Origin of the sequence: Nocardia sp. NPDC058519 (assembly GCF_042719755.1) — a bacterium.
Classification (GTDB): domain Bacteria; phylum Actinomycetota; class Actinomycetes; order Mycobacteriales; family Mycobacteriaceae; genus Nocardia.
Window position 1 is genome coordinate 1 of sequence record NZ_JBHXNK010000027.1, and the last position, 54,219, is coordinate 54,219.

At 67.0% G+C, this 54,219-nt stretch carries 45 protein-coding genes and 1 tRNA gene; 24 read left to right on the plus strand and 22 right to left on the minus strand.

Going from position 1 to position 54,219, the window contains the following annotated elements; translation table 11 throughout:
* Positions 1-229 precede the first annotated feature (229 nt).
* The 5 genes from ACFWPK_RS25920 to ACFWPK_RS25940 all read left to right on the plus strand — a co-directional run bounded on the left by ACFWPK_RS25920 (position 230) and on the right by ACFWPK_RS25940 (position 8,295).
* The gene (locus ACFWPK_RS25920) at positions 230-2,146 is read left to right on the plus strand and encodes a protein kinase (RefSeq protein WP_378919972.1); all 1,917 of its coding nucleotides are present in this window, start codon (positions 230-232) and stop codon (positions 2,144-2,146) included.
* Between the two features lie 80 nt (positions 2,147-2,226).
* Positions 2,227-3,393, plus strand: coding sequence for a hypothetical protein (locus ACFWPK_RS25925; RefSeq protein WP_378919974.1), 1,167 nt, complete (start codon positions 2,227-2,229; stop codon positions 3,391-3,393).
* Positions 3,387-5,276, plus strand: coding sequence for a serine/threonine-protein kinase (locus ACFWPK_RS25930; RefSeq protein WP_378919976.1), 1,890 nt, complete (start codon positions 3,387-3,389; stop codon positions 5,274-5,276). Before ACFWPK_RS25925 ends, ACFWPK_RS25930 begins: the two co-directional genes overlap by 7 nt.
* The gene (locus tag ACFWPK_RS25935; RefSeq protein ID WP_378919978.1) at positions 5,273-7,189 is read left to right on the plus strand and encodes a serine/threonine-protein kinase; all 1,917 of its coding nucleotides are present in this window, start codon (positions 5,273-5,275) and stop codon (positions 7,187-7,189) included. Before ACFWPK_RS25930 ends, ACFWPK_RS25935 begins: the two co-directional genes overlap by 4 nt.
* 56 nt (positions 7,190-7,245) lie before the next feature.
* Positions 7,246-8,295 (plus strand): Gfo/Idh/MocA family oxidoreductase, encoded by a 1,050-nt coding sequence (locus tag ACFWPK_RS25940; protein WP_378919980.1) that lies wholly within the window; start codon positions 7,246-7,248, stop codon positions 8,293-8,295.
* 60 nt (positions 8,296-8,355) lie between these two features.
* Here ACFWPK_RS25940 and ACFWPK_RS25945 read toward each other — a convergent pair whose 3' ends face one another.
* The gene (locus tag ACFWPK_RS25945; protein ID WP_378919982.1) at positions 8,356-9,891 is read right to left on the minus strand and encodes a Rieske 2Fe-2S domain-containing protein; all 1,536 of its coding nucleotides are present in this window, start codon (positions 9,889-9,891) and stop codon (positions 8,356-8,358) included.
* 101 nt (positions 9,892-9,992) lie between these two features.
* A complete protein-coding gene (locus tag ACFWPK_RS25950) occupies positions 9,993-10,892 on the minus strand; it encodes a hypothetical protein (RefSeq protein WP_378919984.1) in 900 nt (299 codons plus the stop codon).
* Positions 10,893-11,092: 200 nt separating this feature from the next.
* Here ACFWPK_RS25950 and ACFWPK_RS25955 point away from each other — a divergent pair, with 200 nt between their 5' ends.
* Entirely contained in the window at positions 11,093-11,854 is a 762-nt protein-coding gene (locus tag ACFWPK_RS25955; protein WP_378920125.1) for a lysophospholipid acyltransferase family protein, read from the plus strand.
* 7 nt (positions 11,855-11,861) lie between these two features.
* Here ACFWPK_RS25955 and ACFWPK_RS25960 read toward each other — a convergent pair whose 3' ends face one another.
* Positions 11,862-12,653 (minus strand): helix-turn-helix domain-containing protein, encoded by a 792-nt coding sequence (locus tag ACFWPK_RS25960; protein WP_378919986.1) that lies wholly within the window; start codon positions 12,651-12,653, stop codon positions 11,862-11,864.
* Positions 12,654-12,738: 85 nt separating this feature from the next.
* Between ACFWPK_RS25960 and ACFWPK_RS25965 the strand changes: the two genes are divergently transcribed.
* Positions 12,739-13,587 (plus strand): NAD(P)H-binding protein, encoded by an 849-nt coding sequence (locus tag ACFWPK_RS25965; protein WP_378919988.1) that lies wholly within the window; start codon positions 12,739-12,741, stop codon positions 13,585-13,587.
* Between the two features lie 7 nt (positions 13,588-13,594).
* On the opposite strand, the gene ACFWPK_RS25970 is transcribed toward ACFWPK_RS25965, so the two are convergent.
* Positions 13,595-14,017, minus strand: coding sequence for a hypothetical protein (locus ACFWPK_RS25970; RefSeq protein ID WP_378919990.1), 423 nt, complete (start codon positions 14,015-14,017; stop codon positions 13,595-13,597).
* Between the two features lie 227 nt (positions 14,018-14,244).
* On the opposite strand from ACFWPK_RS25970, the gene ACFWPK_RS25975 reads away from it, so the two are divergent.
* A tRNA-Gly gene (locus ACFWPK_RS25975) sits at positions 14,245-14,316 on the plus strand.
* Between the two features lie 48 nt (positions 14,317-14,364).
* On the opposite strand, the gene ACFWPK_RS25980 is transcribed toward ACFWPK_RS25975, so the two are convergent.
* On the minus strand, positions 14,365-15,795 hold the full coding sequence (locus ACFWPK_RS25980) for a lipase maturation factor family protein (protein WP_378919992.1): 1,431 nt from the start codon (positions 15,793-15,795) through the stop codon (positions 14,365-14,367).
* Between the two features lie 62 nt (positions 15,796-15,857).
* Complete coding sequence (locus ACFWPK_RS25985) at positions 15,858-16,514, minus strand: histone deacetylase (protein WP_378919994.1); 657 nt, start codon at positions 16,512-16,514, stop codon at positions 15,858-15,860.
* Between the two features lie 103 nt (positions 16,515-16,617).
* Between ACFWPK_RS25985 and ACFWPK_RS25990 the strand changes: the two genes are divergently transcribed.
* Positions 16,618-17,250, plus strand: a complete 633-nt coding sequence (locus ACFWPK_RS25990; RefSeq protein ID WP_378919996.1) for a DUF6636 domain-containing protein — start codon at positions 16,618-16,620, stop codon at positions 17,248-17,250.
* A 58-nt stretch (positions 17,251-17,308) separates the two neighbouring features.
* Here ACFWPK_RS25990 and ACFWPK_RS25995 read toward each other — a convergent pair whose 3' ends face one another.
* The 13 genes from ACFWPK_RS25995 to ACFWPK_RS26055 all read right to left on the minus strand — a co-directional run bounded on the left by ACFWPK_RS25995 (position 17,309) and on the right by ACFWPK_RS26055 (position 33,658).
* Positions 17,309-19,564 carry a heavy metal translocating P-type ATPase gene (locus ACFWPK_RS25995; protein ID WP_378919998.1) on the minus strand — a complete coding sequence of 752 codons (2,256 nt, stop codon included), beginning with the start codon at positions 19,562-19,564 and terminating at the stop codon, positions 17,309-17,311.
* An 86-nt stretch (positions 19,565-19,650) separates the two neighbouring features.
* On the minus strand, positions 19,651-20,589 hold the full coding sequence (locus tag ACFWPK_RS26000) for a hypothetical protein (protein WP_378920000.1): 939 nt from the start codon (positions 20,587-20,589) through the stop codon (positions 19,651-19,653).
* Positions 20,590-20,609: 20 nt separating this feature from the next.
* Complete coding sequence (locus ACFWPK_RS26005; protein WP_378920002.1) at positions 20,610-20,813, minus strand: heavy-metal-associated domain-containing protein; 204 nt, start codon at positions 20,811-20,813, stop codon at positions 20,610-20,612.
* Positions 20,814-20,867: 54 nt separating this feature from the next.
* Entirely contained in the window at positions 20,868-22,283 is a 1,416-nt protein-coding gene (locus ACFWPK_RS26010) for an MFS transporter (protein ID WP_378920004.1), read from the minus strand.
* A 159-nt stretch (positions 22,284-22,442) separates the two neighbouring features.
* Positions 22,443-23,180 (minus strand): sterol desaturase family protein, encoded by a 738-nt coding sequence (locus ACFWPK_RS26015; RefSeq protein ID WP_378920006.1) that lies wholly within the window; start codon positions 23,178-23,180, stop codon positions 22,443-22,445.
* Between the two features lie 17 nt (positions 23,181-23,197).
* A complete protein-coding gene (locus ACFWPK_RS26020) occupies positions 23,198-23,935 on the minus strand; it encodes a FadR/GntR family transcriptional regulator (protein WP_378920008.1) in 738 nt (245 codons plus the stop codon).
* Between the two features lie 110 nt (positions 23,936-24,045).
* Complete coding sequence (locus ACFWPK_RS26025) at positions 24,046-24,687, minus strand: hypothetical protein (protein ID WP_378920010.1); 642 nt, start codon at positions 24,685-24,687, stop codon at positions 24,046-24,048.
* A 19-nt stretch (positions 24,688-24,706) separates the two neighbouring features.
* A complete protein-coding gene (locus tag ACFWPK_RS26030) occupies positions 24,707-26,383 on the minus strand; it encodes an ABC transporter family substrate-binding protein (RefSeq protein ID WP_378920012.1) in 1,677 nt (558 codons plus the stop codon).
* Between the two features lie 51 nt (positions 26,384-26,434).
* A complete protein-coding gene (locus ACFWPK_RS26035) occupies positions 26,435-28,111 on the minus strand; it encodes an ABC transporter family substrate-binding protein (RefSeq protein ID WP_378920014.1) in 1,677 nt (558 codons plus the stop codon).
* A gap of 34 nt (positions 28,112-28,145) precedes the next feature.
* Positions 28,146-29,843: an ABC transporter family substrate-binding protein gene (locus ACFWPK_RS26040; protein WP_378920016.1), complete on the minus strand. Its 1,698-nt coding sequence runs from the start codon at positions 29,841-29,843 to the stop codon at positions 28,146-28,148.
* 31 nt (positions 29,844-29,874) lie between these two features.
* A complete protein-coding gene (locus tag ACFWPK_RS26045) occupies positions 29,875-31,719 on the minus strand; it encodes an ABC transporter ATP-binding protein (RefSeq protein WP_378920018.1) in 1,845 nt (614 codons plus the stop codon).
* Positions 31,716-32,684 carry an ABC transporter permease subunit gene (locus ACFWPK_RS26050; RefSeq protein WP_378920020.1) on the minus strand — a complete coding sequence of 323 codons (969 nt, stop codon included), beginning with the start codon at positions 32,682-32,684 and terminating at the stop codon, positions 31,716-31,718. Before ACFWPK_RS26050 ends, ACFWPK_RS26045 begins: the two co-directional genes overlap by 4 nt.
* The gene (locus tag ACFWPK_RS26055) at positions 32,681-33,658 is read right to left on the minus strand and encodes an ABC transporter permease (protein WP_378920022.1); all 978 of its coding nucleotides are present in this window, start codon (positions 33,656-33,658) and stop codon (positions 32,681-32,683) included. The genes ACFWPK_RS26050 and ACFWPK_RS26055 overlap by 4 nt, the downstream gene beginning before the upstream one ends.
* 86 nt (positions 33,659-33,744) lie before the next feature.
* Between ACFWPK_RS26055 and ACFWPK_RS26060 the strand changes: the two genes are divergently transcribed.
* A complete protein-coding gene (locus tag ACFWPK_RS26060; RefSeq protein ID WP_378920024.1) occupies positions 33,745-34,572 on the plus strand; it encodes an HAD family hydrolase in 828 nt (275 codons plus the stop codon).
* Positions 34,573-34,664: 92 nt separating this feature from the next.
* Here ACFWPK_RS26060 and ACFWPK_RS26065 read toward each other — a convergent pair whose 3' ends face one another.
* Positions 34,665-36,995 carry an N-acetylmuramoyl-L-alanine amidase gene (locus ACFWPK_RS26065; RefSeq protein ID WP_378920026.1) on the minus strand — a complete coding sequence of 777 codons (2,331 nt, stop codon included), beginning with the start codon at positions 36,993-36,995 and terminating at the stop codon, positions 34,665-34,667.
* 217 nt (positions 36,996-37,212) lie between these two features.
* Between ACFWPK_RS26065 and ACFWPK_RS26070 the strand changes: the two genes are divergently transcribed.
* Positions 37,213-38,685 carry a SpoIID/LytB domain-containing protein gene (locus tag ACFWPK_RS26070; RefSeq protein WP_378920028.1) on the plus strand — a complete coding sequence of 491 codons (1,473 nt, stop codon included), beginning with the start codon at positions 37,213-37,215 and terminating at the stop codon, positions 38,683-38,685.
* Between the two features lie 3 nt (positions 38,686-38,688).
* On the opposite strand, the gene ACFWPK_RS26075 is transcribed toward ACFWPK_RS26070, so the two are convergent.
* On the minus strand, positions 38,689-39,189 hold the full coding sequence (locus tag ACFWPK_RS26075) for a MarR family winged helix-turn-helix transcriptional regulator (RefSeq protein WP_378920030.1): 501 nt from the start codon (positions 39,187-39,189) through the stop codon (positions 38,689-38,691).
* Positions 39,190-39,292: 103 nt separating this feature from the next.
* On the opposite strand from ACFWPK_RS26075, the gene ACFWPK_RS26080 reads away from it, so the two are divergent.
* Entirely contained in the window at positions 39,293-40,243 is a 951-nt protein-coding gene (locus ACFWPK_RS26080; protein WP_378920032.1) for an EamA family transporter, read from the plus strand.
* 12 nt (positions 40,244-40,255) lie between these two features.
* Here ACFWPK_RS26080 and ACFWPK_RS26085 read toward each other — a convergent pair whose 3' ends face one another.
* Positions 40,256-40,882 carry a TetR/AcrR family transcriptional regulator gene (locus ACFWPK_RS26085; protein ID WP_378920034.1) on the minus strand — a complete coding sequence of 209 codons (627 nt, stop codon included), beginning with the start codon at positions 40,880-40,882 and terminating at the stop codon, positions 40,256-40,258.
* Positions 40,883-40,986: 104 nt separating this feature from the next.
* Between ACFWPK_RS26085 and ACFWPK_RS26090 the strand changes: the two genes are divergently transcribed.
* The 12 genes from ACFWPK_RS26090 (at position 40,987) to ACFWPK_RS26145 (ending at position 54,061) form a co-directional block, all read left to right on the plus strand.
* Positions 40,987-41,697, plus strand: coding sequence for an SDR family NAD(P)-dependent oxidoreductase (locus tag ACFWPK_RS26090; protein ID WP_378920037.1), 711 nt, complete (start codon positions 40,987-40,989; stop codon positions 41,695-41,697).
* A 55-nt stretch (positions 41,698-41,752) separates the two neighbouring features.
* Complete coding sequence (locus ACFWPK_RS26095) at positions 41,753-42,514, plus strand: MerR family transcriptional regulator (RefSeq protein ID WP_378920039.1); 762 nt, start codon at positions 41,753-41,755, stop codon at positions 42,512-42,514.
* Positions 42,515-42,714: 200 nt separating this feature from the next.
* On the plus strand, positions 42,715-43,125 hold the full coding sequence (locus tag ACFWPK_RS26100; RefSeq protein ID WP_378920041.1) for a hypothetical protein: 411 nt from the start codon (positions 42,715-42,717) through the stop codon (positions 43,123-43,125).
* A gap of 77 nt (positions 43,126-43,202) precedes the next feature.
* A complete protein-coding gene (locus ACFWPK_RS26105; RefSeq protein WP_378920043.1) occupies positions 43,203-43,748 on the plus strand; it encodes a hypothetical protein in 546 nt (181 codons plus the stop codon).
* Between the two features lie 92 nt (positions 43,749-43,840).
* Entirely contained in the window at positions 43,841-44,509 is a 669-nt protein-coding gene (locus tag ACFWPK_RS26110) for a hypothetical protein (RefSeq protein WP_378920045.1), read from the plus strand.
* Between the two features lie 173 nt (positions 44,510-44,682).
* Positions 44,683-45,921, plus strand: a complete 1,239-nt coding sequence (gene glf / locus ACFWPK_RS26115) for a UDP-galactopyranose mutase (RefSeq protein ID WP_378920047.1) — start codon at positions 44,683-44,685, stop codon at positions 45,919-45,921.
* A 71-nt stretch (positions 45,922-45,992) separates the two neighbouring features.
* Positions 45,993-47,915 (plus strand): glycosyltransferase, encoded by a 1,923-nt coding sequence (locus tag ACFWPK_RS26120; RefSeq protein ID WP_378920049.1) that lies wholly within the window; start codon positions 45,993-45,995, stop codon positions 47,913-47,915.
* A gap of 26 nt (positions 47,916-47,941) precedes the next feature.
* Entirely contained in the window at positions 47,942-48,538 is a 597-nt protein-coding gene (locus ACFWPK_RS26125; protein ID WP_378920127.1) for a phosphatase PAP2 family protein, read from the plus strand.
* A 65-nt stretch (positions 48,539-48,603) separates the two neighbouring features.
* Positions 48,604-49,536, plus strand: a complete 933-nt coding sequence (locus tag ACFWPK_RS26130) for a decaprenyl-phosphate phosphoribosyltransferase (RefSeq protein ID WP_378920051.1) — start codon at positions 48,604-48,606, stop codon at positions 49,534-49,536.
* A gap of 4 nt (positions 49,537-49,540) precedes the next feature.
* Complete coding sequence (zomB, locus tag ACFWPK_RS26135; protein ID WP_378920129.1) at positions 49,541-51,436, plus strand: flagellar motor control protein ZomB; 1,896 nt, start codon at positions 49,541-49,543, stop codon at positions 51,434-51,436.
* A 189-nt stretch (positions 51,437-51,625) separates the two neighbouring features.
* Complete coding sequence (locus ACFWPK_RS26140) at positions 51,626-52,696, plus strand: alpha/beta hydrolase (protein WP_378920053.1); 1,071 nt, start codon at positions 51,626-51,628, stop codon at positions 52,694-52,696.
* Between the two features lie 303 nt (positions 52,697-52,999).
* Positions 53,000-54,061 (plus strand): alpha/beta hydrolase, encoded by a 1,062-nt coding sequence (locus ACFWPK_RS26145; protein WP_378920055.1) that lies wholly within the window; start codon positions 53,000-53,002, stop codon positions 54,059-54,061.
* The last annotated feature ends 158 nt before the right edge of the window (positions 54,062-54,219 follow it).

The window sequence follows — 54,219 nt, forward strand, 5'->3', positions numbered from 1 at the left end:
TCGGACACAACGATCTCAACAGCAGAAGGCCCACGATTCGACACGCAAACAGGCTAACAATTTATCTGGCTTATTTCAGGCGTGACACACTAGCGCCTCACCACCAACCGGGAGATCGCGCCCACACGTCGCTGTCCGTGTGCGGAGACGTCGACCGGAAGCGGATGCTAGGTTGCTGGCGAACCGGGCGTTCGTCGGATGGGCGTCTCGGGCGCCCGCCGTGGCGGGTATGGACCGGGGGAGTACCGCATTGATCGAGCCGCTGTCGACGAGTGACGCGCCGATGATCGGGCGCTATCGGGTGCACGGTGTGCTCGGCGCGGGCGGGATGGGCCGGGTTGTGCTGGCGACGGGGCCCGACGGGCGGTTCGTCGCGATCAAGCAGATTCATTCGCATCTGCTCGACGATCGTGAGTTCCGGGCCAGGTTCGAGCGCGAGGTCGCCATCTCCGCCCGGGTATCGGGGGCGTTCACGGCCGCAGTGGTCGACTTCGACACTGCCAGCGAAACCCCTTGGCTCGCTTCAGTATTCATTGCGGGTGTGCCGCTGGACAAAGCGGTGCGCGAGCTCGGTCCGCTCCCGGTTCCGGCACTGCGAACCCTGGCCTCCGGAATGGCTTCGGCCCTGCACTCGATCCACAGCACCGGCCTGGTGCACCGAGATCTCAAGCCCGCCAACGTGATTCTGGCCGCCGATGGGCCGCGCGTCATCGACTTCGGAATCGCGCAGGCGGTGGGCATCGGTGCGCAGCTCACCGAAGTGGGTGCCGTGGTCGGCTCGCCCGCGTACATGTCACCGGAACAGGCCAACAGCCAACCGGTGACCTCGGCGAGCGATGTCTTCTCCCTCGGCTCGCTGCTGTGCATGGCCGCCACGGGTAAGGCGCCGTTCGCGGCGTCCTCTGCCCCTTACACCCTGTTCAATATCGTCCACAGCGAACCGCAACTCGACGAGGTCCCCGCACCGCTGCGCGATCTGATCGCGGGCTGTCTGCGCAAGGACCCGAGGGCCAGACCGACACCCGCCCAGATCCTGGACTACCTGGGGGTCCTGCCCGTTCAGTCGCAGCCGTGGCCCGCGCCCGTCCATGCCGAAATCGCGGACCAGACACAGAAACTGGTCGCGCTGACCTCGGACCCCGAGGCGACGCAGATCATTCCGGCGCACACACCCATCGCACCGTCGCCCGTCGCGGTGTCTACCGGGAAGCGCCGGACCGCGCTCCGGCTGGGAATTGTCGCGGCGACCGCGGTGGTACTCGCTGGAGCGCTCACAGCGGTTGTCCTGCGCGGCAACGAGTCCGCGACAACGCCTCAGGACACGCCGCAGGCGCTACCGACCGCGACTCTTCCCGGCCTGGACCAGCTGCGTGGCACCGATGCGTGCACCTGGGTGCCGCAGGCTCTCGGAGAGCGGCTGCCCACCGAGGTCGCCGAGAAGGCATCGCCGGATGTCTCGGCCTGGCGCTGGCAGGCGACGTCGAGTTGGGGATGTGACGGCAACTCGGGTGGCGCGCGCGTCGCCGTCGAGATCGGGGCCGCGCTGAACGGATTCGAATCCGGCAAGCAGGTGGTCAACGGTTACGCGATTGCCCGCCGCGGCGACGACTGCGCGTTCGCCATCGAGGGCGGCGAGCAAGCCGCGCGCTGGGGAATCGTCGTCGACACCTTCTCTCGCGGCGAATGCCGCCTCGCCGACCACGTCCTCGAGCGGCTCACCGCCTCGCTCGACGAACTGCGTCCCGACACCGCCGCGCAGAAATCGCTGTCATCGATAGATCCGTGTGCCCTGGTGGACAATTCGGCCTTCGCTGCCCTCGGCCCCGCCGTCGCGAAATCCGCGCACTCCTGCGAGTGGACGGGTGACTCCACCGTGCGGATCACGTTGTCGCAGCCACGGCGCCGGGCGACCTCCATGGAGGAGAAGGTGATCGATATCGGCGACGGTGTGCTGGTCGAGGATCTCGGCAGCGCGATGCTGGGGTTGAACGAATGCCGCCGGGTGTATCAGTTCCGCAAGGTCGGCGAGACCTTCCGCGAGGATGTCGAAGTGTCCGTCAGCAACCCGAACCAGCGCGAAGGGCAACTCTGCGCGATCGCCGATCCGCTCGTGAAGCAGGCGGTCGGCCGGTTACCCGTGCGGTAGCGGCGCCGAACTCGCAGGTGATAGTTTCACGGCAGAGTTGCGGGAGGGGCCCGGCGTTCGATGCCGCGGTCGGAGGGGAAATGTACGTGCGTAATCGGTTGCGTTGGCTGGCGCCGTTGTTGTCGCTCACCCTGCTCACCGCGGCGTGCGGTGACAACGCCGCACCCGACCACGGTGACTATGCCCTCGAACCGGTGGCGGGCGACTACGACGACGCGCCGAACACGGTGCGCGGAACGCTGGTGGAATCCGTGCGTATCGGGGAGCGGGTGCTGTTCGCCGACCGCGTCGACCCGGAATTGACCGACGGCAACGGCGGCGGGCTGATCGTCGGCGTACGTGGCGTCGACGATCTGCTCTCGGGCGTACAGCGGACCGCGCTCGGGCCGTTCGACGTGCTGGCCGGCTACGGCGCGATCGCGAGCAACGGCCAGTCGGACAACGAATCGAAGCACAAGCTGCTGTCGATCGCGATCCTGTCCCTACCCGACGAGGTCCAGGCGACGGCGGCAGCGCAGGCGATGGCGGCCGCGGATTTCACTGCGAACACCGAGAACGCTCCCCTCCCTCTCCCCGAATATCCTGCCGCACTGTCGCATTGGCGACCCGGTGTGCCGACGGTAGGGAGCTGGCTGGTGTGGAAGAACCTGGTGATCAGGCTGTACGCCAAGATCATCGAACCAAGTCCCGAACTGTTGACCGACCTGCTCACACGGACCTACCGCGCACAGCTGGCCGAGCTGGACACCTTCGTTCCGACGCCCGCCGCCGACGTGCCGAAGCTGAAACTCGACAGCGACAAGTTGCTCACCCGTGTGGTGAAGACCGGCGACTACTGGCCCGACAAGTGGGATTTCATGGTCTACGGCCCTCGTTCCTATGCCCTGTTGCGCGACGATCCGTCGGTCAACCTGGGTGAGTTCGTACAGAGCTCGATCGACGCGATCGCGGTGTCGTACAACAAGTTCCTCTATCGCGCGCGTGACAGCGAAGCCGCGAAGACCTACGCCGACATCGAGGAAAAGCATTCGCTGGCTGCCGATTACACCCCGATGCCGGGTCCGTCGGGGCTTTCGGGTGTTTCCTGCTACCGCGCGGCGCGACCGGACAACAGGTCGGTTCCCGCTCGGCGATTCTCCTGCGTGGTGCGCCACAACGAGTTCGTGGTCCGCCTCTACAGCAACCAGGAAACCGATATTCGACAGCAGGCGGTCGCGCAGCACGCGCTACTGAGCGGGTCGTGGTGAACACGGGAGGCGCGGCGATGAAACCGCTGGGTTCGCAGGATCCCGAACAGCTCGGCCGCTATCGCCTGCTGGCCGTGATCGGCCGGGGTGGCATGGGACAGGTGCTGCTCGGCCAGGCCCAGGATGGCCGGTTGGTCGCGGTGAAGCAGATCCACCGCCAGTTCACCGGCAATCCGGAGTTCCGTGCCAGGTTCCGGCGGGAGGTGCTGGCGTCGCAGCAGGTCACCGGTGCCTATACCGCGGGCGTGGTCGATCACGGCGCGGAATCCGAAACACCTTGGCTGGCTTCGGAATACATCGCGGGTCCCGGCTTGCAGGACATGATCGGCGAGTTCGGCCGACTGAACCTGAACGGGCTGAAACTCCTGGCCACCGGCTTGGCGATGGCGCTGCTCGAGATCCACCGCACCGGCTTGGTGCACCGCGACCTCAAGCCGAGCAACATCCTGCTCACCAACGACGGTCCACGCGTGATCGACTTCGGTATCGCCAGGGCGCTCGAGGACGACATCAACCTCACCGCGACCGGCGCGGTCATCGGTTCGCCCGCGTACATGTCACCCGAGCAGGCCGAATGCCGAACGCTCACACCGGCTTCCGATGTCTTCGCCGTCGGCGCGGTGCTCGCGATGGCGGCAACCGGCGCGAGCCCGTTCGACGCGGCCTCCACCCCCCAGGTCCTCTACAACGTGCTCTACAGCTCCCCGGACACCACCGGAATTCCGGAGCCGATCCGCGCGCTGGTCGGCGCCTGCCTTGCAAAGGACCCGTCGGCCCGACCGACCCCCGAGCAGTTGCTCGACGCGGCGAGCCGGATCGACGCCGAACCCGTCTGGCCGGTCCGGATTCGCAGACGCATCGCCGACTGCCAGGCCGAGGCTGGTCGCTGGGCTGACGGAACCGCTGCTGCCGCAGCGGCGATCGCGCCCGAACAACCGAAACCGAAGTGGGCGCGACTGGTTCCCGCCGCCGCGGCGGTCTCGGCACTGGTGCTGGCCGCCATAGCGTTCTGGGGCGTCGGCGTCGAGGGCAATGCGGTGGCGATGGATGATCCGCCACTGGCGCTGACCAACGACGAATCCCGCCGGCTCGACATCTGCGCGTTGCTCGATCCGTCTGTGCTCGGTGAACTGGGCACGCCGACAGGTGAATTCGTACCGAGCAGCTCTGGCGGTTGCACCCTTGCATATCGCGATCAGGCCGGTCGCAAGATGTCTTTCGGCCTGGAGACCAGCGACAGTCTCGCCGATGTCCGCGATGACCAACAGCCGATGGGTAGCACCATCAATTGGATGCCGGTGCTCGGACGCTACAAAGAGTCCGCCTCCTGTGACCGCACGGTGGTGACGCAGAGCGGTTTGCCGATGGTGCTGAAGATGAGTGCGAGCACCTTTCCGCCTGCGGGCGACCTCTGCCCGCAGTCCGAACGCGCACTCGCGGCGGTGGTCCGGCGACTGTCGGTCAATCCACCGCTGCGGACCTACCCGCAGGGCTCGCTGCTGCCGCTCGACCCGTGTTCGCTGATCGACCTCGCGGCGACTCGTTCGTCGGTGGGTGACCTGGTGCGCTCATCGACTCCCCACGGCTGCGCGTTGTCCGGTGCCAACGGCTACTTCTCGGTCGACGTCGCCGAGAGCATCCGGCCGGACAGTGTCACGGGCGGAAGGGTCCGGCCGACACGCGCGATCGGGGAGCACACGGTCTACCTCGACGGCAGTGGTCCCACATACTGCACTTTCATCTTCATGGTGATGCCGACCAAGGACGATCAAGCCGAGCAACTGCGGGCCTCGTACTACCCGAACACCCCGCAGGCCGATGGTAACTGCGAGACCGTCGCCGATCTGTTCGAACCCGTACTCGAGAAGTTGCCCCCGTCATGACGATCCATCCACCCGGTCCCAGCGACCCACCCACCATCGGCCGCTATCGAGTGCTCGGCACACTCGAGTCCGCGGCCGGATTCCGGTCCGTGCTCGCCACCGGCCCCGATGACTCGCTGGTCGTCGTGCGACAGGCGCTACCGGAACTTCTCGACGAGCCCGAGTTCCGGATCAGGATGCGGCACAGCGCGATTGCCGCCATGCGTGTCTCCGGATCCGCCAACACCACGGTGATCGACGTCGACGCTGACGCTGAGAAGCCTTGGTTGGCATCGGCATTCGTGCCGGGCATCCGCCTCGACACCGCCGTAGCCGAACACGGGCCACTGCCTGTGCCCGCCGTTCGCGCCCTGGCCGCCGCCCTCGCCTCGGCGCTGCGGATCGTGCATGCCGCGGGCCTCGTGCATCGAGGCATCCGGGCCGACACGGTGCTGTTGGCAAGGGACAGTGGTCGTCTCGGTGAAGTCGGTATCTCCCCGGCCGTCGGCACCGCCACCGCGACGGCCATGGGCACGCCGGATTTCCTGTCACCGGAACAGTCGCTCGGGTATGAGCTGACGCCGGCTTCGGACGTGTTCTCCCTCGGTTCCGTGCTCGCTTTCGCCGCCTCCGGCGTCGCACCGTTCGCCGCGCCATCGGTGCCGTACACGCTGTTCAACATCGCCCAGCGCGAACCCGATCTGAGCCGGGTGCCGGAGCCGCTGTTCGAGATGCTGGCCGCGTGCCTGCGCAAGGATCCGGCAGCCCGCCCCACTCCAGGGCAGATCCTCGACTATCTGGGTGCCCAGCCGAGCGGTCCGCCACCGTGGCCCGCCCCCGTACTCGATGATATCGGGCGCCAGCAGCACGAGATCTCGGCGCTGCTGGCCGCCCTGCCCGCGATCACCGCGCCGGAACCCGCACCTGGACGACCCTTTTCGGTGGTCATGGTCGAAACGGGTCGTGCGAGCGTCGAATACGGCAGGCGTGTACTGGAATCCGTGCGACTTCGTTGGAGTGCGGCGAGTCCGAGGGCTCGGAGCGGCCTGGCAGGTGGCCTGGCAGCACTGCTCGTGGCGCTCGTCGGGATCACCTACTTCGCGACACGCGAAGAAAGCGAGCCGGGGCCGGTGACCGGGCTGACCCTGGCGCAGTTGCGGCAGGTCGATGCCTGCCCCTGGCTGGCCTCGGCCCTCGGCGACTCGGTGCCGGTCGCGCCGACACCACTGGCCGCGGATACCTGGGAGCTGAGTCCGTCCCCGAGCTGGGGGTGTACCGCCAGTTCCAACCGCTATGCCTTCTACCTGTATACGGGGAAGGAGGACGAATACCTGACACCCAATAAGACAGTGGTAGAAGGGGTTCCTATCATCGACGGCAGCACCGCAGCCTGCACGCGGGCCATCGCGAGCCCAGGCGTCGAGTACGAATCCGGCATCGTCATCGTCCTCAACAATCCGTCCGGGGTGAAGGAATGCGCGGGTCTCGACTACATCGCGGCCAATCTCGCCCGTTCACTGACGACCGCGCCGCGCGCCGAGGGCCGGGAGTTCTCGCTTGCCCTGCTGGAACCGTGCGCGCTGCTCGACCGCGACGCCGTCGCCGAGAAGATCGGCGTCCTGCCAGCAGAGCCCACGATCGCCGACGCGCACACCTGCCGGTGGGACGGGCGCGTGCGAGTCACCCTCGAGCTTGTCAGCACCAGTACGAGCACTACGGGCAAGGACCTGGAGATCGTCACGGTCGACGGCGTTCAGATTCATCTCGGCAAGGGCGGTTCGAAGGCCATCTGCTCCCGCGCCTTCCTGATGCCGGATGCCGGGAAGGAGACCATCGAGGTCTCGGTACACGGAACCGAGGAAATCCGCGACGAGATCTGCGCGATCGCCTCGTCCCTCCTACGACAGGCGGTCGGGAAACTGCCCGAGCGCTGAGTCGGGCCCGGCTACGGTGAATACGCGATTCCGCAGACCACCACGAAAGGGCAGCCATGGACCAGCTCGGAGTAGCGGTAGTCGGATACGGCCTGGCCGGGTCGGTGTTCCATGCGCCGCTCATCGCCGCCGATCCGCGAATGCGGGTAGCCGCCGTGGTGACTTCGTCAGCGGAGCGGGCCGCGCAGGCTCAAGCCGAGCATCCCGGGGTGCGGGTGTGGGGGTCGGCGCAGGAGCTGTTCGTCGAGGACGAGGATGTCGATCTCGCGGTGATCGCCACCCCGAATCGCTCGCACGCGCCGCTGGCGTTGCAGGCGCTGGCCGCCGGGTTGCCGGTGGTGGTGGACAAGCCGTTCGCGGTGACGGCGGCCGATGCCGAGGAAGTGGTCGACGCGGCCGAGCGGGCCGAGCTGCCGCTGAGCGTGTTTCAGAATCGCCGCTGGGACAACGACTTTTTGACCGTGCGTGCGCTGATGGATGCCGGTGAGCTGGGTGAGGTCCGCCGGTTCGAGTCCAGGTTCGAACGGTGGCGGCCGGTTCCCAAGGGCGGCTGGCGCGAGGTCGGCGAAGCCGAGGACGGTGCGGGCATCCTGTTCGATCTCGGCAGTCACCTGGTGGACCAGGCGCTGACATTGTTCGGCCCGGTCACCGAGGTCTACGCCGAACTCGACCGCCGCCGCCCGGAGGTCAAAGCCGACGACGACGCCTTCATCGCCCTCACCCACGCCAACGGCACCCGGTCCCAATTGTGGATGAGTGCCGTTGCGCCGCAACTGGGTCCGCGCATGCGCGTGCTCGGATCCGCCAACGGCTACACCGTCTCCGGCCTCGACCCCCAGGAAGACGACCTCCGCGCAGGCCGCCGCCCTGACGACGGAAAACCCTGGGGCACAGTCACACCCGACAGATGGGGAACCCTCGGCGCAGGCGAGGACCTACGCACCACCCCCACGCTCCCCGGCGACTACCCAGCCTTCTACGCCGGCATGGCCGCAGCCCTCCTCGACGGCGCCCCGGTCCCCGTCGACCCCCGCGACGCCGTCGAAACCCTGCGCATCCTCGAATACGCCCGCCACGTAGCAGAACCCGCCGATCTCACTTCCTGATACCGGGCGCGACAGCAAAACGGGCGGAGCGAATAGCGCCCCGCCCGTTCGAAGTTCGGCTCAGAGTTTGCGCGAGCGCAGCTCGTGGCCCTTGGACGTCTTGCAGCGGCCCGATTCCAGGTCCCACTGCCAGCCGTGCAGGTTACAGGTGAGGTTGTTGCCTTCCACCACACCGAATTTGGAGAGGTCGGCCTTGAGGTGGGGGCAGCGGCGCTGGACTTCCCAACCGTCGAGTTCGGTGACGGCGGAGTCGTCGTGTGCCTCGGAGAACCAGCCGTCGGCGTAGGCGATCCGCTCGTCGGTGAGGCACTTGAAGAAGGTGTAGAGGAACTCGTTGTAGCCGCCGATGCGCCACGCCTGGAAGCGGGTGGACAGGAAGATCGTGTTCACCCAGTCCGGCTCGTCGTCACGCAGCACCGTGCGCACCAGTTCCGGGGCGATCCGGAAGCCGTAGCGGTAGCGGCCTTCGCCTTCCAGCGGCGCGCGCACGGTGCGGTGCGGGAAGTCGAGAACGATGGTCTCCTCGCCGATCACCAGGCCCACCGGGTAGCCGATGCCGTCGCTGATCAGCGCGCTCTGCTTCATGATCGGTTCGAACAGCTCGCGCAGCGGCTCGAGCAGCGAACCCTCGCCGGTCTCCCACGACGCCTTCTCCGCGGCGAGCACCGGCGCGAAACGCTGCGCCATCTCCTCGATGTACGCGGCCTTGTCGCCGTAGATCCGATCCGGGTCGAACGGGTGCGCGAGGTCGAGCTCCTTGCCACGCACATCGGCGACCGAACCGGGGATCATCAGGATCCCGCCCTCGTTGCCGTGAATGTTCATCTGGTCGAGGAACACCACCTGATCAGGGAAGATGTTGCCTTCGTCGCCGCGATCGTCGTTGAGATAGCGCAGCTCGGAGTCGAGGAACACCGGCGGACCGGCCGAGGGCACCACCCAGGTAGCGCCGACCTGCTCGATGTAGGAGCGCGCGCGATCCATCCCGCGCTGACGCTTCTGCTTGCCGAAGTTGGCCTTGGTCCGCGCCGGGATGTCGTACACCGCCGGGTACCAGATCGCGCCCGAGTACTGCAGCAGGTGGATGTCGATATCGCCGAACGCGTCGTGGATGACGTCCATATCCACCGGCCGGGCGTCGTTCATGTTGAAACAGGTGGTCTCACCGTCGGAGATGAGAATGCCGGAGTCACCGATCGGACCGTCGGCGGGCGCGCGCAACGCCACGATCATGATGTCGACGGACCCCTTGGGCCCGGTGATCGTGTGCTTGACCGAGTCCTCGGTCTCGAAGAACTTGGTGAACCCCAGCGCCTCGAGCTCACGGCGCAGGTCGAGCACCGGGTAGTCGGGCAGCAGGATCGTCGCGTCCTTGTTGACGTACTTCGCCAGGTGCGCGGCGTCGAAGTGATCGCGGTGCAGGTGCGAGACGTACAGGTAGTCGACATCGCCGAGCGCCTCCCAGTCGAGCTGGGAGTTGTCCGGGAACGGAAACCACGACGCGAAGTACGCGGGGTTGACCCACGGATCGCACAGGATCGTCCCGGCCTCGGTTCGGATATGGAAGCCGGCATGTCCGACGCTGGTGATCTGCACGAGCTGTTTCCTCCTACCAGGATCTGATTCGCCGGATCAATGGCGAGCTACCGCCTCAGGCCCCCTGACTGCTTCGGCGTACCAGCCAACCAGGGTAGTGGCTAAATCGTTACGTCACCGATGCAATAGCCCTCAGCGGTCGCGACAACCGTGAAAGTGCGCGTCCGCGTGCCCCCCGGTGAGGTGGTCACAGGGACGTGAACTGCCAGGTAGTCGCCACGAACCTGGTCGGATCGTAGCTCCTCGCCGGTGTAGGAGGTGACATTGCCTACTTTGCCCGAGTCGCCTGTCAAGGGGGCTGCTACCGGGTTGCCGGTGCCCTCTGGATCCCAGGTGGCGGGCGAGGCCTTGCAGGTCAGTGGATGGTCTGCTTCGATGTCGGCCGCGTTGAGAGGTTTGCCGGTGGCGCGCGCGAGGTAGCGGCGGACGGTGTGGCGCGCGTCGGCGTCGTCGTAACCGGGCTCGACGCCCACCGCGGACACCCGGCCGCAGGCATATCCGGACGCGACGGATTCACGGTCGACGGTGACGGTGACGGTTCGGCTACGCCAGGTCACGGTGTCGGCGGTCGCGGTGCCCGGTCCGGTGAGGGCGGCCAGCACCGACTGCGGGTCGGCGTACATCTCGGCGACGGTGCCCGGCGGGATGGTCCAGCAGTTGTCCTGGAGTTCTTCGATCGTGCCGGTTCGCAGGTCGGCGGCCCAGCGGCGCACGGCGGTGACGGCGTCGGCGTGACCCGCGACCGCGCCGACCTGTGGCGCGTCGGCGGGCAGCGGGCTGTTCGGCGCCGGTTCGCCCGGTGCGATGGCCTGGGCCGCCGTAGTCGTCGGCGCGGCCGTCGTGGTCGGCGCGGCGGTGGTTGCCTCGACCGGATCTCCCGGGATGCCCGACACCGAGTCGCACCCGGTGACCAGGGCCGCGGTGACGGTGAGTCCGGCGACCAGCGCGTAGGCGCGGTGCGGACGAGCCGCGGCGATCGGGGGCAACTGAGCGCGTTCCACTTCGACGTTCCTCAATTCCTAGGTCGTGGCACCCGCGTGCGATGCGGGCGGTGACTGTCGGGGCGAGCGGACTCGCCGGGTGTAGACCGGTGTGCGCGAAGCGGATTGGCTGCGCGGGTGAACGCCGCGATTCTACGGTGACCGCGCCCACCGAACGCACCCCTGCCGATGGGGAGATCTACGACTACGCTTGCGTACTTGTGGAACCCCTCTACTTCTCGATCATCGGCGTGGCCCGAACCCTGTTCTTCCTCGAAGGTCTGAAGTTCACCGTCAAGGGCGCGGAGAACATCCCCGCCACCGGCGGTGCTGTGCTGGCGGTAAACCACACCGGCTACATGGACTTCACCTACGCGGGTCTGCCCGTTCGCACCCCTCGTCGCTACATCAGGTTCATGGCCAAGCAGGAGGTGTTCGACAACAGCATCTCCGGCCCGATCATGCGCACCCTCAAGCACATCCCGGTCGACCGCACCGCGGGCGCCGACTCCTACCAGTCGGCGGTGCAGTACCTGCGCGACGGCGAGCTCGTCGGCGTCTACCCCGAGGCCACGATCAGCCGCAGCTTCGAGATCAAGGAATTCAAGTCCGGCGCGGCCCGCATGGCGCTGGAAGCCGGCGTCCCGATCATCCCGATCACCATCTGGGGCGCTCAGCGGGTCTGGACCAAGGGCTTCCCCAAGCGCCTCGGCCGCACCAACACCCCCATCTCCATCGCCGTCGGCACCCCCATCCAGCCCTACGAGCCCGCCGCCGACCTCACCGCACAGCTCCGCTCCACCATGCAGGAAATGCTGGCCGACCTCCAGGAATCCTACGAACACGAGCCCGGCGCCTACTGGGTCCCGAAACGACTCGGTGGCGGTGCCCCGTCCCTCGAAGAGGCGACCGCCCTCGACGACGCCGAAGCCGCCGAACGGATCGCCCGCAAGGCCGAGAAGACGCAGGACACCGAGGGCTGACTCCGACTCAGCGTGGCAGTCGGCAGCTGGTCGGCGCCGGGAGCTTGCCGCGCAGGTAGGCGGCGGGTGGGACACCCATGAGGGTGCGGAAGTCGGCGGTGAGGTGGGATTGGTCGTAGTAGCCGGTGTTCGCGGCCAGGTGTGACCATGGGCTGTTGCCCGCGTAAGCGAGGACGCGGCGCAGGCGTTGGATGCGGGCGAAATGCTTGGGGGACAGGCCGATTCCCACGGTGAACAGGTTGCGTAGCTGGCGTTCGCTGACGGCGAGGCGAGCGGTGAGTTCGGGCAGTGCTGGGGCGTTGTCGGCGGTGAGCGCCGAGATCGCTTCGCGCAGCACGATCCGGTGCGCGCGATCGGTGTCGGTCTCGGAAAGGCGCTGCGGCAGTTCGTCGTCCAAGTAGCCGATCGCCTGTTCGACGGGGAGACGGGTGAGCTCGGGTGCGAAAGTGCCCAGTGGGCCGGGTAATTCGTCGAGGCGGACCACGCGGTCGGTGAGTTCGCCCGCGGTGATGCCGAGGAGTTGGCGTGTCACACCGGGTTCCAGCCGCAGGCGCACGCATCCGGCGGGCTCGTCGGGCCGCGAATAGGACGCCTTGGTCTGCGCGCCGACGACGAATGCCGTACTCCTGCCCGATTGTTCGGTGCGCAGCACCACCGTGGTCGTCGCCATGGGTGGGTGCGCGAACGGCTGAGCGAGATCGTCGAACACCGGCGTGCTGGTGAGCTCGGTGAGCCATGGGCGCAACGATTCCGGCGTCGTCATGGGGGTCTCGAGCTGCGCCGAGGTGAGGTACCGCACCGGATCAACAGTAGGCGTCGCGGGCCGCGATGTCCGTGCCGATTTCTCCTATATTCGCAGGCAGCGCGCAGACCATGCTCTTTGCATGATCCTGATCACCGGTGCGACAGGCACCATCGGAAGCGACATCGTTCGACAGCTGGTAGCCGAGGGCGTCGCCGTCCGCGCGGCCACCCGCGACCCGCGGCAGGCCGGGTTTGCGGCCGGGGTGGAGGTGGTCCGGGTGGACTACCGTGACCCGGCCACTTTCGGACCCGCGATGGCGGGGATCGAGGCCGCGTTCCTCGTCGGCATCCCCGGCCCGGACGACACCGGCACCGACGCCGCGTTGGTCGCTGCCGCGCGGGAAGCGGGGGTGCGCCGCGTGGTGAAGCTGTCCGCCGTCGGTACCGGCGACCCACGTCTCGGCGTGCCGGGTTCCTGGCATGTGCCGGGTGAACAGGCCGTGCGAGACTCGGGCCTGGAGTGGACGATCTTGCGCCCCAACACTTTCGCCTCGAACACGTTCAGCTGGATCGAACCGCTCAGCAGCGGCCACCCTGTTCCGAACCTCACCGGTGACGGCAGGCAGGCCGTGGTCGACCCGCGCGATGTCTCAGCGGTCGCCGTGGCGGCACTGCGCTCGAACGACCACCACGGCCGCACCTACACCCTCACCGGCCCCGACTTGCAGACCGGCCGCGACCAGGCCGCCGTCCTCGCCGAGATCATCGACCGCCCGATCGCCGTCACCGACATCGCCGAAGCCGACGCCCGCACCTTCATGGTCGCCGCGGGCCTGCCGCCCGCCTTCGTCGACGGCTCACTGACCGGCCAAGCCTTCATCCGCGGCGGCCACAACGAACTGATCACCCACGACATCGAACGCGTCCTCGGCCGCCCACCCCGCAGCTACGCCACCTGGGCCGCCGACCACCGCGCCGCCTTCGCCTGAAGTCGGCTCAGTTCATGGTCAGAACCCACGACCCGTTGCAACCCATGCGGGTATTCATGTTGCCGTCGTAGACCCAGTTGAACCTGATCGGCGGGTTCGTCCGCACGTTCCAATTCCCGGACGGCGAGGTCACCACCTTGCCGTTGCGCGTCAGCACACCGACCTGGTCGTGCTTGAACTGCCACTTTCCACCGCTGGTCGGGTAGTTCAACCGCACCGTCACCCGCTTGCCCGTGTGGTTCTGCACCACCAGGCACGACCTCGGTTCGGCCCGGTTGACCGCGTACTCCCCGAACCCGTCGTCCTCCACGTTCTCCCCGCTGTCGGTGAACTCCACCGGATCGGTGAAGTCGGCATGCGCGGGCCCGGCCCCCAGAACGGTCACCGCCGTCACCGCAATGCCCGCCGCGATCATCCCCAGAGTCTTCACGTAGTTCCTCCCGTAATCCCCGCGGCTGCTACCGCCTGTGAAAAACTCTCTCCCGCAACCACTTACACAACCTTGTCGTGCGCTTAACGACGCTCGCCGACCGCGCGTCTCACCGTGGTCGCGGCTCGTCGGTGAGCCCGGATTTCGTAGTTCGGGAGTTTCGCGCTAGAGTTCCTACTCGCACGACGAAGTCACCGGCGCCTCGCCGGATCGGCCTCGGAAGGCACGCGGATGTGGCGCAGTGGTAGCGCATCACCTTGCCAAGGTGAGGGTCGCGAGTTCGAATCTCGTCATCCGCTCAACGAAAAGCTCGGCCGACACTCTGTCGCGCCGGGCTTTTCTCGTTGTCAGCGACGTTTGACCTGTTCGCGCGTCAGCGGCGGCAGGAATTCGCCGACAAGGGTGCGGCGCCACCATATTCGCTCGTGGAACAGCTCGTGGGGCGTGCTGAAGTGGTATTCGTACAGGCGGGCGCGCAGGTAGTGCGGCGGTGTGTCGGGAAACGGGCAGTGCCGCAGCAGGCGCAGCGTGTCGGGGTCGTTGCGGAGCAGGCGCGCGAACAGCGGAAGTGCCCACCCCCGCGCGTAGGAAGGCGACAGCGCCGCGAACCACATCAGCCAGTCCAGCCGCAGGTGGTAGGGGGCCCACTGGCGTGGGCGGTACCGGGGGTCGCCCGGTTTGCCCTTGAACTCGTATTCGCGCCAGGTGGTGTCGCCGGTGAGGTGGGTGTCGTCGGTGCCCTCGATCACGATCTCCTGCCGGACCCGGGTGATACTGCCGAAAGCGCCGTAGGTGTTGACCAGGTGCAGCGGGTCGAACGAGGCATTCATCGCCTGACGTGACGAGAGCAGGTTGGTGAGCGGCCCGAAGCTCAGCACGGTGACCAGCGCGATGTAGGCGAGCACCGCCCCGATGAACCACACCGGTGGCGCGGACACCGGCGGTGCGGCGGGCAGCACCGCGTAGGTCCTGGTGTCGATAGCGGTGGTGGCGAGCAACAGCGTCACCCAGTTCAACCAGGCGAAATTCCCGGAGAACACCAGCCACAGCTGGGTGGCGATGATGATGCAGGCGGCCACGCTCGCCACCGGCTGCGGCGTGAACAGGCCGAACGGAACGACGAGCTGAGCGAAATGGTTGGCGGCGACCTCCGCCCGGTGCAGTGGCCGGGGCAGATGGTGGAAGAACCAGCTCAGCGGGCCGGGCATCGGCTGGGTCTCGTGGTGGTAGTACAGGCAGGTCAGGTCACGCCAGCACCGATCGCCGCGCATCTTGATCAGCCCGGCCCCGAACTCCACCCGGAACAGCAGCCAGCGCGCGGCGAACAGCACCAGCAGCGGCGGCGCGACGGTGTCGTTGCCGAGGAAGATCGCCAGAAATCCCGCCTCGAGCAGCAGCGATTCCCAGCCGAAGGAGTACCACGTCTGTCCGACATTGACGATCGACAGATACAACACCCACAGCACCAACCACAGCAGCATCGACGCCCACAGCGGCACCAGATCCGCGGCCCCCAGCGCGATGGCCACCGCCAGCACCGCCCCCGACCAGGCCAGGACGGCGTAGAACCGATCGGAGTAGTGCAGGTGGAACAGGCTCGGTGACCGGCGGAACGGGGTCCGGGCCAGGTAGCGCGGTACGGGCAGCATCCCCCGCTCGCCGAGCAGCGCGCGGAATTGCAGCGCGGCGGTGAGGAACGCGAGCGCGTAGACCACCGCCAGGCCACGCTGGAAGATCAGCCTGCCCTGCCAGTACTCCGGTGCCGTGAACCACTCCATGCCTGTGCTCCTGGTGGTCGACGCCCCGCAACGAAGGGGTACCCGCGATCGTCCGGCGAAATCTAGGGTGGCTCGAGTCCGGTGCCACCGAGCAGCGCGCCACGCAGATCGGCCTCGTTCCAGTGTCCGGCGATCCCGGGCCGCACACGCAGGTACTCGACGACGCGATCTGGATCCCAGCCGTGTGATTCGCGCAGCCCGGCACCGATCATCGTCAGGTATCGCGCTGAGGGACGTTGCAGGACAACGGTTTCCGGATCCCATGGCGAGGTGAAGGTGAAGACGGGAATCCCGTCGTGTGTACCCGCGTGCACCACCGTCTCGTACCGCCCCGGCCCGAGCCGCACCGAACCGTCGGCGAGTACCGGCGCCGGATCGAAGTCGGTCGCCGGTACTCGATACATCTCCTGAGCCAGCAGATCACCGAACTGACCGACGGTCAGCAGATACCCCCGCGCTGCCGCACCGACCGGCCAGCCCGCCGCCGGACGCGCGGCATAGAACCCGACCCCACCCGTCCAGACCGGGCTCTGCCAGGCGAAATACAGGCTCCCCGGCAGGGTGAGGGCGGCGACGGCGGCCGGTGCGGCCGGGTCACGGAACCCCGGATAGGTGTGGTCGGTTCCGGGCGGGGTGCCGCCCTCGCGGTAGTAGGCGAACCGCCGCGCGTGCATGTTGGAGCCGTACGCGGCGTACCAGACGTACTGAGCTGTGGTCACGGGCTCACCTCGGGTGGGTCACGGTTCATGAGCGCGGGAAACGATATCGCTCGTGCTCGCGATTGTGATTCGACGGTCGGGTGGATACGGAGGGGACGAACTCATGAGATCAGCGATCATGGTGGCCGCGCTGGTGGCGCTCGCGGGAGGACTCGCGGCGTGTGACAGCTCCGAAAGCCCGGCCTCGAGCGGCCCGACCCAGGCGGGCGGGACATCAGTACGTCAGAGCGGCGCGCCGGGCGACGAACCAACGGTCGTGCCCGGCCTCGACACTACGGACCCGACGCCCGCTCCCGGCCCCAGCCCGACCGGTCTGCCGTCTCGCGACGACGCCACCGTCGACGCCCGCGACTATCAGCAGCGCGACAGCTTCTACTTCCAGTCACCCACCGGCAACATCATGTGCGGAATCGTCAGCGCGACCACACTCGGCGTCGGTTGCCAGCTGGGCCACGCGAATGTCATCCCGCCCCAGCTGCCCGACTGCACCGATGCCCCCGATCGCAAGGTCGCCGTGCACGTCTACGGCGGCAAAGCTGAGTTCCTGTGCACCAGCCAGGGCATCTTCGTCGGCGAACCGGTCGACGGCACGCGCAAGGGTGGCGGCAAGATCCTGAACTACGGCGACACCATCATCGCCCTCGGCGCCGCCTGCACCTCCACCCCCCAGGGCATGCGCTGTGATGCGGGCGGACACGGCTTCCTGATCTCCGCCGACAGTCAGACCATCTTCTGAGAACGACGAGAAAGGCGGGACGGCCAGATATCCGGCCGCCCCGCCTTTCTCGTGGGAACTACTGCGCCGTCGACTTGAACCGGCGCAGCCGCAGACTGTTGCTCACCACGAAGACCGAGCTGAACGCCATGGCGGCGCCGGCGAGCATCGGGTTGAGCAGGCCTGCCATGGCCAGCGGGATGGCGGCCACGTTGTAGGCGAAGGCCCAGAACAGGTTGCCCTTGATCGTGGCCAGGGTGCGCCGCGACAGGCGGATCGCGTCGGCGGCGGCGCGGAGGTCGCCGCGGACGAGGGTGAGGTCGCTGGCCTCGATGGCGACATCGGTGCCGGTGCCCATGGACAGGCCGAGGTCGGCCTGGGCCAGGGCGGCCGCGTCGTTGACGCCGTCACCGACCATGGCGACCACCTTGCCCTCGGCCTGCAGCCGCTTGACGGTGTCGACCTTGTCCTGCGGCAGCACCTCGGCGATGACCTCGTCGATGCCGACCTCGTCGCCGATGGTGCGGGCCGCGCGGGCATTGTCACCGGTGAGCAGAATCGGGGTCAGACCGAGCTCGCGGAACTGGGCGATGGCCTGCGCCGAGGTGGGTTTCACCGCGTCTGCGACCACGAGCACGCCGCGCGCCTTGCCGTCCCAGCCGATGGCCACCGCGGTCTTACCCGCCGATTCCGCTTCCGCCATAGCGGTTTCCAGCTTCTCGTCGAGCGGCTGTGACCAGTCGGCCAGCAGCCGCGCCCGGCCGACGATCACCGCGTGCCCGTCGACCACGCCCTGCACGCCGAGGCCCTCGGCATTCGCGAAACCCTCCACCGGCAGCAGCGTGCCGGACTTGTCCCGCGCACCCTTGGCGATCGCCTGCGCGATCGGGTGCTCCGACGAATCCTCCAGCGCACCAGCGAGTTCCAGCACCTGAGTGTCCAGTTCACCCTCGGCGGGGATCACCTCGAGCAGGGTCATCTTGCCGGTGGTGACGGTGCCGGTCTTGTCCAGCACGATGGTGTCGACCTTGCGGGTCGACTCCAGCACCTCGGGGCCCTTGATCAGGATGCCGAGCTGCGCGCCGCGTCCGGTACCGACCATCAGCGCGGTCGGGGTGGCGAGGCCGAGGGCGCAGGGGCAGGCGATGATCAGCACCGCCACGCCCGCGGTGAAGGCCGCGGCGATGGAACCGCCTGTGCCGAGCCAGAATCCGAGTGTGGCGACGGCGAGCGCGATGACGATCGGGACGAAGATGCCGGAGATCTTGTCGGCCAGCCGCTGCGCCTGCGCCTTGCCGGTCTGCGCGTCTTCGACCAGCTGTGCCATCTGGGCGAGCTGGGTGTCGGCGCCGATCCTGGTGGCGCGCACCACGAGCCGGCCGCCGACGTTCACGGTGGCACCGGTGACCGCGTCGTCGACGCCGACCTCCACCGGCACCGACTCACCGGTCAGCATGGACGCGTCGACCGCCGACGTGCCCTCGGTGATCACACCGTCGGTGGCGATCTTCTCGCCCGGCCGCACGATGAACTCGTCACCGACGACCAACTGCTCCACCGGAATCCGGGTCTCGACTCCGTCGCGGACCACCGCGACTTCCTTGGCGCCCAGCTCGAGCAGCGCCCGCAAGGCCGCGCCTGCCCGCCGCTTCGACCGTGCCTCGAAATACCGCCCGGCCAGGATGAACGTGGTCACGCCCGCCGCGGCTTCGAGGTAGATGCTGCCCGTGCCGTCCATCCGCGCGATGGTGAATTCGAACGGGTGCTTCATCCCCGGCGTGCCCGCCGTGCCCCAGAACAGCGCGAACAGCGACCACCCGAACGCGGCGAGGGTGCCCATCGACACCAGCGTGTCCATGGTGGCCGTGCCGTGCTTCAGGTTCGTCCACGCCGCCTTGTGGAACGGCAGCGCCCCCCAGATCACCACCGGTGCCGCGAGGGTCAGCGAGAGCCACTGCCAGTTGGTGAACTGCAGCGCCGGGATCATCGCCATCGCGATCACCGGAACGGTGAGCACCAGCGATACCAGCAGACGGGTGCGCAGCGAGGCTGTGGGGTCGGCCTCGGCGGGGGCGTCCTCGGCTGGCTCGGCCTGCTTCGGCGCGGGCAGTGCCGCGGTGTAGCCGGCCTGCTCGACGGTGGCGATCAGTTCCTCGGGGGAGACGTCACCGGTGAAGTCGACGCGCGCCTTCTCGGTGGCGTAGTTGACCGTGGCGGTGACCCCGTCGAGCTTGTTGAGCTTCTTCTCGATCCGGTTCGCGCAGGATGCGCAGGTCATGCCACCGATCACCAGTTCTACCTGGCCGGTGCCCGGTGGGTGTGTCACGGTGGTCATGGGGTGCTCCTTCGTTCCTGATAGCAATTCTTGCTGAGAGATCGCGGGTGGGACAGGCCGGTCCGGGGACAGTGTCCCGGCGCTGGTCAGTGGCCGTGGCCGGGTGTGCCGTGGTCGGCGGGTGCGCTGGTCGGGGCGGGGTTGCTCGCGCCGGTGGCGTTCGGCGTGGCGACCCGCACCGTGAACTCGGCCGTGCGCACCACGCCCTGGTGCTGGAAGTCGAGGAACAGGCGGTAGTCGCCCGCGCTCGGTGCGTTCACCACGAAGTCGATGCCGGGCCCGGCGGGGGTTACCCCGTCGCCGGGTGTGCCTTCGGGGTGAACGTGCAGGTAGGCGAGGTCGGCGGCCCGGAGTGCGACCAGGTGACCGTAGGCGCCGAGGTAGGGCTGGAGGTCGTTGACCGGGGTGCCGTTGCGGCTGACCGAGAGCGTCACCTTCGACGCCGTACCCGGGGTGACCGTGCCGTTCAGCGCGACCGTGTACTCGCCGACCTGCGCGGTGGCGGCCGGGGCGGGCAGGGCCTGCACGTCGTAGTTGCCGGCCACGCGCAGATCCGCGCCGAGCGTCAGGTTCGACCCGCCCGCCGGGGTGAAGTCGGCGAAGACCCGGTAGTCACCGGCCCGGCTCAGGTTCAGCGGGACGGTCCAGGTACCGGCCGGATCGAGCACCGGATGCACGTGCTGGAACCCGGCCATGTCGCGCCGGACCACGATCAGGTGCAGGTCCTTGTCGTGGCTGGCCTGGTATTTCGTGACCGGGGCGCCGGTGGCGTCGAGGATGCGGAAGGCGATCTGCGATTGCGCCGCCGTGGTGGTGTTCGTCTTGTCCAGCGCCAGTGTGTAGCCCTGATCGGTGACCAGGAGGCCGCCGGGCAGTTCGGCGGACGGTGCCGCCGCGGTCGAGTGCTCGCCGTGCCCGGCCGGTTCGGAAGGTTCCGGACCGACCAGGGCGCCCGCGGCCAGAGCGATCCCGAAGACCGCCGCGAGGCCGAGGGTGAATCCGGCGAACTTGCCTGTTGCGTTCATCGGGAATGCTCCGATCCGGTTCAGTCTGCGAGTTGGAAGCCGGCCGCGGTGACGGCGTCGGCGAGGGCGGTGCGTTCTGGTGTGGTTCCCGCGATGGCCACCGTGCCCGCGGCCAGGTCGACATCGACGCCGGTGACGCCGGGCAGGGCGCCGACCTTGTCGCGGACCTTGTTGACGCAGCAGCCGCAGGTCATGCCGTTGACGGTGACAGTGGTGGTGCTCATGGAACTCTCCTCGTTTCGCTCTTGATCATTACCATACCCCCCTAGGGTATTTTGTCAAACGGTCGCGCCGGTCTTGTCCGGGGCCGGGGTGCGCATGGTCGCCGCGGTGATGCCCGCGCCCGCCAGTGCCAGTACGCCCGCGCCGAGGAAGGCCGCGGAGTAGCCGTCGGTCAGCGCCGAGGCGTCGCCGAGCTCGCTCGCGCCGAACGCGGCGGCCACCGCCGTCATGGCGGCCAGGCCGAGCGCGGAACCCACCTGGTAGCTGACGTTGACGATGCCCGAGGCCAGCCCACCCTCCTCGGGACGCGCCGCCGAGATGGCGGTGCCGAGCGAGGGGATGAAGGCCAGCGACATACCCCCCGCCGCTATCAGCGAGGCGGGCAGCACGTCGACCCAGAAATTGCCGGTCGGCCGAACCAGCGACATGACCGCGAGGCCGAGGCCGAGCACGATCAGGCCGGTGACGATCATCGGCTTCGCGCCGAAACGCTGCATCGCCTTCGGTGCCAGCACCACCATGCCGAGCATGATCAGCGTGGTCATCGGCAGCAGCGCGGCACCCGACGGGAAGGCGCTGTAGCCGAGCACCTGCTGCAGGTACAGATTGAGGAAGAACCACATCGGCACCCACGCGGCGGCCAGCGCGAACTGGGCGAAATTGGCGGCGGCCAGGTTCGGTGCGCGGAAGATACTCAGCCGCATCAGCGGTTCGCCGCGCCGGGACTGGATGGCGACGAAGCCGGCCAAGAGCGCGGCGGCAAGTGCCAGCACACCCCAGGTCTCACCCGAGGCCCAACCGACCTCCGGTGCCTGCACGATCGCGTAGACCGCGGCCGCCAAACCGGCTGTCACAGTGACAGATCCGGCGATATCGATGGATCCCTTACGCGCCGGGGCGGCGGGCATCAGCAGCGGCACGGCGATCAGCGCGAGCACGGCGATCGGAATATTGATGTAGAAAACCCAAGGCCAGCTGATGTATTCGGTGATCACGCCACCGAGAAACACGCCTGCTGTACCACCGGCCGGTGCGGCCGCGCCATAGACGGCGAGCGCCTTGGTGAGCTCCTGTGGCGAGCCGCCGAACAGCATCATCAGCAACGTGAGCGCGGACGGTGCGATCAGGGCCGCACCACCACCTTGGATCGCCCGACCTGCCAGCTCCACGCCGACATTGCCTGCGGCGCCGGCGATTACGGAGCCGATGCCGAGCACCACCCAGCCGGCGGCGAATACCCGGCGAGCGCCGAGCAGGTCGGAGAGTCTGCCGCCGAGCAGCAGCAGACCGCCGAAGGCGACCACGTAGGCATTGAACACCCACGTCAGATTGCCCGGCGTGAACCCGAGTTCGGCCTGCATCTTGGGCAGTGCGATCCCGATGATCGAGGTGTCCATGATGACCATGAACTGCGCGGCGGCGATCACCGCCAGCGCCCACCACTTCCGGGTGGATTGCGATTGCGTAGTCACGACTTTCGTCCTTTCGAGCGGAGTGCGTCTCGTGCTCGGTACCATACCCCCCTAGGGTATAAATCTGTCAAGCCTTCGGCGGGAAAGGGTTTTCGTCGGTGGACAAGCGAAAGCCCGGCTCGCGTGACGATGCGAGCCGGGCTGTGGGGGTGTTCGGATCTAGTCGGCGTGGAGGTTGCGCGCCGTGGGGGATGTCGGTGTGGTGGCCGGGTCCGGGGCGGTGCCGAGTAGTCGGTCGGCGGTGCCGGAGGTGGTCACGGTGAACCAGTAGTGCTCGTTCTTGTAGTGGTGGTGACGGTGATTGCGCCAAATTGCCCGGTACGGAGCATGTTTCGGTTTGTAGTCGGTGTGGATGAGGTAGTGCGTCCACTCGTAGAGCATGCCCAGCGTGCCGATGGTCAGCAGGAAGGTGAGGCCCAGGCCCGTGCGGGGGAAGGCGAGCAGGGCGATCGCGACCAGGGCGAGGATCGTGAGCAACAGCGACTTCGGCGGGATGAAGATCAGCGGGATGTCGCGCGGGTCGACGTGATGCTCGCGATGTTTGCGGGCCAGCTCACTGTCGAGGGTCAGCGGGCCGAGATGCCGTGGGCGCCAATGCAGCACAGTGACGTGGATGATCCACTCGACGACCGGGAACGCGGCCAGAATCACCACGGGGACAAGGGCGTCGGTGAGCTGCCAGTCGCCGACGGCGAGGCGGGTGGTCGCCGCGACCACGAAGACCGCCGCGATCATCCAGGGTGACGGATGCCGGAGGAATTCGCGGGCCGGCTCGCTCAGGGGCAGGCTGCGCCGGATCGCACGAGGCGAGCCGCGGTCGGGAGTTCGGCGGGTTTCGGTCGCACGGGTTTCGTCGGCGGTGTCGTGCGACGTCGTTGTCGGACGGTGATCGGTCATGTCATTCCTCGGGTGAATCACGCCCCGTCGAGGGCATGGATCAGGGCGGTGGTCGCCGGCTCGAGCAGTGCTCGAGCGGTGTCGGCGGCCCGTTCCGGCTCGCCCGCGGCGATCGCGGCGGCCAGGTCTCGATAGGCGTCGCCATTGCCCACCTCGGCGGACATGATCGGCGCCAGCGCGGCCAAGGCGGGTTCGTAGGCGGCGCGCAGCATGGAATACATCAGCCGGAAGGCGATCGAATCGGAGAGATCGAGGATGTGGTCCCAGAATTCGAGCGCGATCCGTTGCTGAGTGAGTGGATCCGATTCGGCGACAAGGGAATCGACAGATGCGTGCAGCAGTGCCAATTCGCTGTCGACCCGTGGATCGGCCGTACCGCGCGATCGCACCCGCGCTGCGGCAAGCTCGGCAATCTTCGGCCCGTTGTGCAGCCGCGCCTCGAGAATGCTGCGAGCGACCGCGGGATCGATGGAATCGCCCCGAAGCAACAGCCGCGGAAGCACCTCCAGCCCCGCACTCCGCCGATAATCGAGCACAGTCGTCGCCTCACCTTGCCGAACCGCAACCAGCCCCGCCGCGGCCAGCCGCTGCAAAGCCTCCCGCACCGCAGGCCGCGAAACCCCCAACGCCTCGGCCAACTGCCGCTCACTCGGCAACGTGCTCCCCGCCACCAACTCCCCACCCAGCACCTCGGCGGCGATCTGCTCGAACACATCACCGGAAACCGAGCGCTTCACCACGGGAGTCCATGCCATACCTCTGATGATGCGCCCTCAGCGGTAAGAGGTCAAGTGGTCAGACCAGTAAATTTCGAACAGGGCAATTGATGAGAAAACGGCACAGTGCCTGGTGGTCGACTTCCGGGTCAGCTGGGGTCGGAGCCTCGGATGGCGGAGAGCCAGGTGAAGGTGGCTGCGGCGACCGTGGTGGTGGCGACGAAAGCGCCGAGGCCGCCGTTCATGACATAGACCCAGAGCAGGCCGACGAGGGGAGCGCCGATCGCGGGTTGGATGTCGAGGATCAGGCGGCGGGGGATGCCGTAGGCGGGTGGATCGGTGGGACGGGACGGGTTATCGACGAGCTTGCCCGGCGGCTCGGCCGTACGGACCCGGCCCGAGGGATAGAAACGCGTGTTCCCGGCATCGATGGATCGGCCGGTCAGTTCCAGATCGGTCGCGGTGAGCGTCGACAGCGCCGGGTCATAGAACACCGGCTGCCACACCACGCGGTCCCCACTGCTGATCTCCAGCCACGACCGGCTGACCAGCCGATACTGCTGCCGAACCCGCCTACCGCGCACCGTGCCGGTCGCCACCAGCCCGCTCGGGAGAACACCGAACGCAAAGCCCAATTGGTAAGCGGTGTAAGCGAGTACAGCCAGAGCGACCACGGCGAGCGCACTCAGCTGATCGATATCGGCGAACGGCACCCACGCGGCGATGATCGCGAGGGTGCCGCTCGTGACGAGCAGCGGATAGGTGAGTGCGCGCGCCGGGCCGGTGCTCACTTCAGGAGAACTTCCGTGCTCACTTCACGAAGCCGATCTTGGTGTAGTCGTAGGAGGCAAGACCGGGTGCGCCGAAGTTGGCGAGGGTGTCGCGTGCCGCGAGGTTACCGGGCGATTGCATCAGCGGAAGGGAATGGCCTTCCTCGAAGACCTTCCGGTCGACCTGATTCGCCAGCTCGACCGCTTTGACCGGATCCAGTTCGGAGACGGTCTGCTCGATCAGGGCGTTGAGCTCCGGCGAACCGATCCGACCGTAGTTGCCCTGGATATCGTCCGGGTTGTAGCCGTAGATCTGGTTCAGGCTGCTGAGCGGGAACGGGTCACCGACCCACGACCACTGACCGACATCGAAGTTGCCTGGATGAATGTTGTCGGTGAAGAACCCTTGGCCTGCCTTGGTTTCGATCACCAGCTTGACGCCGATCTGGGCCAGGTTCTGCTGGATGATCTGTGCGATCTGCACCCAGACGTCCTGGTTGTACATCACGTCACGGATCTCCAGCTTGCGGCCGTCCTTCTCGCGCACATCGCCGTTGAGCTTCCAGCCGAGCGCGTCGAGTTCCTGGGCTGCGGCCGCCGGATCAAAGCCAAGGCTGTTGTCCTGGTAGCCCTTCTGGCCGGCCAGGTAGACGTGATTGTTCAGCGGCTTAGGGTCCGCGACCATGCCGTTCTGGATGGCATTGGCGATCCCCTGCCGATCGATTGCCTTCGAAATCGCAACGCGGACACCCTGTTCGGCCACAATCGACCCGGGCGCGCCGTTGAAGGTGAAGTGCGACCACTGGTTGCCCGGAGCGCGACGGATCGCGATGCCGGGGGTGCTGCTCGCGGTCTTCAGCTCGTCGCGATTGGCGAGGCCGACCGCATCGATCTCGTTGTTCTGCAAGGCGGGCAGCATGGCGGCGTTGTCCAGCACGCTGAAGGTGATGGTGTCGAGCTTCGGTGTCGCGCCCCACCATTTCGGATTGCGTCCGAGGACGACACGCCCCTGTGCCCGATCAACGGACTGGACGACGAACGGACCCGCCGACAGCCCCAACGCGTCGACCTGGCTCTTGTTGAAAGCCTCCGGCGTCGCAGTCGCGGTCTTGGGGTAGAGGAACGAGTTCCCCGCGAATTGCCCACGCCAGTCGGCGTAGTGCTTGCTGAAGGTGAGAACGGCCTGTTTGTCATCGACACCGCGTTCGACCTTCTCCACCCGGTCGAAGCCGCTGTTGTTGGCGAGCAGGAAGCCTTTGTCTCTGCCGCTGAGCGCGTTGGCCTGGGATTGAATGTCTTCCCACGAGATCGGTGTGCCGTCGGACCACACGGCTTTGGGATTGATCGTGTACGTGATCTGCTGCGGGTCGGTACCGGTCATCTGGATATCGGTGAAATAGTCGGTATTGACCGAAAAGTTCGCCGATGCGTCGGTGGTGAACGCCCGCGGCATCACTGGACGAAGCAGTGACCCGGTACCGGCGTCGTTGCCGTCAGTGTGCAGGTTGTTCCAGTTCTGCGGCAGTGCACTGGCGGCCAGCCGAAGATTGCCACCGTCGCGAAGTTCGCTGACATCTTTCGGATTGATGTCACTGGTCGCGCCGAGAGCCGCTTCGCCCTCGCCGACGCTTTCCTCACCTTGGCCGCACCCGGCAGCGATCAAACTGACGATGACGAGGGGTATTGCCAGGCGGGTGGTCATCGAACGAATTCGCATTGACCGCTCCTTTCCTCAGGTTCGCTGCACGAGTGCGGCACAACGCTTCGTCTACTTGACGAAGCCGATCTTGGTGTAGTCGTAGGAAGCCAGACCCGCCGCGCCGAAGTTGGCGAGGTTGTCCCGCACCGCGACGTTGCCCGGGGACTGGAACAGCGGCAGCGAATGGCCCTCTTCGAAGACCTTCCGATCGATCTGGTTGGCCAGTTCCTTGGCCTTCGCCGGATCCAGTTCGGAGACGGTCTGCTCGATGAGGTCATTGAGCTCGGGAGATCCGATGCGACCGTAATTGCCCTGGATGTCGTTCGGGTTATCGCCGTAGATCTGGGTCAGGCTGCTGAGCGGGAACGGATCGCCTCCCCAGAACCATTGGCCTACATCGAAGTTGCCCGGCTGAAGTACATCGGTGAACAGGCCGGCCCCTGGCTTCGTCTCGATGGTCAGCTTGACGCCGATCTGCGCGAGGTTCTGCTGGATGATCTGCGCGATCTGGATATTGCTCGGGTCGTTGTACATGACATCGCGGATCTCCAGCTTGCGGCCGTCCTTCTCGCGGACGTCGCCGTTGAGCTTCCACCCGAGGGCATCGAGTTCGTTCGCCGCGGCCGTCGGATCGAAACCGAGGCTGTTGTCCTGGTAGCCGTCCTGGCCACGCAGGTAGATGTGATTGTTGAGCGGCTGGGGGTCCTGGACGAGCCCGTTCTGCATCGCATCGACGATGCCCTCCCGATCGATCGCTTTCGATATCGCCACGCGCACACCTTGATCGGCGAGCAGCGATCCGGGGGCTCCGTTGAAGGTGAAGTGACCCCAGCTGTTTCCGGGGGCTCGGCGAATCGCGACGCCGGGAGTGCTCTGTGCCGACTTCAGTTCGTCACGGCTGCCGATTCCGACCGCGTCGATCTCGTTGTTCAGCAACGCGGGAACGAAAGCCGAGCTGTCGAGCACGCTGAAGGTGATGGTGTCCAGCTTCGGGGTCGCGCCCCACCACTTCGGATTGCGGCCGAGGACGACCCGGCTCTGCCCCCGGTCCACGGACTGGATGATGAACGGTCCGGCGGACAGGCCGAGCGCGTCGACCTGGCTCTTGTTGAATGCGTCCGGCGTCGCCGTCGCGGTCTTGGGGAACAGGAAGGAGTTACCCGCGAATTGGCCGCGCCAGTCGGCGTAGTGCTTCTTGAAGGTGATGATCGCCTGCTGATCATCGACACCGCGCTCGACCTTCTCGACCCGATCGAAGCCTGCGTTGTTGGCGATCAGGAACGCCTTGTCGTTTCCGCTGAGCGCGTTGGCCTGGGACTGAATGTCCTCCCAGGTCAGTGGTGATCCGTCCGACCAGACCGCTTCGGGGTTGATCGTGTACGTCACTTGCTGCGGCTCGGTGCTGGTCAGGGCGATATCGGTAAAGTAGTCGGTATTGACCGTGAGTTCGGCGGCCGCATTTGTTTTGAACGCCCGCGGCATCACCGGTCGCAATAGCGCACCGGTATCGCCGTCGTTGCCGTCGTTGTGAAGACCGTTCCAGTTCTCCGGCAGCGAGGTGAGTGCCAGCCGCAAATTGCCGCCGTCACGCAGTTCGCTGACATCCTTCGGGTTGATGTCGTTCGTGGTGCCGAGTGTGGCGTTGCCTTCCGCCGGACTGCCATTATCGGAACCGCACCCGGCAGCGATCAAACTGACAATGACGAGGGGGACTGCCAGGCGGGTGGTCAATGAACGAATCCGCATGGTCCGCTCCTTTCCTCAGGTTTCGCTGCGTGGGCTACTTCACGAAGCCGATCTTCGTGTAGTCGTACGTTGCCAAACCGGGGGAGCCGATGTTGGCGAGGGTGGTGCGGGCGCCGACGCTGCCGTCGGACTGCATCAGGGGGAGGGAGTGGCCTTCTTCGAAAACCTTGCGGTCGACCTGGTTCGCGAGGTCGATGGACTTCGCGGGGTCGAGTTCGGTGAGGGTGCGTTCGATGAGTGCGTTGAGTTCGGGGGAACCGATCCGGCCGAAGTTGGACTGGAGGTCGGTGGGGTCGTAGTAGTAGATCTGGCGGATGCTACTCAGGGGGAAGGGGTCGCCCTGGTAGACGTACTGGGCGGCATCGAAGTCGCCCGGCTGGATCACGTCGGTGAAAAGGCCTGCGGCGGGTTTGGTGTCGATGGTCAGCTGAACGCCGATGGCTGCCAGGTTCTGCTGGATGATCTGGGCGACCTGGACCCAGGTGGGGTCGTTGTACATGACGTCGCGGATGACCAGGGTGCGGCCGTCTTTGGCGCGAGTGTCGCCGGTGCGGGTCCAGCCGAGGGCGTCGAGTTCGCGGGCGGCCGCTTCGGGGTCGAAACCGAGGCTGTTGTCCTGGTAACCCTTTTGGCCTTGGAGGAAGATGTGGTTGTTCAGCGGCTGGGGGTTCTCGACAAGGCCGTTCTGGATGGCGGTCGCGATGCCCTGGCGGTCGATGGCTTTCGAGATCGCTACGCGGACAGCGGGATCGGCGAGAATCGAGCCGGGCGCACCGTTGAAGGTGATGTGGCGCCAGCGATTACCCGGTGCCCGTCGGACAACGAGGCCCTCGGTACCGCGAACGGTTTTCACGTCGTCGATGGTGGTGAGGCGGACCAGGTCCAGCTCGTTGTTCTGGAGAGCCTGCACCCATGACGTGTGGTCGAGCACGCTGTAGGTGATGGTGTCGAGAACCGGCTTCTCACCCCACCATTTTGGGTTGCGGCCCAATGTGATTCGGCCTTGACCGCGGTCGGTGGCGCTGACGGTGAACGGGCCCGCGGTGAGGGTGATTGCATCGGCGAGGCTGGTGTTGAAGGCCTCGGGCGTGCTGGTCACCGACTTCGGGTAGAGAGCGGAGTTGCCGGAGAACTGACCGCGCCAGTCGGCGTAGGGCTTGCTGAAGGTGAGAACGGCGTGCTGGTCGTCGGTGCCGCGCTCCACCTTCTCGACGAATTCGAAGCCGTTGGTGATCGCGATCTGGTAGCTCTTGTCGCGCCCGCTCAGCGCGTGGGCCTGGGATGCGAGGTCTTCCCAGGTGATCGGCGAACCATCCGACCAGACAGCCTTCGGATTGATCGAATACGTCACCCGCATCGGATCGGTGCTGTTCAGAGTGATATCGGTGAAGAAGTCGGTGTCGACGCTGAGTTGACCCGCGGCGTCGATCTCGTACGAACGCGGCAGCATCGCGCGAACGATTTCGCCGATCTCACCGTTGTTGCCGTCATTGGACAGGATGTTCCAGTTGGCGGGGTAGTCGGTGGTGGCCAAGCGCAGGTTGCCGCCCTCACGCAGCTCGTCGACACCCTTGGGGTTGACGTCGCTGGTGGCGCCGATCGCATCGCTCAGCCCGGCCGCAGACTCATCGCCGCCACCCCCACAGCCCGCCACGATCATCCCGGCCGCCACCACCACGGCGGCACAGCGCAATCGGGCACTTCGGCCTGCTTGCATTCGACGGGTTCTCATGGCGTCTCCTCTTTCGGCTGGACCGACGTTCTCAGCCGCTGACGACGGGTTCCGGTACGGCCGCGATGAGCGAGCGCGTGTATTCGTGCTGAGGATCGGCGAAAATCTGCTCGGCCGGGCCGGATTCGACGATCTTGCCCTGCAGCATCACCGCGATGTCGTGGGCGAGATTGCGCACCACCGACAGGTCGTGGGACACGAACAGGTAGGACAGTCCGTGCTCGGCCTGCAGGTCGCGCAGCAGATTGAGCACACCCGCCTGGATCGACACGTCCAACGACGAGACGGGTTCGTCGAGTACCAGCAGCTGGGTGTCGAGGGCCAGCGCGCGGGCGATGCTGATGCGCTGCTTCTGGCCGCCGGAGAAGTCCGAGGGGTAGCGATCGGCGTGTTCGGGACGCAATCCCACCTGCCGCAACAACTCCGGTACCCGCCGATTGACCTCTTCGCGAGACCGGCCGTCGATGCGCAGCGGTTCGGCGAGCACGTCGAAGATCGGCAGGCGCGGGTCGAGGGAGGCGCTGGGGTCCTGGAAGACGATCTGCATCTTGCGGCGGATCTCGCGGGTGCGCGCCTTGGTGAGGGTGGCGACGTCGTTGCCGAGCACCTCGATGCTGCCCGACTGCGGGCGGGCCAGGTCCATGATCTGCGACAGCGTCGTCGACTTGCCCGAACCGGATTCGCCGACCAGCGCGAGGGTGCGGCCCGCGCGCACCGAGAAGCTGATGCCGTCGACCGCGCGGACCTCGCCGGTGCGGCGGCGCAGCAGCACCCCGGAGGTGAGCGGGAAGGTCTTCACCAGGTCGGTGACGCGCAGGACCACGTTTTCGTCGGTGCGGTCGGGGTGCGCCGGGGCCGGGATGTCCTTGCGGTAAGCCTCGAAGAGTTGCTTGGATCCGACTTCGGCGGTGCGGATGCAGGCCACCGAGTGGCCGGGGCTCACCTTCTCCAGCGGGGGTTCGGCGGCGGTGCAGTCGCCGATCGCGACCGGGCAGCGCGGCGCGAACGAGCAGCCGGGCGGCAGGGCGTGCATGGCGGGCGGGGCGCCGAGGATCGGGATCAGCGGCGTGCGTGGCGGGCCGTCCATGCGCGGAATGGAGCCGAGCAGGCCGACGGTGTACGGCATCCGTGGAGCGGCGAAAAGCTCGGCGACAGGCGCGGTTTCGACAATCTTGCCCGCGTACATCACCGCGACCCGGTCGGCGACGGTGGCGGCGATACCCATGTCGTGGGTGATCATGATGACGCCCGCGCCGGTGATGTCGCGTGCCTTGCGCAGCAACGCGAGGATCTGCGCCTGCACCGTCACGTCGAGCGCGGTGGTCGGTTCGTCGCAGATGATCAGGGCGGGGTCGTTGGCGATGGCCATGGCGATCACCACGCGCTGGCGCATACCGCCGGAGAATTCGTGCGGGAAGGCCCTGGCACGGGCCCTGGCATCGGCGATGCCGACCAGTTCGAGCAGCTCGACGGCCCGCTCACCGGCTTCCTTGCGGCCCATCTTGCCGTGTGCGAGAAGGGCTTCCGCGATTTGGTCACCCACCCGGTACACCGGGGTCAGCGCGGAGAGCGGATCCTGGAAGACCATGCTGATCGAGGAACCGCGCAGCTTCGACATCTGCTTGTCGCCGAGGCCGAGCAGTTCGCGGCCCCGCAGGCGCACCGATCCCTGCACCCGTGCCTGTTCGGGCAGCAGGCCGATCACCGCGAGCGAGGACACCGACTTGCCCGAACCGGACTCGCCGACGATGGCGAGCACCTCGCCGTCGGCGACGGTGTAGTTCACCCCGCGCACGGCCTCGACGCGGCCTTCCTCGCCGGGGAACGAGACCCGCAGGTCGGTGACCTCGAGCAGGGGTGCGGTCGACGCGGTCATCGCTTCTCGGCTTTCTTCAACTCCACCTGCGCCTCGTCCTTGTGCTCGGCGACCTCCTTGCGGGCCTTGCGCGCGCCGCGGGCGCCGGGGTCGAACGCGTCGCGCAGACCGTCGCCGACGAGGTTGGCGCACAACACGATCGTGATCAGCAGGCCACCGGCGAACAGGAACAACCACGGGTAGGTGAGCGCCGACTTGGTGCCCGCCGCGATCAGCGAACCCAGTGACACATCCGGCGGCTGCACACCGAAACCGAGGAAGCTCAAACCGGTTTCGGCCATGATCGCCGAGCCGACGGCCAGGGTGGTGTCGATGATCAGGATCGAGGCGATGTTCGGGACGATATGGCTGAGGATCACGGTGCGGGTCGGCGCGCCCATGTACCGTGCGGCGCGGACGAATTCGCGGTCACGCAGGCTCAGGGTGAGGCCGCGGATGATGCGGGCGGCGATCATCCAGCCGAACACGCTGAGCAGCACGATCAGGATCGCGATCGACCCGGAACCCTTGGTGCGCGGCGCGAACAGCGCGATGATGATGAAGCTGGGAACCACGAGCAGCAGGTCGACGAACCACATGATGGCGCGGTCGGTCCACCCGCCGAGCAGCCCGGCCACCGCACCCGCGGTCGCGGCGATGACACTGGCGAACAGCGCCACACAGAAGCCGATGATCAGCGACTTCTGTAGTCCGCGCAGGGTCTGGGCGAGGACGTCCTGGCCGATCTGGGTGGTGCCGAACGGGTGCTCGAGGCTCGGCGGCTGCATCAGCGCCTTGTAGTCCATCTGCTGGTAGTCCCACGGCAGCAGCGGCGGCAGCGCGAAACTGGCCACGAGCAGCACCAGCAGGATCACCGCGCCGACCACGGCGGGTTTGTTGCGCAGGAAACGGCGCCACACCAGTTTGCGGCGCCCGGCGGCGATGGCCTCCGGTGCGCCGACGACGATGAGTTCGGTTTCGGTCATGAGACACGCACCCTCGGGTCGAGCAGGGCAAGGACGACATCGGAGAGCAGGCCGGAGACCAGCACGACCAATCCGGCGAACGCCGTCACCGTCACCACGACATAGAGGTCCTGGGCGTTGATCGCATCGATCAGCCATTCACCAACGCCGTGCCAGCCGAAGATCTTCTCCACGAAGGTGGCGCCGGTGATCAATCCCCCGAGGCTGTAGGCGAACAGGGTGGCCATCGGGATCAGCGCGGTGCGCAGGCCGTGTTTGTAGAGGGCCCGATTGCGGGTCAGGCCCTTGGCTCTCGCTGTTCGGATGAAATCGCTCTGCAACACGTCGAGCATGGCGTTGCGCTGGTAGCGGCTGTAGCCTGCCATGCCGCCCAGCGCGAGTGCCAGGGTCGGCAGCACCAAATGCTGTGCGCGATCGACCATCTGGTTCCAGAACCCGGTGATCTGGGTGGCCGAGGTCTCGCCGGTGTAGAGGAAGATCTGCGTGCCGGTCATCGTGTTGATCTGCAGCGCACCGTATTTCAGCAGTGTCGCCAGCAAGAAGATCGGCGTCGACAGGATCAGCAGCGACAGCACCGTCGAGAAATAGTCGCTGAATTTGTACTGCCGGATCGCGCCGGCGGCACCGATCAGCACGCCGAGCACGGTGCCGATGACCGAACCGAGGATCAGCAGCCGCAGACTCACCGCCACCCGTCTGCCCAGTTCCTCGCTCACCGGCTGCCCGGCCAGGGTGGTCCCGAAATCCCCTTGCACGACGCCGCCGAGCCAGGTGAGATAGCGCTGTGGGATCGGCTCGTCGAGATGCAACTGCTCGGCCTTCGCGTCGATCACCGACTGCGGCGGACGCGGGTTGCGCTGCTCGAGGCTCTCGAGCGGGTTGAACGTGAGGGATGCCAGGCTGAACGTCAGAAACGATGCCAGCAGAAGGAGCACAACGTAGTTGAGTGTGCGCCGCAACAAGAAGCCGGTCATCGGTCCCCTCTGGATCGGGTAATCAGGCCCTGATCATAGGGACAGTCCGGCGTCCCCGCGTGGCGACGTGCGGCAGGATAGATGGGATGACGCACCTGCACCCGAAACCGCAGCTGGTGGCCAGCGACGTCGACGGCACGTTGATCGACGACTCCGACAAGGTCTCGGCGCGCACCAAGGCCGCCGTCGGGGCGCTCGTCGCCGATGGCGCCACCTTCGTGCTCGCCACCGGCCGCCCGCCGCGCTGGATCGAACCGGTGGTCAGCGAACTCGGGTACGCACCGCTCGCGATCTGCGGAAACGGCGCGGTCATCTACGACAGCGCCACCGATCGGGTGCTGTCCAGCCACACCCTCGATGTCGAGACCCTGAGCTGGTTGGCCGAGGTCGCCGAACACGCGTTACCTGGTTGTGGGCTGGCGACCGAGCGGGTCGGGGCCAGCGCGCACGACGCCGTGACCCAGCAGTTCGTGAGCTCGCCGACCTACGAACACGCCTGGCTCAATCCCGACGACACCGTCGTCTCGCACGCCGAGGTCATCGACTCGCCCGCGATCAAGATGCTCATCCGGCTCAGCACGGCCCGCAGTTCCGAGATGCGCGCCGCCCTCGCCCCGCTAATCGGCGACCGCGCCGAGATCACCTACTCCACCGAGAGCGGGCTGATCGAGCTGGCGGTGCCGCAGGTGACGAAGGCATCCGGGCTGGCCGAGGTCGCCCGGCTCATCGGCGTCGAGAATTCCTCGATCGTGGCGTTCGGCGATATGCCCAATGATGTGCCGATGCTGGCGATGGCCGGGCACGGAGTCGCGATGGGGAACGCGCATCCGGAGGCTCGGGCGGCGGCAGACGAGGTGACGGGCAGCAATATCGACGACGGTGTGGCGATGGTGCTCGAGCGTTGGTGGCGCTAGGCCCAGCGACGAAATAAACCCAGCGACGAAATAAAACGGCCGGTGCCCCTCGCTCGGAGGATGCACCGGCCGTTCTTCGCCGTGACCGGGGGTTAGCCGGTCGGGGCGGGTTCGGGGACCGGCGGGTCGGCCGGGACCTGTTCGACGGGGACGGGTGCGGCAGCCGGGGCCGGTGGTTCGGCGGGTACCTGCGGGCCTGCCGGAATCGCGAGCCCGAGCGTCGGCGCGGTCTGCGTCTGGCCCGGCTTCGGCTGTCCGTTCATTTCCTGCTTGTAGGTCTCGTCGTAGGTCTTCCAGAACGTCGTGACGATGCCCGTGAGCTCGTTGAGCACCAGTGAACCGTGCTGGAAATCGGTGCGAAGACCGTTCGGGACCAGGTAGGAGCCGGTGGTCGGCAGGCCGAGCACGCCGGAGTCGGCGCCGAGGCTCAGATAGCGGTCGAGAATCGCGCCGACCACCTCGAATACCTCAGCGCCCTCGCCCGAATAGACGAAACCGTTGGCGAACTTCGCGTACTGACGGCCCTGCGCGCCCGCGATCAGGTCCGACTGCGGCGCGCCGAGTGGACCGTCGACCCCGCCCTTGGCCACCCAGTGCTTGGCGATCGCGTTGTCGCCGGACAGGCCGAGGAACTTGTCGACCATCGCGCCCAGCTCGGCCATATTGCCCTGCGGTGCGCGCGCCTGCTGGCTCGGCGGACGATTCACCGTCGGGGGTGAGGTGTAGGTGCCGGAATTGCCCGCCGCGATCCCGCGGATGCGGTCCATCAGCGCGTAGGCGGCGTCGCCGGGGCAGTCGGTATTGCCGACATCGCGGTGCGCGAACACCACCGGCAGGTCGACCGCTTCGTCGTAGGCGTACGGGGTGAACTCGGTGCCCTCGGAGTACATCGTGGTCGTGCCCTTGGGATTGATCCCCGCGAGCTTGGACCGCCAGCCGATGAACTTGCCGATCGCGTTGATCGCCTCTTTGCTCGGCTCCTCGGTCTCGTAGTTGCCCATCAGCGCCACACCGGCGGTGTTCTCGTTGAAACCGCCCGCGTGCGCGCCCTGCACCGCACGGTCGAGGCCGCCGTAGCGGCCCTCGAAAATCTGGCCGTACTGGTCGACCATCGCGTTGTAGCCGACGTCGCACCAGCCGAGCGTTTCGGCGTGATAGGCGTAGATCGCGCGGACGATGCCCGCCGATTCGGAGCGGCTGTAGTCGTTGCGACCGGCCGTGTGGTGCACGGTGATGCCGCCGAGGCCGTCGTCGTAGGTGGGTTCCTGGCAGCGGATCGATTCGTCGGCACCCCACTGCGCGCGGGTGATGACCTTCGGTCCGCCACCGGGCAGCGCCGCGGCGACGTCATTGAGCGCGGCATCGATCGCGGCCCGGCCCGGATTGATCAGGATGGCCTTGAGTGCGGCCTCGGTGAGGTGGGCTGGGTCGTGGTCGTGGTCTGGGCCCGCGGCGGGCTTGCGGGTGACCAGCATCTGCACCGCGGTGGTCTCGCCGACGTAGATCGGTTCGGTACCGGTCGGCGCGTCGGCGGGGGTGTGATCGGTGGCCCTGGTGTCGAGCGGGTCGGCGTCGTACCAGGGGCCCCAGTTGCCGTCGAGCTGGCGGGCACGGAGTTTGGTGGTGGTGTTCGCCAGGTCGCGAGCGGTGATGGCGACCATGCTGAACGGGGTGTCCTGGGTGAGTTCCTTGACCTGCGCGCCCACCTGGTCGATGACGTCGGAGCTGACCGCGCCGGGGGAGAGGGCGGGGGTGTCGGGGGTGGTGCCGGGTTCGAGGTTCTCCGGGTCAGCGATGAATTTCGCACCGCCGGCACGGCTTTGGGAAACCGGTGTGCCGGTGGGAGGTGCGGCCGCAGCGGGTGGCTGGGCAGCGGGCGCCGGTGCGTCCGGGGCCGGAGCTGGTGCGACCGGAGCAGGTGCGACCGGAGCAGGCTGGGCTTGGGGTGCCGCGGCCGGGGGAGCAGGGGGTGCGGTGGGGACCGACGTGCTCGGGACCGGTGGGCGGGCAGGCGCGCCGGCGGCCCCGGGTGCCGCGGCGCCCGGTGCGGCCTGCTGCGTCGGGGTCGGCTGCGGTTTCGTCGGCAGCTGCGGCAGCTGGATCTCGGTGGGCAGCGCCACGCCCGGGGGTACCGGCAATCCCGGGGGGATCGGGATCGAGGCCGGCAGCTGCAACATGCGCAGGTCCGACAGGTGTAGGTCGGGGAGGTCGAGACCGGTCAGGTCACGCAGCGGGACCGTGATGTCGGGAACCGAGGTCAGCGCGATCTCGGCCAGCTGCGTCGGCACGGCCGTGACCTGGGAATCGTTCGCGCTGCGGTAGTCGGTCGAGTCGCTGAGCGCGAACGCGCCGACCGGGGCGGCGACAACAAGGGTGGTGACCACCGGGAGCACGTAGGAACGTTTCGGCTTTCGGTATCGCACGTGCGACTCCTATCAGGGTCGAGCTCGTGTTTTTCCGCGCATGTGATGCTTGCTTCCTCTAACCTCACGCATCACACTAGTTAACATACGTCACACATCTCAACCTCAACTTGAGGATTATGTGATTGCTCGAATGTAGCCCTCGGATCCCGCTCGGCGACGACGACATGCCGACGCGAGCTCCGCCGGTCGAACCGCGAAACCGTGGGAGCGCAGTATGAGAGCGGACACCAAGATCACCCGCAGTAGCGGCCGTGGCACCCGTCGCCGGGTTGTGCCGGTCATCTGGACCGTGCCGCTGCCGGTGCTGGTCAGTGGCACTGTGCTGGCGTTGACCGGGGCGATCGGGCTGTGGCAGATCCTGCCGGGTCAGATCGCGCCGACCGTCGGCGCGGGACACGGCCGCGGCATGAGCCAGGTCGGCGCCTTCGACAACGCGCGGGCGGGCTGGTCGGCCGAGGAGATTCTCGGCCACTACTACCCCGGGGCAGATCTCGGGCAAATCGGGCCGACAACGATCGGCGTCCGGCTCCAGGCCCAGGACGACGCCACCCTCGACACCTTCGCCGCCGCCGGTGCGCAGGTCGCGGGCCGCACCATCGGCCCCGGCGACGCGGCCCATCTCACGCCGCTGCCCGACGGCGGGGCGAACGTGGTCGTGACCGCGGGCTGCGACGGAGAAGTGTTGTGGCAGGACACGACCGACGACCCGTTCGTCTATCCGGTCGGCGCCGGTGCGGGCAGGCCGGCCGAGGAACACCTGACCCTCTGCGGGGGCACCGCCTATCGTGGCGCGCTCGGTGTGGCGCTCGAAGGCGAGGCCTATCGCACCGTCAACCAGGTGGACCTCGACGATTACCTCGCCGGCGTACTGCCCGCGGAAATGCAGGCCAACTGGGCCGACCAGGGTGCCTTCGAAGCCCTACGCGCACAAGCGATCGCGGCCCGTTCCTATGCTCTCGCCGAGAGCCGCTACGACTACGCGCAGACCTGCGACACCACCGACTGCCAGGCGTATCCCGGTACGGTGAAAGAGGATTCGCGCAGTACCGAGGCCGTCGCCGCCACCACGGGCACGGTGTTGTTGCGTGACGGGCAGATCCTGCGCTCGGAATACTCCGCGGCCCCTGATGGCGGTCGGCCCGCCGATATCGAAACCTTCGCGGTCGGACCGGCGCCGAGTGAACTCGTCGAATCCGCCCCGGCCCCAGCGGTTCCCGCCGCACCGGCGCAGCCGGATCTGACCATCGAGGCGCTGGCGGGTGAGTCGGTGATCGACACCGAGTACCGCCGCATCGGCGGTGCCGACAGTGCGGTGGGTGAGCCGATCGGGCCGGAAATGCTGCTGCCGCAACGGGCAGGCACGTATCGGATGTACACGAACGGTGTCATCGTCGCGACGCAGACGCTCGGCGCGCAGGTTGTCGACTTCTCCACGCTGCTCCATCTCGTGCCCGACGCGGGTGATCAGTTGCCCGCGACGGCTTCGGGTCGGCCCAAGCTGAAGACGCCGGAAGGTGTTTTGCCCCAAGTTGTTTCGCCTGGTGGTACGCAGGGCGTGCAGTTTCCCTCGGAGGCCGAGGTCAGGGGCGAACCCGTGTACGGCCCGGTGAACCCCGCCGCTGCACCCGGCACGCATGGCGTGGAGTACGGCCCGGCCGCTGCTCCCGGCGTACACGACGGGGAGTAGGTCTCAGTCCAGAGTGGTGTCGTTCAGCGCGACGGCCAGAGTGCGCAGCAGGTCGGCGAGCTGCCCGCGGTCCGTGGCGCCGAGGGCGGAGAGCAGGCGCTGCTCGTTGGCCATGTGCAACGGCAGCAGCCGGTCCACGAGTTCGCGGCCCTCGGTGGTGAGCTGCACGAAGACCGAGCGGCGATCGTCGGCGGAGGGGACGCGCCGGACCAGGTCCTTCGCTGCCAGCCGGTCGATGCGGTTGGTGATGGCGCCCGAGGTGACCATCGCGGCACGGTTGAGCGCGCCCGCGGTGAGGCCGGTCTCGCCGCCGGAGCGACGCAGCGTGGCCAGCACGTCGAACTCCCAGAATTCCAGGCCGTGACCTGCGAAGAAGCGTTTCAGGTCCTGCTCGAGGACACGCGAGAGCCGGGTGATCCGGCCGACGATCGCCATCGGTGACACGTCGACATCCGGGCGCTCGATGTTCCAGTGCTCGGTGATCAGGTCGACAGCGTCGCGCATCCCATTTCCCTCTCGGTTGAAACTCTTAACGTTCATCTACTTGACGTAGAGATACGTCGGCGAGTAGATATTTCAATGTTGAGATTATCAATCAGGAGTGAACATGACGACCGCAACCCGCTCCACCGGCTACGCGAGCACCCTCGCGCTCACCGCTCTCACCCCGATCGTGTGGGGCTCCACCTACGCCGTGACCACCGAATTCCTGCCCCCCGACCGGCCGCTGTTCACCGCGCTCATGCGCGCGCTCCCCGCCGGGCTGGTGCTGCTCGCGCTGACCAGGGTGCTGCCGCACGGCAAGTGGCTCGGCCGGGCCGCGGTGCTCGGCGTGCTCAATATCGGCGTGTTCTTCCCGCTGCTGTTCCTGGCCGCGTATCGGCTGCCGGGTGGTGTCGCCGGGGTGCTCGGTGCGGTCGCGCCGATGTTCGCGCTCGGATTCGCCGCCGTGCTGCTGGCCGAAGCGCCGACAAGGCGGAAGGTGATCGCGGGTGTCGTCGGCGTGTTCGGTGTCTCGCTGGTCGTGCTCCGCGGCACCGCCGAACTCGATCTGATCGGCGTGGTCGCCGGTCTCGCCGGTGCGGCCTCGATGGCGGCGGGAACCGTGCTCACCAAGAAATGGGGACGCCCCGATGGTGTCGGCCCGCTGGCGATGACCGGCTGGCAGCTCACCGCGGGCGGGCTGTTCATCGCGCCGCTGGCCCTGCTCATCGAAGGTGCGCCGCCCGCGCTCGACGGCGAGGCTATCGGCGGCTATCTCTACCTAGGCATCATCGGTACCGCGCTGGCCTATTGGCTGTGGTTGCGCGGAATCTCGCGTGTACCAGCGACTTCGGTCGTATTCCTCGCCCTGCTCAGCCCGGTGTCGGCCGCGGTGATCGGCTGGATCGCGCTGGGGCAGGCGCTCACCACGCTGCAGATTCTCGGTCTCGGTATCGCCCTTGCGGGCACCGTTCTCGGCCAGATTCCTGCCAAGTCGAAGGTCGCTGAACCTGCTGAGGTATCGCCTACGGGTCCGGCAGTGCCGATTCTGGTTTCGGCGACGAGTCGAGTCTGAATCGCTGAGCGGTCAGCCGCGCATCGCCTGCATCAATTGGTCCTCGGTGAGGGCCGGAATCGGCAGGGGGTGTGCGGCTTTCGCGCGCAGGCCGTCGAAGATGAAGGCGAGATTGCGGCGCCAGATGTCGGGGGCGACGGTGCTGGTGGCGGCGAGAACGCTGGTGTGGGACCAGGTGATGAAGGCGATGTCCTCGAGGGTCCAGTCGGGGCGGAGGGCGCCTGCCTCCTGAGCGCGGACGACGATGCGCCGCATGAGTCCGTGCCCGTATTCGCGGGCGCGTTCGACGCCGGCGCTGGGGGCATTGCGCAGGGCCAGATCGCCGAGGATGCGGTCGGCCGCCTGGAGTTCGCAGACCTTCTCGACCAGGAACACGAACGATTCCCACGGATCGGTGAGTTCCATGGCCTGTTCGGCGATCCGGCTGCCAGCCTCCATGCGGTCGGCGACGGCGGCGGCGATCAGGGCGTCGCGGGTGGGGAAGCGGTTGTAGAGGGTGCCGATCGCGACACCCGCGCGGGCGGCGATGTCCTTGAGCGGGGCGTCGAGGCCGCGTTCTTCGAAGACCGCGCGGGCCGCCGTCACCAGCGCGACGCGATTGCGTTCGGCGTCACTGCGCAACGGCTTGTCCTCGGGCATCCGCCGATCCTACAAATCCGGCGCGCGAAATATCTTGAGCATGGGTTCAACTTAATGCTACGTTCGGGATAACTTGAACCAACACTCAACTTATGAGGTATCGGATGAGTACGCTCGCGATCTTCGGCTACGGACCAGGGCTCGGCGCAGGCACGGCACAACACTTCGGCCGCAACGGTTTTCGAATCGCGGTGATCGGACGAGATCCGGTAGCGCGTGCCGCGGCTCTGCGCGCGGAGGGAATCGAGGCCGAACCGTTCGCCGCCGACGTCACCGATCCCGCCCAGGTGCTCGACGTGATCGGCCGGATCGAGCAGAAGCTGGGGCCGATCGACGTCGCGTTGCATTCGGCGGCCGCCGATATATCGGTGCGCAGCGCCTCGACCGTCGACATCGACCGGCCGTCGCTCGAGCTGCCCTTCGCGCTCAAGGTGTACTCGCCGATCCACCTCACCCGCGCCCTGCTGCCCGCGATGATCGCCCGCGGCAGTGGCACGCTGCTGTTCTCCTCGGGTGCCTCCGAACAGCATCTACAGCCCTACCTGGCCAATGTCGGTGTCGCGCTCGGTGCGCAGCGCGCTTACGTGCGGCAGCTGGCGGGCGAGCTCGAAGGGACCGGCGTCTATGTCGGGCTGCTCGCCATCGGCTCGCTCATCGAGAACAGCGCGGCCCAGCGGATCGTCGACGCGAATCCCGACCTCGTGCCCGCCGGGCTGGTGCTACCGCGAGTGGACAACGACGAGCTGGGCGCGCGGCTGTGGCGGATGTACACCGAGCGCGACACGGTGGAGGTCGAAGTCGGCTTCGCCTCTTGACCTTGACGTAGCGTCAACTTGCAGAGTGGAGGTACCGACGAGAAAGGAGCAGGTCATGGTGGGTGAATGGTCCATCCAGGACCTCGCGAAGGCCGCGGGAACCACCAGTCGTACGTTGCGCCACTACGGGCAGCTCGGGCTGTTGGAGCCGAGCCGGATCGGGGCCAACGGCTATCGCTATTACGACCAGACCTCTCTCGTTCGACTGCAGCGAATTCTGCTGCTGCGCGAACTCGGCCTCGGCCTTCCCGTGATCGCCGAAGTCCTCGCCGGTGAACAGGACACCGCCGGTGCGCTGCGGACCCACCTGGAACTGCTTCGACAGCAGCAGGATCGGGTGGCGCGGCAGATCGAGTCGGTGTCGACCACTTTGCACAAGACAGAAAGAGGTGAACCGCTCATGGCCGCAGAGGTTTTCGACGGTTTCGACCACACGCAGTACAAGGACGAAGTCACCGAGCGCTGGGGTAAGCAGGCCTACGAGAGCGGTGATCGCTGGTGGCGTTCGCTGACCGACGCCGAGAAGAAGGGCTTCCAGCAGACCCAGCTCGACATCGCCGCCGACTTCGGAAAAGCCTTCACCGCAGGACTTCCCGTGGACGGTGACGTTGTCCAGGCGATCGTCGCCAGGCACCGCGCCTGGCTCGGTGTCGGCGGCACCCAGGGCAAACCGGTGTCGAACGAATACCTGCTCGGACTAGGCGAGATGTACGTCGCCGACCCCCGCTTCCGGGGCAACTACGACGTACACGGCGAAGGCGTGGCCGAGTACATCCTCGAAGCCTTCCGCGCTTACGTCGCAGCCCATCCCGCCTGAACGGCCAGTGGGCGAGAGGTCGAACAGCGAGCGGACAAACGTGTCCGGATTCCGGGCGGAGGTCTGCTCGCTGCCTGCTCTCATCGAGTCGACGATGGATTGATTCCCGGGACAACGCCCAGCTCGCACAGTCGAACACCCCGCGTCCGCCGGTTCCGCCGTATAACTGACGGCGACGTCGACAAGTAGCGGGGACAGTGGTGGAACAGGTGCGGCCCGAGCGGCCTTCGCGCGCGGTGACCGCGCTGATCGCGGGCTGGCTCGGGGTGCTGGTCGGCGGGGCGGGAATCTTCGTCGGCACGGCGACCGCGGTGCTGCGGGCGGTCGGGCGCGAGATCGACCTCGACTATGTGGGCGCGGGGATCGTCGGTGGGCTCGGGGTGGTGTATCTGCTCGGGGCGGTGCTGTTGTTGCGGCGGCGGATGCTCGGCAGGCGCGTGCTGCTCACCATGGCGGCGGTGATGGCTGGGGCGACTTTGCTGGTCATCGTGCTGAATGGGGCCAGTCACGGATGGCGGTTCGGGCCGCTGGATTTCTGGCTGGTGGTCAATGTGGTGATCCTCGCGCTCAGTCTGAGCGAGCCGACGCGGCGCTGGACCACCACGCGGTAGGCGTATCTCGCGCCGTGCGCGGCTGAGGAACGGTGCGTGGCCGCGCCCATCAGGGCCGTACGGGATACGGTCGGGGGATGGTCGTGCTGGAGACGAAGTCGAAGAGCGGCGAGGTGGCGGCGATGGTGGCCGGGTGCCTCGCGGGGATCGCCGCGGTGGCGAACCTGGTGGGGGCCGTGGTTCTCGTGCGGTCGTTCCGGAGCGATCCGGGCGAGCTCGACGACTCGCTGACCCTTTTCGCCACGCTCGGCGCGCTGGTGTCGGTGTTCGCGTTCGTTTACGGTGGCGTGCTTCTGGCGCGCCGGGACGAGGCCGGGCGGTGGCTGATCGTTGTCGCCGCGGGCGCGCAGCTCGTCCTCGGAATGCTCGGCCTGCTCGCCTCGCTCGTGAACTACGACTCCGGGTACGGGATCCACTGGTTCGCCGACGAACCCGTGATCCGGTCGATTCTGGTCGGCCTCGGCGGGGTACCCGGTGCGGTGACGGCGATCGTGAACCACAGCTGGGCGGCGGCACTCTCGGGCGCCGTGTTCGGCGGGGTCGTGCTGTTGGCCGCGGCACTGCCGTGGACGGCGGCCTACACGCTCGCTCGCCCGGAAGACGTTGTCGGACCGAACGTATAGTTTCAGCAGGTCAGCATTACCGCGGACGGTGCTGCGAGGCCGGGACACAAGATAGCGGCTTCAGGTACAGCTCGCCAGGAGGGGGAACAACCATGGGGTATCCGTACGGCCCACAGCAGGGCCAAGACCCGTACGCGGGGCAGGGGTACGCGCAACCCGGCTACGGACCCGACCCGTACGGCGGCCAGCCCGGCTACGGTGCACAGCCTTACGGTGCTCCCGTTCAAAATGGTTATGGCGCACCAGCTTACGGTGCCGCACCCTACCCGTACGCGCCTGGTTACGGTCAGCCGCGAGCGGGTGGCGGTACGGCTATCACCGCCGCGGTGATCTCGCTGCTGCTGTCATTGCTCGCACTGGCGGGCATCGGCATCGCCGCGGCGATCCTGATCGGCGAGGACACCGGCAGCGTTGCCGGGGACGAGGTTCGAAACGCGGCGACCGTCAGCTTGCTGATCGGATCCGCGGTCTGCCTGCTGTGGCTGCTCGGCGCGATTCTGCTGTTCCGCCGCAAGACCGCGGGTCGGGTGATCCTTATCGTCCTGTCCGGGCTCGGCCTGGTGTTCAGCGTGCTCTCGACCGTGCTCCCCCTGGTGACCGGCAATGGCGCCGCGGGGAACGAGGCGACGATCGTGCTGATCGGCGGTGTGGTGGGCGGCGCGGTACCGCTGCTGATCTTCCTGCTCGCTGTCGCCCCATCCACGGGCCGCTGGATCCGCGCCGGGCAGTCGGGCGGCTATCAGCAGTACCCGCAGTACTGACCGGTGGCGGCACCAGCCACCTGACGCTGGATCAGAGCCGGACGGCCGGCGCAGCGGTACCGACGGCGGCCTCGGGCTACGTCTCTTTCCTGAAGGGATGAATCGGCCCTGGTCAGGACGTGGTCGGAGACTCCGCCGGGACAAACGGTGGTCTTCCGATACGCTGGGCACCCGTGACCGCCGCATCGTCCTCGGGTAACTCCGTCAACGCAGATTCCAACGCCCCGGCAAACCAGTACGACCTGATCGTGGTCGGCTCCGGTTTCTTCGGGCTGACCGTCGCCGAGCGTGCAGCGAACGTGCTGGGCAAGCGGGTGTTGGTGCTCGACCGCCGCTACCACCTGGGTGGCAACGCCTACTCGGAGCCCGATCCGGAAACCGGTATCGAGATCCACAAGTACGGCGCGCACCTGTTCCACACGTCGAACAAGAAGGTCTGGGATTACGTCACCCAGTTCACCGAGTTCACCGGGTACCAGCACCGGGTGTTCGCGATGCACAAGGGCCAGGCGTACCAGTTCCCGATGGGGCTCGGCCTGATCTCGCAGTTCTTCGGCCGTTACTTCACCCCGGAAGAGGCCAAGGCGCTCATCGCCGAGCAGGCCGCCGAGGTCGAGACCGGTGACGCGCAGAACCTCGAGGAGAAGGCGATCTCGCTGATCGGCCGTCCCCTCTACGAGGCGTTCGTGCGCGACTACACCGCCAAGCAGTGGCAGACCGACCCGCGCGAGCTGCCCGCGGGCAACATCACCCGCCTGCCCGTGCGCTACAACTTCGACAACCGCTACTTCAACGACACCTTCGAGGGTCTGCCGAAGGAGGGGTACACGAAGTGGCTGGAGAACATGGCCACCTCCGACCTCATCGAGACCAGGGTGAACACCGACTGGTTCGACGTGCGGGACGAGATCGTCGCCGCCAGCCCGTACGCCCCGATCGTCTACACCGGCCCGCTGGATCACTACTTCGACTACGCCGAAGGTGAATTGGGCTGGCGCACCATCGACTTCGAGACCGAGGTGCTCTCCCAGGGTGACTACCAGGGCACCAGCGTCATGAACTACAACGACGCCGACGTCCCCTACACCCGCATCATCGAGCCGCGCCACTTCCACCCCGAGCGCGACTACCCGACCGACAAGACGGTCATCATGCGCGAGTTCTCCCGCTCCGCGCAGACCGGCGACGAGCCGTACTACCCGATCAACACCCCCGACGACCGTGCCAAGCTCCTCGCCTACCGCGAGCGGGCCAAGCAGGAAACCGCGGAGAAGAAGGTGCTGTTCGGCGGCCGCCTGGGCACCTACCAGTACCTGGACATGCACATGGCGATCGGTTCGGCGCTGAGCATGTTCGAGAACGTGCTGCGTCCGCACCTGGAATCCGGTGCGCCGTTGGTGGATCAGGCGTGAGCGGTCAGCGCCCGGAGGAGGCAGCCCGCGTAACCACGCAGGGCGCCCGAGCACGCCAGGAAGGACGCAGCATGACCAAAGCCATGCTCGAAGACGTGACCACCGAAACACGCGCCATCTCGCTGCTGCAGCGGGTCATCCTGCCGCGGCCGGGTGAGCCCCTCGACGTGCGGACCCTCTACCTGGAGGAATCCACCACCAACGCCCGCCGGGCACACGCCACCAGCCGTACCGCGCTCTCGATCGGCGCGGAGTCGGAGGTGTCGTTCTGCACCTACTTCAACGCGCTGCCCGCCAGCTACTGGCGTCGCTGGAGTGTGCTGGGTTCGGTGGTTCTGCGACTGGAACTGGCCGGGCACGGCCGCGCCGACGTCTACCGCTCCAAGGCCGACGGTTCGCGAATTCACGTGCAGGGCAAGGAGTTCGCCGTCGCCCAAGGCGCGGACTCGGTGGTCGTGGAGTTCGAAACCGATCTCGGCCCGTTCGAGGACGGCGGCTGGATCTGGTTCGACATCACCACCGACACGGCCGTCACGCTGCTGTCCGGTGGTTGGTACGCACCGCAGCAAGCGCCGGGTACGGGCTCGATCGCGGTCGGCATGCCCACGTTCAACCGGCCGACCGACCTGGTCAAGACGCTCGGCGCGCTCGGCTCGGATCCGTTGGTGCTCAGCAACATCGCCGCGGTGATCGTCGCCGACCAGGGCAACCGCAAGGTCGTCGACGAGCCCGGTTTCACCGAAGCCGCCGCGACCCTCGGTGACCGGCTCGCCATCTGCGACCAGCCCAACCTCGGTGGTTCCGGCGGGTACAGCCGCGTCATGTACGAGGCGCTGAAGACCGATGCCGAGTACATCGTCTACATGGACGACGACATCGAGATCGAGCCCGACTCCATCCTGCGGGCCCTCGCGTTCTCCCGGTTCGCGAAGTCGCCGCTGCTGGTGGGCGGGCAGATGCTGAACCTGCAGGAGCGTTCGCACCTGCACAGCATGGGCGAGGTCGTCGACCGCTCGATCTTCATGTGGTCCTCGGCGCCGAATGTCGAATACGACCACGACTTCTCGAAGTACCCGCTCAAGGATCGCGACAACTCCAAGCTGCTGCACCGGCGCATCGACGTCGACTTCAACGGCTGGTGGACCTGCGTGATCCCGCGTCAGGTCGCCGAGCAGATCGGTCAGCCGCTGCCGCTGTTCCTCAAGTGGGACGACGTCGAGTACGGCCTGCGCGCGCGCGAGGCCGGTTACCCGACCATCACCCTGCCGGGTGCGGCCGTCTGGCATATGGCCTGGTCCGACAAGGACGACGCCATCGACTGGCAGGCCTACTTCCACCTGCGCAACCGCCTCGTCGTCGCCTCGATGTACCTCCCCGGCGACGGCAAGCCGATGATCGTCAACACGATCAAGGCCACCCTCAAGCACCTGCTGTGCCTGGAATACTCCACGGTCGCCATCCAGAACGAGGCGATCCGCGACTTCCTGGCGGGCCCGGAGGGTCTGTTCGACCTGCTCCCGACCGCGCTCGGCAAGATCCACGGCATGCGCAAGCAGTTCCCGGACGCTGTCGTCGTGCCCTCGTCCACCGAACTGCCACTGGCCAACCGCCACGGTGTCGGCGCGGTCGGCGAACCTGGCAACCCTCTCTCGAAGGTCGCGCGCCTGGCGAAGGGCGTGGTGCACAACTTCCGCAAGGCCGACCCGGCCGCCTACGAGACCCCCCAGCTCAACGTGCCGACGCTGGACGCGCGCTGGTACCTGCTCTCGCAGGTCGACGGTGTCACCGTGACCACCGCCGATGGACGCGGCGTCGTCTACCGCAAGCGTGATCCGCGCCAGGCCCGCGACCTGCTCAAGGAAGCGATGCGCCTGCGCAAGGAACTCACCACCCGCTTCCCGGAGATGCAGCAGCGCTACCGGGCCGCGCACGCCGAGCTCACCAGCACGGCGGCGTGGGAGAAGACCTTCGGCCTGAACGGAACCGCGAAGTGACCAACACCGAACTGCCCGAAGTGGAAATGGCCGAGGAAGGCTGCTGCGGCGGCTGCGATTGCAGTGGCGACTACGTAGAGGTCCCGGTCGAGGTCGCGATCCTCAACGCCGTGCAGGGCACCATCGGCACCAGCCCGGCTGTCGTCTCCGCCGCGCGCGGCATGTCGCACTTCGGCGAGCACGCGCTCGGCTGGGTCGGCATCGCCGCCGCGGGCTGGCTGGTCGACAAGCCGCGTCGGCGTCAGTGGGCGGGTGTCGCGGTTGGTGCGGTCGGCGCGCACGCCGCGTCGATCGTGATCAAGCGGATCGTCCGGCGTCCGCGACCCAACGATCCGTCGGTGCAGGTCAACGTGTCGACGCCGAGCAAGTTGAGCTTCCCGTCCTCGCACGCCACCTCCACCACGGCGGCGGCGGTGTTGCTCGGCCGCTTGACCGGGCTACCCTTGCCTGCGGTGATCGTCCCACCGATGCTGCTGTCCCGGGTTGTGCTCGGGGTGCATTACCCTTCCGACGTGATCGCCGGTTCCGCTTTGGGGGCCGCGTCGGCTGCTGCCGTGCTAGCCGCCGAAAAGAGACTCCGCCCTGGCGGCGAGCTCAAAGCCCGGAGGCGGAAGCTTGCGTAACCACGCAGGGCTTGTGAGCGCCAGAATGGAACACAGTGACCGCAACTGAAAGAACTTTGGCTGAGATGAGCGAAGAACCGTCCGCCGCCGTCCTTGACGAGGGTGCTGTGAAGGGCCCGCCGAAGACGCTGCTCGGTGGTGTCATCAAGGCCATGCGCCCACGTCAGTGGGTGAAGAACGTCCTGGTGCTCGCCGCACCACTCGCCGTCGGACCGGAAGCGGTCGGCGACGCGGGCGTGCTCGTGAATGTCGCGATCGCCTTCATCGTGTTCTGCATGGCGGCCTCCGGCATCTACCTGGTCAACGACTCGCTCGACGTCGACGCCGACCGGGCCCACCCGACCAAGCGGTTCCGGCCGATCGCGGCGGGCGTCGTTCCTGTCAACCTGGCTTACGCGCTGTCGGCGGTGCTGCTGATCGGTTCGATCGCCGGTTCGTTCCTGGCGTCCTGGCACCTGGCCGTGGTGATGGCGATCTACATCGGCATCCAGCTCGCCTACTGCCTCGGCCTCAAGCACCAGGCCGTGCTCGATATCTGCATCGTGTCCTCGGGCTTCCTGCTGCGCGCCGTCGCCGGTGGAGCGGCCGCCGATATCGCGCTGTCGCAGTGGTTCCTGCTGATCATGGCGTTCGGCTCGCTGTTCATGGCCGCGGGCAAGCGCTACGCGGAACTGCAGATCGCGCTGGACACCGGCGCCAAGATCCGCAAGTCGCTGGAGTACTACACCCCGACCTACCTGCGCTTCATCTGGACGCTCGCGGCCACCGCGGTCGTGGTCTTCTACGGTCTCTGGGCATTCCAGCAGGACTCGGCTAGAGACACCCAGTGGTATTCGATCTCGATGATCCCGTTTACCATCGCAATCCTGCGTTACGCGGTCGACGTCGATGGTGGCGAGGCCGGTGAACCCGAAGAGATCGCGTTGGGGGACCGCATCCTGCAGTTCCTCGCTATTGCCTGGATCGGAGCGGTAGGTGTCGCTGTCTATCTCACCTGACGAGATGCTGGTAGCGGAGCAGGATTCAACCGAAGACGAGCAGCTACGCGACGACGAGTCGCCGCGTAGCGACGCGCGTTCCTCGGTTCTGTCCCGCGCCATCTTTGTCGGTGGGGTGGTACTCACCGCCGCGCTGTTCACGGTGGGTGCGTGGCAGCGGCGCTGGATCGCCGATGACGGCCTGATCGTGCTGCGCACGATTCGCAACCTGCTCGCGGGCAACGGCCCGGTCTTCAATGCCGACGAGCGGGTCGAGGCCAACACCAGCACGGCGTGGACCTATCTGGTCTGGTTCTTCTCCTGGCTCACCCAGGCCCGCCTCGAGTACGTGGTGCTCGGGGTGGCGCTGGTGGTTTCGGTGCTCGCGGTGGTGTTCGCGATGCTCGGCACCGCGCGGCTGTGGGGCGGAACCAGCGGTCAGCTGCTGATTCCGGCCGGTGTGCTGGTGTACATCGCACTGCCGCCCGCGCGTGATTACGCCACCTCCGGGCTGGAGAGCGGTCTGGTGATCTGCTGGGTCGGGCTGCTGTGGTGGCTGATGATCCGCTGGAGTCAGGCCGCTGTCGTTCGCGTGCCGAGCCTGCTTGGCCTGGTCTTCCTGGCCGGGCTCGCGCCGCTCGTTCGCCCCGAGGCCACGCTGATCGGCGTGCTCGCGCTCGGCATGATCTTCCTCGCGCCGCTGCCGCAGTTCCGGTTCGGGCCGATCGCGTTGCGCGCGCTGATCGTGTTCGTCGCCGGGATCGTGCCGGTGGGATACCAGATCTGGCGAATGGGCTACTACGGCCTGCCCTACCCGAACACCGCGGTCGCCAAGGACGCGGGCGGTGCCAAATGGGGACAGGGTGTCACCTACCTGTGGGACCTGGTCGGCCCGTACTACCTGTGGATTCCGCTGCTCGTGCTGCTGATCGCCGGTGTGGTCGCGGGGATCGCGCGTGGCTTCGCGCTGCCGCGGTTGACGGTGGCGGGTGTGCGGTCATGGCTGCGTTCGCCGAGCGCGGTGGTCGTCATGGTGCTGGTAAGCGGCCTGCTGCTCACCGTGTACGCGGTGCGCGTCGGTGGCGACTTCATGCACGGGCGAATGCTGCTCACCCAGCTGTTCCTGCTGCTGTTGCCGGTGGCCGTCGTTCCGCTCCCGACGCGGTCGCGGAAATCCGGTTGGTCCATCGCGGTGCTGCTGATCGCGTTGCTCGGCACCGCGGGCTGGTCGCTGTACGCGGCGAGCACCACCGCGATCACGACCGGCACCAAGATCCGCTCCTCCGGCATCGTCGACGAGCGCATCTACTACGTGCTCAACACCGGCAAGGACCACCCGATCCTGGCCGAGGACTACCTCGACTACCCGCGCATGCGGGCCATGGTCAACGACATCGCCGCCAACCCCAACGGCGGCCTGCTGCTGAACTCGCCCGCCTTCACGTTCTGGTACCTCGACCCGCCCCCGCAACCGATCCCCGAGGGCGGTTCCGGGCACACGGTCTACTTCCTGAACCTGGGCATGACGAGCATGAACGTGCCACTCGACGTGCGGGTGATCGACCCGATGGGCCTGGCCTACCCGCTGGCCGCGCATTCGGACCGGCTCGCCGACGGCCGCATCGGCCACGACAAGAGCCTGCTGCCGGACTGGGTGGTGGCCGACTCGGGCATGGTCGACCTCCACCCGTGGATGCCCTGGTACATGGACGAGAAATGGGTCACCCAGGCCCGCACGGCGATGTCTTGCCCGCAAACCCAGGCGCTGATGATCTCCACCCGCGATCCGATGACGTTCGACCGGTTCAAGCACAACTTGCGCCACGCCATGACGTTCGCGAAATACCGCATCGACCGGGTGCCCAAGTACGAAATCCAGCGATGCGGACTCGTGGATCCGTTCCCCGAACCGCCTCGCTGAAACCCCTCGGCCTGGGTTTTTACAGTGGCGTTCGCCGCTAAATCACTTTTCGGTAACGCCAGGCTATCGATGTAGCGATATGGTCACTGAGGAACGAGACCCGTCGGCGCACTGGTGTGCCGGTATCTAGTCGGCGGTCATTGCAACCGCGGTTCCGCGCGAACCGCTCGAGGAAAGGCCCATAACAGAATGCGTGGCGGACGTCTCAGAGCCCGGGGAGCCGGCTGGCTCAAACGATCGGTGCTTCTCTCCCTGGCTGTACTGCTGCCGATCGGTGCGGCGGTGGCCGGTCCCACCGGCACCGCGACGGCGGCATTCGACCCCACCGGTTTCGACTTCTGGGTCGACTCGGAGATGGGCCCGATCAAGTCGCGGATCTTCCGCGCGGCCGATGGCAACACCAATCGGGTCGTGTACGCGCTCGACGGTATGCGTGCGGGCGACGACCTCAGCGGCTGGGAAAAAGACACCAATGTCGCCCGTGCGCTGATGAACGCCAACATCAACGTCGTGATGCCGGTCGGCGGCCAGTCCAGCTTCTACGCCGACTGGAACGCCCCGAGCAGCTTCTTCGGCCTCGACGCCGGTTCGGGTGGTAGCTCCACCGGTTCGGCGGCTACCGGTTCGGCGATGACCGGTTCGTCGGTCGCGCCCACCCAGGTGGCAGGCAAGAAGAACACCTACAAGTGGGAAACCTTCCTCACGAGCCACCTGCGCAACGCGCTGTCGGCCCGTCTGGGTTTCAACCCCAACAACAACGGCGTGTTCGGTCTGTCGATGGGTGGCTCCGCCGCGCTGACGCTGGCCGCCTACCATCCCGACCAGTTCAGCTTCGCGGGCTCGTTCTCCGGGTACCTGAACATCTCGGCGCCCGGTATGCGTGAAGCCATGCGTGTGGCGATGGTGTCGGCAGGCGCCTTCAACATCGACGCGATGGCACCGCCGTGGGGCCAGCAGTGGTTCCACATGGACCCGTTCGTGTTCGCTCCGCGCCTGGTCGCCAACGGCACCCGTATCTGGGTCTCCGCGGCCAGCGGTATCCCCGGTGCGGGCGATGTGTCCAACCCGATGGAGATCGTCCAGGGTGTTCCGCTCGAGCTGCTCGCGATGGTGAACAGCCGCGCGTTCCAGGTACGCATGGCCACCCTCGGTGGCGGCAACGCCCACTTCGACTTCCCGATCACCGGCGTGCACAACTGGCGCAACTGGGAAACCGAGGTCAACCGCATGATCCCGGATCTTTCCGCGAACATCGGCTAGTAAACCCCGCTAGACCCTGAAACCCGCCCGGTGCCTCGTCAGCACCGGGCGGGTTTCTCGCTTTTTCGTCACGATCCGAGCGATCTGTGGTGACGAATCATGTGCGACAGATCACCGGGAGTTGTGCTCCGGGTCACTTTCCAGCAACATGTAGACCATTCGTCACCGATTGATACACAGTGAGCATGCGTCGAGGTTGAATCGTCCGTTTTGCCCTGGATTGGTTCTTCTCGACGTCCGATGAGGGATCCGACTGCGTAGCTCGGTATTTGCGCATTCGGTCTGCGAGAAAGGTCTAGTCGAATGCGAACACTGCGCCGCAAGCGTGGGCCCGTGAAGACCGCAGCCCCTGGTTCGTGGGCTCGGCGCTGGGCCGCGGGCGTATCCATGGCTCTACTCGTTCCGATCGCGACGGCCGTCACCGGGGGGATCGCGCCCGCTTCGGCCGGCTTCAACGGCAATGCCTTCGACTTCTGGGTCGATTCCGGGATGGGTCCGATCAAGTCACGCGTGCTGCGCGCCGCCGATGGCAACACCAATCGCGTCGTCTACGTCCTCGACGGTATGCGCGCACCGGAGCACCTCAACGGCTGGGAGATCGAAACCGATATCCCCAATGCGCTGGCCGCGGCCAATATCAATGTGGTGATGCCCGTCGGTGGTATGTCGAGCTTCTACGCCGACTGGAACGCGCCGAGCGATTTCTTCGGCATCGCCGGCAATGGAACGCCTGCCTCGGGTTCCGGTGCGGGCAACGCGCTGTCCGGCGGGCCGGGAAAAAGCTACCGATACCAGTGGGAATCGTTCCTCACCGGCGACCTGCGCAACGCACTCGCCGACCGGCTCGGCTTCAACCGCTTCCGCAACGGCGTGTTCGGCCTGTCGATGGGCGGCTCGGCCGCACTGACGCTGGCCGCCTACCACCCGGACCAGTTCTCCTTCGCCGGTGCGTATTCGGGCTACCTGAACATCTCGGCCCCCGGCATGCGCGAGGCCATCCGGCTCGCGATGATCGACGCGGGCGGCTACAACGTGGACGCCATGGCGCCGCCGTGGGGCCCACAGTGGCTGCGGATGGATCCGTTCGTGTTCGCCCCCAACCTGGTAGGCAACAACACCCGGCTGTGGATAGCGGCGGGCTCGGGCTTGCCGACCAATACCGACGGCCCGAACATGAACACCGTCAACGGGATGGCGCTGGAAGCCTTGGCACTGGCCAACACCAAGGCTTTCGAAGTCAGGATGGCGACACTGGGCGCCCGTAACGTCACCTACTCTTTCCCGGCCTTCGGCATCCACGCCTGGAACAACTGGAATGACGAGGCCCTCCGGATGATCCCGGATTTGTCGAACAATATTGGTTGACACCACGATCATTGGTTGACACCACGAACCGGGGGCCCTCAATAGCAGCCACGCCTAGGTCTTGGCCGGGGCCCTGGCCCTGGGGCCAAAATGTAAAAAAAACGCAGGCCGATAAACCAATCCCACACCCACATAAACCCAACTAAGAGCCAAGGAGT

What these genes read in the sequence shown, in the direction of transcription:
- ACFWPK_RS25940 (WP_378919980.1), top strand. Translation starts at nt 7,246, where the DNA reads ATGGACCAGCTCGGAGTAGCGGTAGTCGGATACGGCCTGGCCGGGTCG.
- ACFWPK_RS26070 (WP_378920028.1), top strand. Translation starts at nt 37,213, where the DNA reads ATGAGAGCGGACACCAAGATCACCCGCAGTAGCGGCCGTGGCACCCGT.
- ACFWPK_RS26020 (WP_378920008.1), bottom strand. Translation starts at nt 23,935, where the DNA reads ATGGCATGGACTCCCGTGGTGAAGCGCTCGGTTTCCGGTGATGTGTTC.
- ACFWPK_RS26015 (WP_378920006.1), bottom strand. Translation starts at nt 23,180, where the DNA reads ATGACCGATCACCGTCCGACAACGACGTCGCACGACACCGCCGACGAA.
- zomB (WP_378920129.1), top strand. Translation starts at nt 49,541, where the DNA reads ATGCTGGTAGCGGAGCAGGATTCAACCGAAGACGAGCAGCTACGCGAC.
- ACFWPK_RS26130 (WP_378920051.1), top strand. Translation starts at nt 48,604, where the DNA reads ATGAGCGAAGAACCGTCCGCCGCCGTCCTTGACGAGGGTGCTGTGAAG.
- ACFWPK_RS26045 (WP_378920018.1), bottom strand. Translation starts at nt 31,719, where the DNA reads ATGACCGCGTCGACCGCACCCCTGCTCGAGGTCACCGACCTGCGGGTC.
- ACFWPK_RS26095 (WP_378920039.1), top strand. Translation starts at nt 41,753, where the DNA reads ATGGTGGGTGAATGGTCCATCCAGGACCTCGCGAAGGCCGCGGGAACC.
- ACFWPK_RS25995 (WP_378919998.1), bottom strand. Translation starts at nt 19,564, where the DNA reads ATGACCACCGTGACACACCCACCGGGCACCGGCCAGGTAGAACTGGTG.
- ACFWPK_RS26040 (WP_378920016.1), bottom strand. Translation starts at nt 29,843, where the DNA reads ATGAGAACCCGTCGAATGCAAGCAGGCCGAAGTGCCCGATTGCGCTGT.
- ACFWPK_RS26125 (WP_378920127.1), top strand. Translation starts at nt 47,942, where the DNA reads ATGGCCGAGGAAGGCTGCTGCGGCGGCTGCGATTGCAGTGGCGACTAC.
- ACFWPK_RS26050 (WP_378920020.1), bottom strand. Translation starts at nt 32,684, where the DNA reads ATGACCGAAACCGAACTCATCGTCGTCGGCGCACCGGAGGCCATCGCC.
- ACFWPK_RS26075 (WP_378920030.1), bottom strand. Translation starts at nt 39,189, where the DNA reads ATGCGCGACGCTGTCGACCTGATCACCGAGCACTGGAACATCGAGCGC.
- ACFWPK_RS25925 (WP_378919974.1), top strand. Translation starts at nt 2,227, where the DNA reads ATGTACGTGCGTAATCGGTTGCGTTGGCTGGCGCCGTTGTTGTCGCTC.
- ACFWPK_RS26060 (WP_378920024.1), top strand. Translation starts at nt 33,745, where the DNA reads ATGACGCACCTGCACCCGAAACCGCAGCTGGTGGCCAGCGACGTCGAC.
- ACFWPK_RS26145 (WP_378920055.1), top strand. Translation starts at nt 53,000, where the DNA reads ATGCGAACACTGCGCCGCAAGCGTGGGCCCGTGAAGACCGCAGCCCCT.
- ACFWPK_RS26110 (WP_378920045.1), top strand. Translation starts at nt 43,841, where the DNA reads ATGGGGTATCCGTACGGCCCACAGCAGGGCCAAGACCCGTACGCGGGG.
- ACFWPK_RS26140 (WP_378920053.1), top strand. Translation starts at nt 51,626, where the DNA reads ATGCGTGGCGGACGTCTCAGAGCCCGGGGAGCCGGCTGGCTCAAACGA.
- ACFWPK_RS26055 (WP_378920022.1), bottom strand. Translation starts at nt 33,658, where the DNA reads ATGACCGGCTTCTTGTTGCGGCGCACACTCAACTACGTTGTGCTCCTT.
- ACFWPK_RS26080 (WP_378920032.1), top strand. Translation starts at nt 39,293, where the DNA reads ATGACGACCGCAACCCGCTCCACCGGCTACGCGAGCACCCTCGCGCTC.
- ACFWPK_RS26005 (WP_378920002.1), bottom strand. Translation starts at nt 20,813, where the DNA reads ATGAGCACCACCACTGTCACCGTCAACGGCATGACCTGCGGCTGCTGC.
- ACFWPK_RS25935 (WP_378919978.1), top strand. Translation starts at nt 5,273, where the DNA reads ATGACGATCCATCCACCCGGTCCCAGCGACCCACCCACCATCGGCCGC.
- ACFWPK_RS25980 (WP_378919992.1), bottom strand. Translation starts at nt 15,795, where the DNA reads ATGGAGTGGTTCACGGCACCGGAGTACTGGCAGGGCAGGCTGATCTTC.
- ACFWPK_RS25990 (WP_378919996.1), top strand. Translation starts at nt 16,618, where the DNA reads ATGAGATCAGCGATCATGGTGGCCGCGCTGGTGGCGCTCGCGGGAGGA.
- ACFWPK_RS26035 (WP_378920014.1), bottom strand. Translation starts at nt 28,111, where the DNA reads ATGCGGATTCGTTCATTGACCACCCGCCTGGCAGTCCCCCTCGTCATT.
- ACFWPK_RS26090 (WP_378920037.1), top strand. Translation starts at nt 40,987, where the DNA reads ATGAGTACGCTCGCGATCTTCGGCTACGGACCAGGGCTCGGCGCAGGC.
- ACFWPK_RS26030 (WP_378920012.1), bottom strand. Translation starts at nt 26,383, where the DNA reads ATGCGAATTCGTTCGATGACCACCCGCCTGGCAATACCCCTCGTCATC.
- ACFWPK_RS25965 (WP_378919988.1), top strand. Translation starts at nt 12,739, where the DNA reads ATGATCCTGATCACCGGTGCGACAGGCACCATCGGAAGCGACATCGTT.
- ACFWPK_RS26120 (WP_378920049.1), top strand. Translation starts at nt 45,993, where the DNA reads ATGACCAAAGCCATGCTCGAAGACGTGACCACCGAAACACGCGCCATC.
- ACFWPK_RS26085 (WP_378920034.1), bottom strand. Translation starts at nt 40,882, where the DNA reads ATGCCCGAGGACAAGCCGTTGCGCAGTGACGCCGAACGCAATCGCGTC.
- ACFWPK_RS25920 (WP_378919972.1), top strand. Translation starts at nt 230, where the DNA reads ATGGACCGGGGGAGTACCGCATTGATCGAGCCGCTGTCGACGAGTGAC.
- ACFWPK_RS26105 (WP_378920043.1), top strand. Translation starts at nt 43,203, where the DNA reads ATGGTCGTGCTGGAGACGAAGTCGAAGAGCGGCGAGGTGGCGGCGATG.
- ACFWPK_RS26000 (WP_378920000.1), bottom strand. Translation starts at nt 20,589, where the DNA reads ATGAACGCAACAGGCAAGTTCGCCGGATTCACCCTCGGCCTCGCGGCG.